The organism is Arthrobacter sp. 05L421 (assembly GCF_056397785.1).
On sequence record NZ_JBFTOC010000002.1, the window covers coordinates 1 to 57,671 of the forward strand.

At 67.2% G+C, this 57,671-nt stretch carries 46 protein-coding genes and 1 pseudogene (1 of these 47 running past the window's edge); 37 read left to right on the plus strand and 10 right to left on the minus strand.

All coding sequences use genetic code 11. The annotated features are described in order from the left end of the window. Positions 1 to 471 (plus strand): annotated as a pseudogene (locus AC1DKQ_RS02940) (HNH endonuclease signature motif containing protein); the annotation flags it as partial. A 193-nt stretch (positions 472 to 664) separates the two neighbouring features. Here AC1DKQ_RS02940 and AC1DKQ_RS02945 read toward each other — a convergent pair. Then, positions 665 to 1,312: an acVLRF1 family peptidyl-tRNA hydrolase gene (locus AC1DKQ_RS02945; protein ID WP_476918178.1), complete on the minus strand. Its 648-nt coding sequence runs from the start codon at positions 1,310 to 1,312 to the stop codon at positions 665 to 667. A 72-nt stretch (positions 1,313 to 1,384) separates the two neighbouring features. Between AC1DKQ_RS02945 and AC1DKQ_RS02950 the strand changes: the two genes are divergently transcribed. The 15 genes from AC1DKQ_RS02950 to nusB all read left to right on the plus strand — a co-directional run bounded on the left by AC1DKQ_RS02950 (position 1,385) and on the right by nusB (position 15,904). Further along, positions 1,385 to 2,869 (plus strand): replication-associated recombination protein A, encoded by a 1,485-nt coding sequence (locus AC1DKQ_RS02950; protein WP_476918179.1) that lies wholly within the window; start codon positions 1,385 to 1,387, stop codon positions 2,867 to 2,869. Between the two features lie 243 nt (positions 2,870 to 3,112). Next, the gene (locus AC1DKQ_RS02955; protein ID WP_476884706.1) at positions 3,113 to 3,511 is read left to right on the plus strand and encodes a cupin domain-containing protein; all 399 of its coding nucleotides are present in this window, start codon (positions 3,113 to 3,115) and stop codon (positions 3,509 to 3,511) included. Positions 3,512 to 3,711: 200 nt separating this feature from the next. Continuing rightward, positions 3,712 to 4,338, plus strand: a complete 627-nt coding sequence (rpsD, locus tag AC1DKQ_RS02960) for a 30S ribosomal protein S4 (RefSeq protein WP_018773157.1) — start codon at positions 3,712 to 3,714, stop codon at positions 4,336 to 4,338. 179 nt (positions 4,339 to 4,517) lie between these two features. Further along, a complete protein-coding gene (locus AC1DKQ_RS02965; RefSeq protein WP_377984720.1) occupies positions 4,518 to 4,892 on the plus strand; it encodes a DUF948 domain-containing protein in 375 nt (124 codons plus the stop codon). A gap of 20 nt (positions 4,893 to 4,912) precedes the next feature. Then, complete coding sequence (locus tag AC1DKQ_RS02970; protein ID WP_476884704.1) at positions 4,913 to 5,179, plus strand: DUF6167 family protein; 267 nt, start codon at positions 4,913 to 4,915, stop codon at positions 5,177 to 5,179. Between the two features lie 172 nt (positions 5,180 to 5,351). After that, positions 5,352 to 8,030: an alanine--tRNA ligase gene (gene alaS, locus AC1DKQ_RS02975; protein WP_476884703.1), complete on the plus strand. Its 2,679-nt coding sequence runs from the start codon at positions 5,352 to 5,354 to the stop codon at positions 8,028 to 8,030. A 10-nt stretch (positions 8,031 to 8,040) separates the two neighbouring features. After that, positions 8,041 to 8,625: a Holliday junction resolvase RuvX gene (ruvX, locus tag AC1DKQ_RS02980; protein ID WP_476918180.1), complete on the plus strand. Its 585-nt coding sequence runs from the start codon at positions 8,041 to 8,043 to the stop codon at positions 8,623 to 8,625. Continuing rightward, positions 8,622 to 10,442 (plus strand): endolytic transglycosylase MltG, encoded by a 1,821-nt coding sequence (gene mltG / locus AC1DKQ_RS02985; protein ID WP_476884701.1) that lies wholly within the window; start codon positions 8,622 to 8,624, stop codon positions 10,440 to 10,442. Before ruvX ends, mltG begins: the two co-directional genes overlap by 4 nt. Next, positions 10,439 to 11,332, plus strand: a complete 894-nt coding sequence (locus AC1DKQ_RS02990) for a shikimate dehydrogenase (protein WP_476918181.1) — start codon at positions 10,439 to 10,441, stop codon at positions 11,330 to 11,332. The genes mltG and AC1DKQ_RS02990 overlap by 4 nt, the downstream gene beginning before the upstream one ends. A gap of 26 nt (positions 11,333 to 11,358) precedes the next feature. Then, positions 11,359 to 12,558: a chorismate synthase gene (gene aroC / locus AC1DKQ_RS02995; protein ID WP_476918182.1), complete on the plus strand. Its 1,200-nt coding sequence runs from the start codon at positions 11,359 to 11,361 to the stop codon at positions 12,556 to 12,558. Then, on the plus strand, positions 12,558 to 13,166 hold the full coding sequence (locus AC1DKQ_RS03000) for a shikimate kinase (RefSeq protein WP_476918183.1): 609 nt from the start codon (positions 12,558 to 12,560) through the stop codon (positions 13,164 to 13,166). The genes aroC and AC1DKQ_RS03000 overlap by 1 nt, the downstream gene beginning before the upstream one ends. Then, a complete protein-coding gene (gene aroB, locus AC1DKQ_RS03005) occupies positions 13,166 to 14,257 on the plus strand; it encodes a 3-dehydroquinate synthase (protein ID WP_476884698.1) in 1,092 nt (363 codons plus the stop codon). Before AC1DKQ_RS03000 ends, aroB begins: the two co-directional genes overlap by 1 nt. Further along, complete coding sequence (locus AC1DKQ_RS03010) at positions 14,257 to 14,775, plus strand: tetratricopeptide repeat protein (RefSeq protein ID WP_476918184.1); 519 nt, start codon at positions 14,257 to 14,259, stop codon at positions 14,773 to 14,775. The genes aroB and AC1DKQ_RS03010 overlap by 1 nt, the downstream gene beginning before the upstream one ends. A 155-nt stretch (positions 14,776 to 14,930) precedes the next feature. Next, positions 14,931 to 15,494 carry an elongation factor P gene (gene efp, locus AC1DKQ_RS03015; protein WP_476884696.1) on the plus strand — a complete coding sequence of 188 codons (564 nt, stop codon included), beginning with the start codon at positions 14,931 to 14,933 and terminating at the stop codon, positions 15,492 to 15,494. Beyond that, positions 15,494 to 15,904: a transcription antitermination factor NusB gene (gene nusB / locus AC1DKQ_RS03020; RefSeq protein ID WP_091251831.1), complete on the plus strand. Its 411-nt coding sequence runs from the start codon at positions 15,494 to 15,496 to the stop codon at positions 15,902 to 15,904. Before efp ends, nusB begins: the two co-directional genes overlap by 1 nt. A 70-nt stretch (positions 15,905 to 15,974) precedes the next feature. Here the strand turns inward: nusB and AC1DKQ_RS03025 are convergent, their stop codons facing one another. Beyond that, positions 15,975 to 17,240, minus strand: a complete 1,266-nt coding sequence (locus tag AC1DKQ_RS03025; RefSeq protein WP_476918185.1) for a PrsW family intramembrane metalloprotease — start codon at positions 17,238 to 17,240, stop codon at positions 15,975 to 15,977. Between the two features lie 136 nt (positions 17,241 to 17,376). Here AC1DKQ_RS03025 and pyrR point away from each other — a divergent pair, with 136 nt between their 5' ends. The 13 genes from pyrR to AC1DKQ_RS03090 all read left to right on the plus strand — a co-directional run bounded on the left by pyrR (position 17,377) and on the right by AC1DKQ_RS03090 (position 32,912). Continuing rightward, positions 17,377 to 17,988 carry a bifunctional pyr operon transcriptional regulator/uracil phosphoribosyltransferase PyrR gene (gene pyrR, locus AC1DKQ_RS03030; protein WP_476918186.1) on the plus strand — a complete coding sequence of 204 codons (612 nt, stop codon included), beginning with the start codon at positions 17,377 to 17,379 and terminating at the stop codon, positions 17,986 to 17,988. After that, positions 17,985 to 19,049 (plus strand): aspartate carbamoyltransferase catalytic subunit, encoded by a 1,065-nt coding sequence (locus AC1DKQ_RS03035; protein ID WP_476884692.1) that lies wholly within the window; start codon positions 17,985 to 17,987, stop codon positions 19,047 to 19,049. The genes pyrR and AC1DKQ_RS03035 overlap by 4 nt, the downstream gene beginning before the upstream one ends. Then, the gene (locus AC1DKQ_RS03040) at positions 19,049 to 20,434 is read left to right on the plus strand and encodes a dihydroorotase (protein ID WP_476884691.1); all 1,386 of its coding nucleotides are present in this window, start codon (positions 19,049 to 19,051) and stop codon (positions 20,432 to 20,434) included. Before AC1DKQ_RS03035 ends, AC1DKQ_RS03040 begins: the two co-directional genes overlap by 1 nt. Continuing rightward, positions 20,431 to 20,952, plus strand: a complete 522-nt coding sequence (locus AC1DKQ_RS03045) for a PH-like domain-containing protein (protein ID WP_476918187.1) — start codon at positions 20,431 to 20,433, stop codon at positions 20,950 to 20,952. Before AC1DKQ_RS03040 ends, AC1DKQ_RS03045 begins: the two co-directional genes overlap by 4 nt. Before the next feature lie 37 nt (positions 20,953 to 20,989). Next, positions 20,990 to 22,243 carry a glutamine-hydrolyzing carbamoyl-phosphate synthase small subunit gene (gene carA / locus AC1DKQ_RS03050; protein ID WP_476918188.1) on the plus strand — a complete coding sequence of 418 codons (1,254 nt, stop codon included), beginning with the start codon at positions 20,990 to 20,992 and terminating at the stop codon, positions 22,241 to 22,243. Beyond that, positions 22,243 to 25,542 carry a carbamoyl-phosphate synthase large subunit gene (gene carB, locus AC1DKQ_RS03055; protein WP_476918189.1) on the plus strand — a complete coding sequence of 1,100 codons (3,300 nt, stop codon included), beginning with the start codon at positions 22,243 to 22,245 and terminating at the stop codon, positions 25,540 to 25,542. The genes carA and carB overlap by 1 nt, the downstream gene beginning before the upstream one ends. Next, the gene (gene pyrF, locus AC1DKQ_RS03060) at positions 25,535 to 26,401 is read left to right on the plus strand and encodes an orotidine-5'-phosphate decarboxylase (protein WP_476918190.1); all 867 of its coding nucleotides are present in this window, start codon (positions 25,535 to 25,537) and stop codon (positions 26,399 to 26,401) included. The genes carB and pyrF overlap by 8 nt, the downstream gene beginning before the upstream one ends. Before the next feature lie 197 nt (positions 26,402 to 26,598). Next, entirely contained in the window at positions 26,599 to 26,916 is a 318-nt protein-coding gene (mihF, locus tag AC1DKQ_RS03065) for an integration host factor, actinobacterial type (RefSeq protein WP_476884686.1), read from the plus strand. A 38-nt stretch (positions 26,917 to 26,954) separates the two neighbouring features. Then, the gene (gmk, locus tag AC1DKQ_RS03070) at positions 26,955 to 27,527 is read left to right on the plus strand and encodes a guanylate kinase (protein WP_476884685.1); all 573 of its coding nucleotides are present in this window, start codon (positions 26,955 to 26,957) and stop codon (positions 27,525 to 27,527) included. A gap of 39 nt (positions 27,528 to 27,566) precedes the next feature. Then, positions 27,567 to 27,827, plus strand: a complete 261-nt coding sequence (rpoZ, locus tag AC1DKQ_RS03075; protein ID WP_090581074.1) for a DNA-directed RNA polymerase subunit omega — start codon at positions 27,567 to 27,569, stop codon at positions 27,825 to 27,827. A 52-nt stretch (positions 27,828 to 27,879) separates the two neighbouring features. After that, positions 27,880 to 29,193: a bifunctional phosphopantothenoylcysteine decarboxylase/phosphopantothenate synthase gene (locus AC1DKQ_RS03080; protein WP_476918191.1), complete on the plus strand. Its 1,314-nt coding sequence runs from the start codon at positions 27,880 to 27,882 to the stop codon at positions 29,191 to 29,193. A 77-nt stretch (positions 29,194 to 29,270) separates the two neighbouring features. Further along, entirely contained in the window at positions 29,271 to 30,506 is a 1,236-nt protein-coding gene (gene metK / locus AC1DKQ_RS03085; RefSeq protein WP_277525877.1) for a methionine adenosyltransferase, read from the plus strand. A 171-nt stretch (positions 30,507 to 30,677) separates the two neighbouring features. Further along, the gene (locus AC1DKQ_RS03090; RefSeq protein ID WP_476918192.1) at positions 30,678 to 32,912 is read left to right on the plus strand and encodes a primosomal protein N' family DNA-binding protein; all 2,235 of its coding nucleotides are present in this window, start codon (positions 30,678 to 30,680) and stop codon (positions 32,910 to 32,912) included. A gap of 12 nt (positions 32,913 to 32,924) precedes the next feature. Here the strand turns inward: AC1DKQ_RS03090 and AC1DKQ_RS03095 are convergent, their stop codons facing one another. The 4 genes from AC1DKQ_RS03095 to AC1DKQ_RS03110 form a co-directional block, all read right to left on the minus strand. Beyond that, the gene (locus tag AC1DKQ_RS03095; protein WP_476918193.1) at positions 32,925 to 34,010 is read right to left on the minus strand and encodes a glycosyltransferase family 4 protein; all 1,086 of its coding nucleotides are present in this window, start codon (positions 34,008 to 34,010) and stop codon (positions 32,925 to 32,927) included. Beyond that, positions 34,007 to 34,933, minus strand: a complete 927-nt coding sequence (locus AC1DKQ_RS03100) for an alpha/beta fold hydrolase (RefSeq protein WP_476918194.1) — start codon at positions 34,931 to 34,933, stop codon at positions 34,007 to 34,009. The genes AC1DKQ_RS03095 and AC1DKQ_RS03100 overlap by 4 nt, the downstream gene beginning before the upstream one ends. Positions 34,934 to 34,944: 11 nt before the next feature. Next, positions 34,945 to 35,814, minus strand: a complete 870-nt coding sequence (locus AC1DKQ_RS03105) for an aldo/keto reductase (protein ID WP_476918195.1) — start codon at positions 35,812 to 35,814, stop codon at positions 34,945 to 34,947. 91 nt (positions 35,815 to 35,905) lie between these two features. Further along, the gene (locus AC1DKQ_RS03110; protein WP_377984697.1) at positions 35,906 to 36,868 is read right to left on the minus strand and encodes a sugar-binding transcriptional regulator; all 963 of its coding nucleotides are present in this window, start codon (positions 36,866 to 36,868) and stop codon (positions 35,906 to 35,908) included. Positions 36,869 to 36,991: 123 nt separating this feature from the next. Here AC1DKQ_RS03110 and AC1DKQ_RS03115 point away from each other — a divergent pair, with 123 nt between their 5' ends. From AC1DKQ_RS03115 to glpK, 3 genes are all read left to right on the plus strand, one after another. Further along, a complete protein-coding gene (locus AC1DKQ_RS03115; protein WP_476918196.1) occupies positions 36,992 to 38,785 on the plus strand; it encodes a glycerol-3-phosphate dehydrogenase/oxidase in 1,794 nt (597 codons plus the stop codon). Between the two features lie 158 nt (positions 38,786 to 38,943). After that, entirely contained in the window at positions 38,944 to 39,696 is a 753-nt protein-coding gene (locus AC1DKQ_RS03120; RefSeq protein WP_476884678.1) for an MIP/aquaporin family protein, read from the plus strand. Positions 39,697 to 39,738: 42 nt separating this feature from the next. Next, on the plus strand, positions 39,739 to 41,253 hold the full coding sequence (gene glpK, locus AC1DKQ_RS03125) for a glycerol kinase GlpK (RefSeq protein WP_476884677.1): 1,515 nt from the start codon (positions 39,739 to 39,741) through the stop codon (positions 41,251 to 41,253). A 123-nt stretch (positions 41,254 to 41,376) separates the two neighbouring features. On the opposite strand, the gene AC1DKQ_RS03130 is transcribed toward glpK, so the two are convergent. The 4 genes from AC1DKQ_RS03130 to AC1DKQ_RS03145 are packed head-to-tail and all read right to left on the minus strand — an operon-like array spanning position 41,377 to position 49,107. Next, a complete protein-coding gene (locus AC1DKQ_RS03130; RefSeq protein WP_476918197.1) occupies positions 41,377 to 42,303 on the minus strand; it encodes a hypothetical protein in 927 nt (308 codons plus the stop codon). A gap of 27 nt (positions 42,304 to 42,330) precedes the next feature. Then, positions 42,331 to 45,474: an efflux RND transporter permease subunit gene (locus tag AC1DKQ_RS03135; protein ID WP_476918198.1), complete on the minus strand. Its 3,144-nt coding sequence runs from the start codon at positions 45,472 to 45,474 to the stop codon at positions 42,331 to 42,333. Position 45,475: 1 nt separating this feature from the next. Then, on the minus strand, positions 45,476 to 45,934 hold the full coding sequence (locus AC1DKQ_RS03140; RefSeq protein ID WP_476918199.1) for a hypothetical protein: 459 nt from the start codon (positions 45,932 to 45,934) through the stop codon (positions 45,476 to 45,478). Further along, on the minus strand, positions 45,931 to 49,107 hold the full coding sequence (locus tag AC1DKQ_RS03145; RefSeq protein WP_476918200.1) for an efflux RND transporter permease subunit: 3,177 nt from the start codon (positions 49,105 to 49,107) through the stop codon (positions 45,931 to 45,933). Before AC1DKQ_RS03145 ends, AC1DKQ_RS03140 begins: the two co-directional genes overlap by 4 nt. A gap of 847 nt (positions 49,108 to 49,954) precedes the next feature. Between AC1DKQ_RS03145 and leuS the strand changes: the two genes are divergently transcribed. From leuS to AC1DKQ_RS03170, 5 genes are all read left to right on the plus strand, one after another. Then, a complete protein-coding gene (leuS, locus tag AC1DKQ_RS03150; protein WP_476884672.1) occupies positions 49,955 to 52,486 on the plus strand; it encodes a leucine--tRNA ligase in 2,532 nt (843 codons plus the stop codon). 124 nt (positions 52,487 to 52,610) lie between these two features. After that, complete coding sequence (locus AC1DKQ_RS03155; RefSeq protein WP_476884671.1) at positions 52,611 to 53,720, plus strand: DegV family protein; 1,110 nt, start codon at positions 52,611 to 52,613, stop codon at positions 53,718 to 53,720. A gap of 99 nt (positions 53,721 to 53,819) precedes the next feature. Beyond that, positions 53,820 to 53,999 carry a hypothetical protein gene (locus tag AC1DKQ_RS03160; RefSeq protein ID WP_476884715.1) on the plus strand — a complete coding sequence of 60 codons (180 nt, stop codon included), beginning with the start codon at positions 53,820 to 53,822 and terminating at the stop codon, positions 53,997 to 53,999. Positions 54,000 to 55,186: 1,187 nt separating this feature from the next. After that, positions 55,187 to 56,224 carry a helix-hairpin-helix domain-containing protein gene (locus tag AC1DKQ_RS03165; RefSeq protein ID WP_476884670.1) on the plus strand — a complete coding sequence of 346 codons (1,038 nt, stop codon included), beginning with the start codon at positions 55,187 to 55,189 and terminating at the stop codon, positions 56,222 to 56,224. Position 56,225: 1 nt separating this feature from the next. Then, positions 56,226 to 57,671 carry the 5' portion of a ComEC/Rec2 family competence protein gene (locus AC1DKQ_RS03170; protein WP_476884669.1) on the plus strand. 720 nt of this gene lie beyond the right edge of the window, so the window shows 1,446 of its 2,166 coding nt (coding positions 1-1,446); the start codon lies at positions 56,226 to 56,228; the stop codon falls past the right edge of the window.

The window sequence follows — 57,671 nt, forward strand, 5'->3', positions numbered from 1 at the left end:
GGCACCACCGGCATCTCCAACCTCGGCCAGCCCTGCCCCAAACACCACCGCCTCAAACACGGCTCCGCCTGGACACCGGCCGGGGCCAGCAAGGACAGCCCGCCGGGCTGGACCTCACCGTCCGGACGGCACTACCCCAGCGAACACCAGGACTGGGAACCACCCGAATGGCCCGACCACATCCTCAGCACGGACACAGAAACAGACACCGGACCGGACCACGGCCTGCCCGCGGATCCCGGACCTCAACCGCTGCCGGCGCACACCGGGCACCCCGAGTCGGAAACGGGCCCGGAAACCTATCAGGATTCCGGCCCGGATCCCGAACCGGAACTGCCCCCGGACCCCTTCCCGGACTGGCACCAATTCACAGCCGCGCACCCACTGCCCGCCGCGGACACGGACGATCCCGGCTGGCCAGAACCCCTCGACGACCCCTACCCGGAAAGCTTCCAGTTCCAATCTGCCTGATCGGCTGGTAGCGGGCCGTTCCAGCGCGGATATCCCAAGCAGCCTGAGATACCTGAGCAGATTCTTGCGGCTGGCTGCTGCACCGCCCGTAAGCTGGCTGCTGCACCGCCCGTAAGCTGGCTGCTGCACCGCCCGTAAGCTGGCTGCTGTACCGCCCGTAACACGTAGCGTTGTCGCCGTTGTGTTTGGCGCCCTACACCGGCGGATCGGTCACTAGGATCCGCACCGAGCACAGCTCCGCGGCGGCTTTCTTAAGGACCGCGGCACGTGGATCCGGGACGTCCAGAAACGCGAGCCGGGTCAGGCCGGCGTAGCGTTTTAGCACCGGCTCGGCGAGCACCAGATCCGCCAGCGTCCGGTCGCCGCCCGGCGCCAAATATTCGACCCGGTGCTCTGCGAAGATCCTTCCAGCGTGCTCGGCGACAGCTTCCACGAGGGCGTCCGCCTGGTTGGCTCGCCGCCGGGCGAAGCGCTGCTGGGACCACCCGCCGGCAGCCGTCCGGGACTGGACGTGGCGCGTGCCAGTCTTGGACGCCAGCACGGCGCCCGCGCTGACCACAGCCACCGAATATCCGCCGCGCCGGACCAGCACGGCACCGACGCTCCGGGGCTGCCCGGCCAGGGAGGCCAGCCGGGAGAGGGCGTCGTGGCCGCTCCCGGGCCGGCCGTCCACGGGCCAGGGCGCCCGGAGCACGGCCATGGCGCCATCCGGGGCGCGCAGCTGCAGGCCAGCGTCGAGCTCCTCCACCACCAGGTCGCCGTGGCTCGCGGCGAAACGGTCCACCCAGCCCGGCAGCCGGTCGCCGGAGACGAAGGCCACTCGGGTCTCGGGGCTGGACATGGCAGGCTCTCCGTTGCAGGGGTGAGAAGTGATGATGGCAGGGCGGGCAGGAACTAGAAGTAGCCTATCTATGTGGATGATCTATTTGGCGCAGGGCGGGACGACGCCGACGGAAGCGACGACCCCGGCGCAGACGGCAACGGCGGCGCCGAGGACTCCGGCCACGCCCGGGGCCAGATCCGGTCAGGCGCCGGGTCAGCCTCGCCGCGGAGCCCGCTCGCCGTCCGGATGCGGCCGCGCACCCTCGATGACGTGGTGGGCCAGCAGCACCTGCTGGGCCAGGGCTCCCCGCTGCGCCAGCTGGCTGCAGGCTCCGACGCGACCGGCCCCGCCGGGCCGAGCTCGGTGATTCTCTGGGGCCCTCCCGGCACCGGCAAGACCACCCTTGCCCACGTCATTGCCAAGGGCCCCGGCCGGAAATTCGTCGAGCTCTCCGCCATCACCGCCGGCGTCAAGGACGTCCGTCGCGTGATGGATGAGGCGCTGACCGCACGCGACCTCTATAAGACCACCACCGTCCTCTTCCTCGACGAGATCCACCGCTTCAACAAGGCCCAGCAGGACGCGCTGCTTCCCGGCGTCGAGAACCGCTGGGTGGTGCTGGTGGCGGCCACCACGGAAAACCCGTCGTTCTCCGTCGTTTCCCCGCTGTTGTCCCGCTCGCTGTTGCTGACCTTGAAACCTCTCACCGACGCCGACGTCGAGGGCCTGTTGCAGCGGGCCGTTTCGGATGTCCGCGGACTGAACGGCAAGGCCGAGCTCAGCGCCGACGCAATGGCGCACCTGGTCCGGCTCTCCGGCGGTGACGCCCGCCGGGCCCTGACGGCCCTTGAAGCCGCGGCTGGCGTCGCCTTCGGAGACGCGGACGACATCGACGCAGTGGAAACCGACACAGCCGCCGGCGCGGGAACGGCGGAGCCTGTCACGATCCAATTGCGTCACACGGAGCGGGCCCTGGATGTCGCCTCCGTCCGCTACGACCGGGCCGGGGACCAGCATTACGACGTCGCCAGCGCGTTCATCAAGTCGATCCGGGGCTCCGACGTCGACGCCGCCCTGCACTATCTCGCCCGGATGCTGGAGGCCGGTGAGGACGCCCGGTTCGTGGCCCGCCGGATCGTAATCTCCGCGGCCGAGGACGTCGGCATGGCAGACCCGACGGCACTGCAGACCGCCGTCGCGGCGGCCCAGGCCGTGCAGCTGATCGGCATGCCGGAAGGCCGAATCATCCTCGCTGAGGCCGTGGTGCACCTGGCCACCGCGCCAAAGTCCAACGCCGCCTACATGGGGATCAACCAGGCAATCGCGGACGTCCGCGCCGGGCTCGGAAACGGCATCCCGGCCCACCTGCGCGATGCCCACTACCCGGGATCAAAACAGTTGGGTCATGGCAAGGGCTACAAATACGCCCACGACGCCCCGCATGCCGTGGCCACCCAGCAGTACCCGCCGGACGACCTCGTCGGGCGCAACTACTACGAGCCCACAGCCAACGGAGCCGAACGCGACATCGCCACCCGCCTCGAACGGCTTCGGAAGATCATCCGCGGCAAATGAACGGCCCCTGACCAGCGGCTGGTCCGCAGCGGCACGCAGCGCGGAATCCGCCGTTGACATAGGGGCCAAGAGGTCTAACGTGGAATTACGTCAGCATTGACCTGCTGACCGTCCGTGCGGCGCAGGGGACAGCGCGATCACATCGCCGGCACTCGCTCTCCGGACCCCGGAACGGCAGTCGGCTTCGCTCCTTCCCAGATCATCCAGCGCAAACGTCCCCGCCCCGTCCCCAGGTAGTGTCCCATGAGTATCAATTTCGTTACAGCCATGGCAGTGAAGTCCTTCGATGTGCCCGATAAGAAGCGGTGCCCGGACAAGGCCGAATTCGACCTCTGCACAGTGAACGACTACTCGGTGACCCGACTGATCCTGGGCCCAGGCTGGCGGTGGTCGGAGAACACCAGGCCCTACGAGCAGACCGACGTGTGCCTGCACCACCATCTCGGTTTTTGCATATCCGGAGAAATGGAAGTCGAAACGGCCGAAGGGCTGCGCTCCACGATCCACGCCAACGACACCTATGCGATTCCGCCGGGCCACGACGAATGGGTAGTGGGACCGAAACCGTTCGTGGCGGTGGAATTCCTGGGTGCCGCGTCCTTCGGGCGCAGCGGTGCACGGGGAGTGCACGCCCGGATCTGACTTTGGTACTGGCTTCGGGCCATGGGCCCATTCATGGTAGGCTGATTCGTTGTCTGGCAAGGCACGGACGCACAATCCATCGAAACTTCGCATTTGATGAGGGTTGCCCTGTGCCCAGTAGCAAAAGGCAGCGGTTGGCCGATGCTCTCCATCGTGGAGGCCAGTAACACTGACACACCGCAGATATTGGAAGGACACAAGTGGCTAACAACACTCGTGCTCGCCGTACCGCACGCCTTTCGCGTGCACTCGGCATCGCTCTGACCCCCAAGGCCGCCAAATACATGGAGCGCCGCCCGTACGGCCCCGGTGAGCATGGCCGTGCCCGCAAGAAGCAGGACTCCGACTACGCCGTACGTCTGCGCGAAAAGCAGCGTCTGCGCGCCCAGTACGGCATCCGCGAAGCCCAGATGACCCGTGCCTTCGAAGAAGCACGTCGCACCAAGGGTCTGACCGGTGAAAACCTGATCGAACTGCTCGAAATGCGTCTCGACGCCCTCGTGCTGCGTGCCGGCTTCGCCCGCACCATCGCCCAGGCCCGCCAGCTGGTTGTGCACCGCCACATCCTCGTTGACGGCATTCGCGTTGACCGCCCGTCTTTCCGCGTCGGCGAGGGCCAGCTGGTTCACGTCCACAGCCGCAGCGAGACCATGCCTCCGTTCCAGGTTGCAGCAGCCGGCGCTCACCGCGACGTCCTGCCGATCGTTCCGGCCTACCTGGACGTCAAGCTTGACGCCCTGCAGGCCCGCCTGGTGCGCCGCCCCAAGCGTTCCGAGATCCCCGTGACCTGCGAAGAGCAGCTCGTCGTGGAATTCTACGCACGCTAGTTTCAAAGGCAACACCTACAAAGAAGCCCGTGGCAAGCGCCGCGGGCTTCTTTGTATGTAAGGTACTTGGGGGAGTTCCCCGGGAGCCGGTTCCGACCGCCGGTTTAAACTGCCGGCAAAATCCGTCGAACCCGACGCAACGAGCAGTTATCCACTGCAGTTCAAGGAGATGAGTGTCTATGTCTGGTGGCGATATTGCCGGCCTGATCGCGGCAGGGGTGTTCGCACTGCTGGTCCTGCTGCTCGCCGTGCCGATCCTGAAACTCGGGGGAGTGTTCGACGAAGTGCGGACATCCATCCGGTCCATCAGCGACGGCGCCACCCCGCTCATGGACGAAGTCACCGCCACGGTGACCACCACCAATGAGCAGCTGAAGAAGGTCGACGGTATCTCCTCCAACGTCTCGGATGCCTCCGCCAACATCTCGGCGCTGTCCTCGCTCATGGCCGCTACTGTCGGCTCACCGCTGATCAAGGTGGCCGCGTTCAGCTACGGCGTGCGCTCCGCCTTCTCCACCCGCAAAAAGCCCGCCACCGGCCGGCGCAGCCGCTAAGCCCTCCAGGAGAACCTGACATGAACAGAATTATCTGGATGGGAATCGGCGTCGCGATCGGCGTCATTGCCTTCCGCAAGGTCACCGAGGCCCAGTCCGCCCTTGGTCCCCAGGGGCTCAACCGTGCCGTGGGACGGCTGGCGGACGGCCTGTACGACTTCGCCGACGCCGTCCGCGAAGGCATGGGAGAGCGGGAAGCCGAACTCCGCTCCGCCCTCGGCATCGACACGGCCTCGGATATCGCTGCAGGCGGCGCCGTTGCCCGCCGGGATGCGGTCCGGCGCTAGCCGGGAGAGAATTAGTAAGTACGGTGCCCGTTAAGGGCGTGCCGGCACGTCGGCACCTCCCAAAGGAGTCCCGGATTGACGGGGCCCGGATCAGCGCCATCTCAGCTTGTCCCGCGCAGCAAAGACGCGGGCCACATAACGCAGTGAATATTGAAGGGTAAGAAATCAGCTCATGAAGTCGCAGGAGATCACCAAGCGCTGGATCGACTTTTTTGTCAGCAAGGGGCACACCGCTGTGCCCTCCGCCTCCCTGGTCTCCAGCGACCCCTCCCTGCTGTTCACCGTGGCCGGCATGGTCCCGTTCATCCCGTACCTGACGGCCCGTGAGGAGGCCCCCTTCAAGCGGGCCACCAGCGTGCAGAAGTGCATCCGGACTGGTGACATCGAGGAAGTGGGCAAGACCGCACGCCACGGCACCTTCTTCCAGATGTGCGGCAACTTCTCCTTTGGCGACTACTTCAAGGAAGACGCCATCAAGTTTGCGTGGGAGCTCCTCACCAGCAGCGTGGACGACGGCGGGTACGGACTGCCGCCGGAGCTGCTGTGGGTGACCGTCTACGAAGAGGACGACGAGGCCGAGCAGCTGTGGCTGAAGAACACCGGCATGCCGGCCGAACGGATCCAGCGGATGGGCAAGTCCGACAACTACTGGTCCACCGGCCAGCCGGGCCCGGCCGGTCCCTGCTCGGAGATCTACTACGACCGCGGCCCGTCCTACGGCGTCGAGGGCGGCCCCATCGCCGACGAAAACCGCTACGTCGAGATCTGGAACCTCGTGTTCATGCAGTACCAGATCGACAACGTCCGCTCCAAGGTGGATTTCGACATCACCGGCGAGCTGCCCATGAAGAACATCGACACGGGCCTCGGCATGGAGCGCCTCGCGATGATTCTCCAGGACGTCGAGAACATGTATGAAACCGACCAGGTCCGTCCCGTGATCGACCGCGCCGCGGCGCTCTCCGGCCGGGAGTACACCTCCGCTGAGTCCGCCGAGGACCCGCACCACACCGACGACGTCCGCATGCGCGTGGTTGCCGACCACATCCGCTCCGCCCTCATGCTGATCGCCGACGGCGTCACCCCCTCCAACGAGGGCCGGGGCTATGTGCTGCGCCGCCTGATCCGCCGCGCCGTGCGTTCCATGCGCCTGCTCGGCGTCGAAAAGGCCTGCCTGCCCGAGCTGCTGCCGGCCTCGCGGGACGCCATGAAGGGCGTCTACCCGATCGTGGAGACCGACTTCGAGCGCATCAGCCGGATTGCCTACGCCGAGGAGAAGGCCTTCCTGCGCACCATCGCGTCGGGCACCGCCCGGCTCGAGGACGCCGTCAAGGAGTCCAAGGCCGCCAACCAGCCGCTCTCCGGCGCCGACGCCTTTGCCCTGCATGACACCTACGGCTTCCCGATCGACCTCACCCTGGAAATGGCCGAGGAAGCCGGGCTGAAAGTCGACGAGCCCGAGTTCCGCAAGCTCATGCTCGAACAGCGCCAGCGCGCCCAGGCCGATGCCAAGGGCAAGAAGGGCTCGCACGCCGATCTCAGCGCGTTCCAGGAACTGCTGTCCGCGGGCGAGACCGTCTTCACCGGCTACACCGAGCTCCAGGGCGAGTCCAAGGTCCGCGGGATCCTGGCCGGCGGCCGGAAGGTCGCCCAGGCCTCCACGGGCGACGAAATCGAACTCGTCCTGGCCGAGACGCCGTTCTACGCCGAGGCCGGCGGCCAGGCGGCCGACACCGGGCTGATCACCGGTGACGGCTTCGTGGTCGAGGTCCTGGACGTTCAGCGCCCCGTCAAGGGCCTCAGCGTGCACAAGGCGATTGTCCGCGAAGGCGAAATCGGGTCCGACTCGCTGGTTCAGGCCGCCGTGGATCGGGAACGCCGCCACGCCGCCGAGCAGGCCCACACGGGCACCCACATCGTGCACGCGGCCCTGCACCAGATCCTGGGCCCGGAGGCCCTGCAGCGCGGCTCCTTCAACAAGGCCGGCTACCTGCGCTTCGACTTCGCCTGGGGCGAGGGCCTGAGCGCCGCCACCCGGTCCGAGATCGAGGAAGTCTCCAACATCGCCATCCGCAACAACTTCCGGGTGGAAACCAAGATCATGGGCCTCGCCGAGGCCAAGGCTCTCGGCGCCATGGCGCTGTTCGGCGAGAACTACGGCAACGAGGTCCGGGTCGTGGAAATCGACGGCGCCTGGTCCCGCGAACTCTGCGGCGGCACCCACGTCGAGAACACCTCCCTGATCGGCAGCCTGTCCCTGCTCGGAGAGCAGTCCGTCGGCTCGGGAAACCGCCGTGTCGAAGCCTTCGTGGGCATGGACGCCTTCCGGCACCTGGCCGCCGAACGGGCCCTGGTCACTGAGCTCACGGAGATGCTGAAGGTTCCCTCCGGGCTGCTCGCGGACCGGATTTCCAGCACGCTGACCAAGCTCAAGACGGCCGAAAAGGAACTCGAGCGGCTGCGCAGGGAGCAGCTCACGGCCGCCGCTGGCCAGCTGGTTGGCACCGCCAAGGACGCCGCCGGCGTCAAGGTCATCGCACACGACGCCGGCCAGGTCAGCGGCGCGGACGACCTTCGCGGCCTGGCCCTGGACCTGCGGACGCGTCTCGGTTCCGAGCCCGCCGCAGTCGCGGTGGCCGGCGTCAGCAACGACCGTCCCGTCATCCTGATCGCCACCAACGAAGCCGCCCGGGCGGCCGGAGTCAAGGCCGGTGCCCTGGTGCGCCTCGCCGCGGGCATCCTCGGCGGCGGCGGTGGCGGCAAGGACGACGTCGCCCAGGGCGGCGGCACGGACGCCGCCAAGGTCGGCGCTGCCCTCAGCGCCGTCGTGGACGCCATTACCCGGCGATAGCGGATCCTACGTGTCTGAAGCTGCTGTGGCCGGCGTCTATCCCCGGGGTGTGAAGCTCGGGGTGGACGTCGGCACCGTCCGCGTGGGCGTGGCCGTCTGCGACCGCGACGGAATTCTCGCGACCCCGCTGCGCACGCTGCAGCGGAACGTGAAAAAGAACACCGACGTGCGCATCCTGGCCGCCCTGGCCGCTGAGCTGGACGCCGTGGAGATTTTCGTGGGACTGCCGCGCACCATGAAGGGCGAAGAGCACGCCTCGGCCAGGATGGCCACAGAGTATGCACAGCTGCTTGCCCGGGCCCTGCAGGGCGCCGGATCCGACGTACCTGTGCGGCTTGTTGACGAGCGGCTCAGCACCGTGACCGCCCACCGCAACCTGCATGAAGCTGGCATGAGCAGCAGAAATCACCGTACAGTTGTTGATCAGGTTGCGGCGGCAGGTATTCTGCAACATGCGATTGATATGCAAAAGGCCAGGGGAACGGAGGTCGGAAACCGCGTGTACGCGGAGTCTGCGCCGGGGCCGACCGGAGGCGGCGCACAGACCGGCCCGGCAGTACAGACGCACTCTTCAGACAATGGAAGGCTACAGTGAGCCCGGTCAACAGTGATGACTCCTCCGGTGACGCCCTTAGTGGTGCCGGCCGACCGCTGACGCGTAAAGAGATCCGGGCCCGGGAAAAGCTTCTGGCGACGCAGGGACACAGCGTGATCCCGCCGCAGGCTTTTGAGACGGGACAAGACGTTCCCACGCCGGCGCCGGAGCGCGAACTGCCGCAGGCCGCCCCGGAACTGCCCGACGCGGCACCGACCGTGCACGAAGACGCCGTACACGAAGAGCCCGTGCACACAGAAGCCGCGCACGACGAACCAGTCCACCCAGAACCAGTCCACGACGAACCAGTCCACCCAGAACCCGTGCACGAAGAGCCGGTTCAGGACGAGCCCGTGCGCCCCGAACCTGTGCACGAAGAGCCGGTTCAGGACGTTCCGGTTGACGTGAAGCCCGTTCGCGAAGACTTCACCCAGATGATCCCCGTCCGTGAAGAGCCCAGCCACGACGACCCCGGCTATAACGTCGCCGGCCACGAGGACGCCGTCTACGCAACGGCCGGCCAGCAGGGCTACGAAGCCCGCCATGGCGGGGCTGCCCCCGGCACCGGACCTCATGACGGTTACGCGCTGCCGCCCCATGAGATGGGACAACACGATGTGGGACAACATGATGAGGCCCACGATGTTTACGACGATTCCGTCGATCACGATGCCCCGGCCCATCCGGAGGCCGAGTACCACGGCGAGTCCGGCCACGAGCTGATGGCCGGAGCGGTCCGCTACAACAAGGTTTCGTCCAAGAAGGTCCGCCGCCGGCGCCGCTTCCTGGCCCTGGTGCTGTCCTTGACAGTTTTCGTCGTCGCAGTCGTTGTCGGCGCGCAGTTCCTCAAGCCCCTTCTGGGCGGGGACAAAATGGCCGATTACCCCGGCCCCGGGACCGGCAACGTGACCATCACGGTCGCTCCCGGTGCCGGGCCGAGGTCCGTGGCCACCGAGCTGGAATCGCAGAAGGTGGTGGCGAACGCGGACACTTTCTTGAAGGAGTTCACCGCTTCCGGCGGTGCCCTGAACCCCGGCACTTTCTCGATGCGCCAGGAAATGAAGAACTCCGATGCCGTCTCTGTCCTGCTCAACGAGGGCCAGGGCAAGGTCATGTACTTTGCGCTCAGCGCCGGGTTGCGGATCAGCGAATCCCTGCAGGCGATTTCGGAGGGCACCGGGATTCCGGTGGCCGATTTGAAGGCGCTCAGCGATGCGCCCGCGCAGTTTGGCGTCCCGAAGAAAGCCAAGAACCTCGAAGGCTACCTGGCGCCGGGGGAGTACCGCTTCCCGTTGGGCTCCTCTGCCAAGGACATTCTGCAGAAGCTCGTCGGCAACACCTTGGATGAACTCAAGGCCCAGGGCGTCACCGATTCCGCGAAACAGTACGACGTCGTGACGGTAGCGAGCATCGTGCAGGCCGAAGGCGGCCAGGCTGAATACGGTGATGTTGCCGGCGCCATCTACAACCGCCTCAAGCCGAACAACACCGAGACGAACGGGCTGATCCAGTCCGATGCCACGGTCACCTATGGCCTGGGCATCCGCAGCTTCCACATCGACGAGGCCCAGAAGGCTGACAAGTCGAATCCGTACAACACCTACGCCAACCAGGGACTGCCTGCCGGGCCCATCGGCTCTCCCGGCAAGACGGCCATCGACGCCGCCGCCAAGCCCAAGTCCAACAGCTACCTCTACTGGGTCACCATCAACCTGGACACCAAGGAGACCAAGTTCTCCAAGACGTTGGCCGAACACAACGGTTACGTGGAGCAGTACAACGCCTGGTGCGCCGCCAACCCGGGACGCTGCGTATGACGCTGCGGGCGGCCGTCCTTGGGCATCCCATCAGCCATTCGAAGTCGCCGGCGCTGCACCGTGCCGCCTACGCCTATCTGGGCCTGGACATCTCCTACTCCGCCATTGACGTGACGGAGTCCGCATTGCCGGATTTCATGCGGCAGGTCAGGGACGAGGCGCGCGCTGACGGTTCCTGGCGCGGCCTCTCGGTCACCATGCCGCTCAAATCGGCCATGGTGGCGGAAGTGGACGAAGTCCGGGGCGTCGGGCGCGCACTCGGCGTGGTCAACACCGTGGCGTTCGAACCCGACGCCGGCAGTGCCGACCAAACCCAGTTGGTCGCTTACAACACCGACGTCGCCGGGATCGTCAACGCACTCCGGCACGCGGGCGCCGCCCCGGCACCCACCGCCGTAATACTTGGTGGCGGCGGAACGGCCGCCGCAGCCATCGCGGCGCTCAAGGAACTGGGGGCACCGTCCGCCGACGTATTCGTGCGCGATCCCAGCCGCGCCGGCGAGGCCCGCGCGGCGTCCGCCGCCTTGGGAGTCCCCGTCCAGGTGCTTCCCCTTGCCGGTGCGGCCGCCGCCGTCGCCGCGGCCGACGTCGTCATCTCCACGCTGCCGCCCCGCGCGGCGGACGGACTTTCCGCGGAACTGGCAGACGCGCTGGCGGCGAAACCGACAGGCGCCCCGGGCGTGCTTTTGGACGTCGCCTATGATCCGTGGCCCAGCCGGATCGCGGCGGTCTGGCAGGAAGCCGGCGGCACGGTGGTCCCGGGACTTGAAATGCTCATCTACCAGGCCGTGGAGCAGGTGCGGCATTTCACCGGACTGGGCGAGGGTCTCCCGGCCGGAGTCATAGATGTGATGTGTGACGCAGTGGGGGCACCCCGACGGGTGTTCTAACCGCCCGACATGGCAGGATGGATTGTATGTTGCGTTGGTTGACTGCCGGAGAATCCCATGGTCCGGCACTGGTCGGAATAATTGAAGGCGTGCCCGCCGGTGTGGAGCTCACCAGCGCCCACATCAGCGAGGCCCTGGCCCGACGGCGGCTCGGTTATGGCCGCGGCGCCCGGATGAAATTCGAGCAGGACGAGGTCACGATCCTCGGCGGAGTCCGCCACGGCCTGACCCAGGGCGGCCCTGTCGCGATCCAGGTCGGCAACACCGAATGGCCCAAGTGGGAACAGATCATGTCTTCCGATCCTGTCGAGCCGGAAATCCTGGCCGACCAGGCCCGGAACGCGCCTCTGACGCGGCCGCGGCCTGGCCACGCTGACTTCACCGGCATGCAGAAATACGGCTTCGACGAGGCCCGCCCGGTCCTCGAGCGCGCCAGCGCCCGCGAAACGGCCACGAGGGTGGCGCTCGGCACGGTCGCCGCAGCGTTCCTCAAGCAGCTCGGGATCGAACTCGTCTCCCACACCGTGTCCATCGCCAGCGTTGCCGTACCGGAAGGCCGGCCGCTGCCGGTCCCGGGCAACGTGATCGCCCTGGACGCCGATCCGCTGCGTTGCTTCGACCGCGAAACCTCGGACGCCATGGTGGCCGAGGTCGACGTCGCGCACAAGGAAGGTGAGACCCTCGGCGGCGTCGTGGAAGTGCTTGTCTACGGGCTCCCGCCGGGACTGGGCAGCTACGTCCACTGGGACCGGCGCCTCGACTCGCGCCTGGCCGCGGCCCTGATGGGCATCCAGGCCATCAAGGGCGTTGAGGTCGGCGACGGCTTCCGTACGGCGGCGCGCCGCGGCTCGGCCGCCCACGACGAGATCGTCAAGGACGCGGACGGCAAGATCATCCGCACGTCCAACCGTGCAGGCGGGATCGAGGGCGGCATGAGCATTGGCGATGTCCTGCGCGTCCGTGCCGCCATGAAGCCGATCGCCACCGTGCCCCGCGCGCTCAAGACGGTCGACGTCAGCACGGGGGAGGCCGCCAAGGCCCACCACCAGCGCTCCGACGTCTGTGCCGTCCCGGCCGCCGGCGTCGTGGCCGAGGCCATGGTGGCCCTCGTAATCGCCGAAGCGGTCACCGAAAAATTCGGCGGTGACTCCGTGCGGGAGACCGCCCGCAACATCAAGGGTTACCTGGACAGCATTCCGGCGTCCCTGGACTCGATCGGCCACTAGTGCCGGCCGGGAACACCGACAGGCGCTCCGCCGCGGCAAGGCACTCCGGCCCGGTGGTCCTGATCGGACCGATGGCCGTGGGCAAGTCGGCGATCGGGCACCAGCTCGCGCAGCACCTGGGCTGCGAGTTCGTGGACACCGACGCGCTCGTGGTGGCCCAGCACGGGACGATCGCCGAGATCTTCGCCAGCCGGGGCGAGCACGCCTTCCGTGAGCTCGAGGCCCGGGCCGTGGCGCAGGCCATCGAAGAAGCGCAGGGGAACTCCACCGTCATTTCGCTCGGCGGCGGGGCTGTCCTTGACTCCGGTACCCAGCAGCTCCTGGGCCGCTGTACCGTTGTGTATCTCGAATGCGACGCCGAGACTGTGGCGGAACGCATTGCCAGAAATTCGGGCCGGCCGCTCCTGGCCGGCGACGCCATGGGCCGGTGGCGGACCTTGTTCGCCACCCGGCAGCCGGTCTACGAACGGCTCGCCGACCTGATCCTCGATGTCCGCAGCGGCAGCGTTCCGGAGCTGGCCCACCGGCTGGAAGATGCGCTGGGGGAGCACGCCGCCGCGAAGACCGCGGCCGTGCCCACTCCGGCGGCGACAAAGGAAGTTGAATAGTGAGCAACGAATCAACCGTCATCAAAGTCACCGGACAAACGCCGGGTGAGAACTACGACGTCGTAGTGGGCCGCGGCCTCCTGGCAAGCCTGCCCGGCCTGCTGGGCGAGCGCGTCAAACGGGTCCTGGTCATCCACCCCCGGGCGCTCCGACTGACCGGGGACACCGTCCGGGAAGAGCTGGCCGCCGCCGGCTTCACCGCGCTGACAGCAGAAATCCCCGACGCCGAAGAGGGCAAGCACATCGAGGTCGCCTCCTTCTGCTGGCAGGTGCTGGGTCAAAACGACTTCACCCGCTCCGACGCCGTCGTCGCCGTCGGCGGTGGCGCCGTGACGGATCTGGCCGGCTTTGTCGCCGCGACCTGGCTGCGCGGCGTCAAGGTCATCCACATGCCCACGAGCCTGCTGGGCATGGTGGACGCCTCGGTCGGCGGCAAGACCGGCATCAACACCGCCGAGGGCAAGAACCTCGTGGGCGCTTTCCACCCGCCCGCCGGTGTCCTCGCGGACCTTGACACGCTGGAGACGCTGCCGAAGAACGAAATCATCTCCGGCATGGCCGAGGTCATCAAATGCGGCTTCATCGCAGACCCCGCCATCCTGGACCTGATCGAAAAGGACCCGTCAGCGGTCATCGATCCCCGCTCGGACCTGCTGCGGGAACTGATCGAACGGGCCATCACCGTCAAGGCCCGGGTGGTCTCCGAGGACCTGAAGGAAACCGGCCAGCGTGAGATCCTGAACTACGGCCACACCCTGGGCCACGCGATCGAACTCGCCGAGCGCTACTCGTGGCGCCACGGTGCCGCCGTCTCCGTGGGCATGATGTTCGCGGCCGAACTCGCCCGCAGCGTGGGCCGGCTCAGCGACGCCGACGCCGACAGGCACCGCAGTATCCTCGAAAGCCTCGGGCTTCCCATCACCTACCGCCGCGACCGCTGGCAGGCCCTCCTTGACGGCATGCGCCGGGACAAGAAGTCCCGCGGTGACCTGCTGCGGTTCGTGGTGCTCGACGGCGTCGGCCGGCCCGGCATCCTCGACGTCCCGGACACGTCACTGCTGTTTGCCGCCTACCAGGAGATTGCCTCCTGATGCACATGGTCAAGGGCGGCACCAGCGAGTGGCCGGACGCGGGACTTGCCGGGATCCGGATCAACCCGCAGACCCTGATGCCCCAGATCGTCAACGACGAGGTCCTGGCCGAGGCGTTGGCGGCCTCTGCAGACCCGGGGGACCTGATCCTCGTCCGGCTCGTCGAAGGGCGCGCTGCCGAGGCCGCCGAGCTCCTGGCCGAGGCCCGCTACAAGGACCCCGGCTCGCTCCGGCTCCGGATCTTCGAGGCGGACGTGCTCCGGGTTTCGAACCGGTTCGACCGGGCGGTCGAAGTGTTCCGCCAGCTCCTCGCCGAGACCCAAGGGACATTGGAGGAGGCGGCCGTCCGCCAGCACCTCGGCAGGTCCTACTTCGCCGGCGGGAACGTTGGCGCCGCCGTCGAATCCTTCGCCAAGGCGCTGGACCTGCGGGTGGCCGGGCACGCCGACGCAGCTCTGATCTACGCCTCGGCAGTGGCGCTGCAGCGCGCGCGGGAAGTGCTGGAACAGCAGTCCTGAGCCCCCGTCAGCCAGCTGTCCGCGCGAACCGGTAGAATAGATCTTGGATTTTTGACAAATACGCGCTGGCGGGCCGCTTGGCATGCCGGCCCGGCATAGAACGTCTGGCCGATAGCACCGGCCCGATGGAACCAGAGAGAAACTAAGAGGATACTGTGGCAACCACTAACGACATCAAGAACGGAACCGTCCTTAAGCTTGAGGGCCAGCTTTGGAACATCATCGAGTTCCAGCACGTCAAGCCCGGCAAGGGTGGCGCGTTCGTGCGCACCAAGATGCGCAACGTGATGTCCGGCAAGGTGGTCGACAAGACCTTCAACGCCGGACTGAAGATTGAGACCGCCACGGTGGACCGCCGCGACTACCAGTACCTGTACCAGGACGGCGCCGACTACGTCTTCATGGACACCTCGGATTTCGACCAGCTCACCGTTTCCGCCGCCACCGTCGGCGACGCCACCAACTTCATGCTCGAGAACCAGATGGTCAACATCGCCATCCACGAGGGCAACCCGCTCTACATCGAGCTGCCCCCCAGCGTCGTCCTCGAGATCACCTACACCGAGCCGGGCCTGCAGGGCGACCGCTCCTCGGCCGGCACCAAGCCCGCCACCCTCGAAACCGGGTACGAGATCCAGGTGCCGCTGTTCGTCGAGAACAACACCAAGGTCAAGGTCGACACCCGCGACGGCAGCTACCTCGGCCGGGTCAACGACTAGTGAGTGCGCGCGGTAAGGCCCGGAACCGGGCTCTCGATGTGCTTTTCGAGGCCGAGCAACGCTCTGCCTCGGCGTTCGACGTGCTGAAGTCCCGCCGCGAGCAGACAGACCAGATCGTCAACCCGTACACCCTCGAAATTGTCGAAGGCGTGGTGTCGCACCAGGCGGCCATCGACGAATTCCTCGAGACCTATTCGCAGGGCTGGACCCTGGAGCGCATGCCCTCCGTGGACCGCATCATCCTGCGGATCGGCACCTGGGAACTGCTCTACAACGACGACGTCCCGGACGGCGTGGCAGTCAGCGAGGCTGTGGCTTTGGCCAAGACGCTCTCCACGGACGAGTCGCCGTCGTTCATCAACGGCCTGCTGGGCCGGCTGCAGCAGCTGAAGCCTTCGCTGCTGGCTTAGGTCCTCAAGGCAATCAGGCCAGGCACCACGAAAGAACCCCGTCCAGGACAGTCTGGGCGGGGTTCTTTCGTTAGCCGACGACGGCGGTCCGGAGCGCGGCGATCTCGGCGAGCCGGTGCTGTTCATCGCGTTGGCACGCCGGCACGTCCCGGCCGGTGAGGATCCGTTGCCGGGTCAAGGCAAGCTGGGTGGCTGCATCGATCAAGGCCTTCATCTGTGCGTCCCGCCCGACGGACTTGGCCCAGCGCAGTGCGGAACGGCGGCCCGCGGCGGTGGCCAGCATTTCCACCTCAGCCGCGGTGAACCAGCCCGCGGCCTCGTATTCCTTGAGCCGCTGGCGGGTGAGCCTGCGCTCCGCAACGCGCAGCAGCACGATGACCAGGGCCGCCAACAGGAAAATGGGCACCTGCACCAGCACGTACTGGGCCAGGAAGTCCTGGCCCATGCTGTTCCAGCCGCTGTGCAGCAGCATCGCGGGGACGAGGCCGACGGCGAACGCCAGCACGCCCAGCCCGGTGTGCCCGCGGCGCACGGCGAGGCCCATGATCAGGCCGGTGGTTCCCGTGAAGATGGCGTGGGCGAAGGGGGACAGTACGCCGCGGAGGAAGAACACCATGGCGAGGTCCGTGCCGGGGTCGCTGGATTCGGCAATGGCACGGCCGAAGTAGAGGATGTTCTCGGTGAACGCGAAGCCGGCCGCGATGGTGAAGGCGAACACCACACCGTCCACCGGCCCGTTGAAGTGTCTCGGGGCGAAGATCAGGAGCATCAGCAGCCCCAGGGACTTAGCGAATTCCTCCACCACCGGTGCTTGGACCGTCACGGCGAAGGTCGTGTAGTCCAGCCCCGAGGCCGGCCCCGCCACCAGCGAAAAGTATGGCTGGATCAGCATGGTGACCGCGATGGAGACGGCAGCGCCCCAGACAAAGGCGAAAAGCAACAGCGGCTTGGGCTCAGGTTCCCAGCGGTCGATGAAGCGCACAGTCAACAGCACGGTCCCCAGCGGAATCAGGGAGGCGATGAAGCCAATGACAAAGCCGGAGATTCCGGTCCTGCCCAGGAGGAAGGGCAGGACCAGGAAGAGGCTGATGAAGGCGAGGAATCCGCCGGCCAGCACCAGGCCAGCGACGCCGGCGGAACGGCGGCCGCCCGGAACCGCCGGAGGAACCGCGGGCTGGAACGCCGGCTCGAATTGGCCACGGGGGTTGGCCGGGGCCCGCTGGTAATACGCCGGCCGGACATGTCCCAGCCACGTCGGGTTGGCCTGCTGGGGCAGCGGCCGCTGGCCGGAGGCGCCAAGGTAGTCCTGCCGGGGCCGTGGCTCGTTCGTCGTCATGGAGTCGAGCCTATGTCCGTGTGAGGTTAAACGCATTCCTGCGGCGGCGGACAGTCAGCCCCGCTGTGGTAATTTGAAAGAGCAAATAATCCTTTTTTAATTCCGTCCCGTGAGGCGGGGAAAGGGGAGACGAGCTTTGACTTCTGTGCCTTCAGCACCGGGTCCGGCAAAGGTGATGCTCACCCGGGTTGTCCTCAACCAGGCTGACATCGACCGCGCCCTCACTCGTATCGCCCACGAAATTCTCGAGGCCAACAAGGGCTCCCAGGACCTCGTCCTGCTGGGCATCCCGCGCCGGGGCTATCCCCTCGCCGTCCGCCTCGCCGCCAAAATAGCCGCCGCCGACCCCACCGTGGACGCCTCCGCGATTGTCGGCCAGCTCGACGTCACCATGTTCCGCGATGACCTCTCGCACCAACCCACCAGGCCGCCGTACCCCACTCAGCTCCCGCGCACCGGGATCGACAACAAAGTTGTTGTGTTGATCGACGACGTCCTCTACTCCGGGCGCACCATCCGCGCAGCCCTCGATGCCATCATCGACCTCGGCCGCCCGCGGATTGTCCGCCTCGCCGTGCTGATCGACCGTGGCCACCGGGAACTGCCCATCCGCGCGGACCACGTCGGCAAGAACCTGCCCACGTCCTCGTCCGAGAAGGTCCGCGTCCGCCTCGAGGAAACCGACACCGTGGACGGCGCCCCCGACGGCACACCCGTCAATGAAGTGGTCATCGAGGCCACCGCATGAGGCACCTGCTCTCCACCCAAGACTTGAGCCTGCAGGACGCCATCCGCATCCTGGACACCGCCGAGGAGATGGCGGCAGTGGGGGAGCGCGAGGTCAAAAAGCTCCCCGCCCTGCGCGGACGCACCGTGGTCAACCTGTTCTTCGAGGACTCCACCCGCACCCGGATCTCCTTCGAGGCCGCCGCCAAGCGGCTCTCCGCCGACGTCATCAACTTCGCCGCGAAAGGCTCCTCCGTCTCCAAGGGCGAGTCACTCAAGGACACCGCCCAGACGCTCGCCGCGATGGGCGCCGACGCCGTGGTCATCCGGCACTGGGCCTCCGGCGCCCCGCACCGGCTCGCCGCGACCGACTGGATCGACGCCGCCGTCATCAACGCCGGCGACGGCACCCACGAACATCCCACCCAGGCGCTGCTGGACGCGTTCACCATGCGCCGGCACTGGTCGAAGCTGGCCGGCACGCCGTCGGCCGGGGCCGACCTCAGAGGCATGCGCGTCGCCATCGCCGGCGACGTGCTCCACTCCCGGGTGGCGCGCTCCAACGTCTGGCTGCTGCGCACCCTCGGCGCCGAAGTCACCCTCGTCGCACCGCCCACCTTGCTGCCCATCGGCGTCGAAAAGTGGCCCTGCGCCGTTAGCTTCGACCTTGACGAGACCCTCGCGCAGGGCGTGGACGCCATGATGATGCTCCGGGTCCAGGGCGAACGGATGAATGCATCCTTCTTCCCGACCACCCGCGAGTACTCGCGCCGCTGGGGCTTCGACGACAACCGGCTCCGGGCCCTCGACAGCCTCGGGCTCAAGGACACCATCATCATGCACCCGGGTCCGATGAACCGCGGCCTGGAAATCTCCGCGGCCGCAGCCGACTCGCCCCGCTCCACCGTGCTGGCGCAGGTCCGCAACGGTGTCTCCATCCGCATGGCGGCACTGTACCTGCTGCTGTCCGGCGAACACCGCGAACCGGCCCCGGCAGCGGTTAGGGCCTCTGCGGCCGCGCCTGCATCCGCGGCCAACGCCGCCACTCCGAACATCACTTATTCCCACCAGGAGATCCACTGATGGCCGAACAGCAACAGCACGCAGTCAACAGCGGCGCCTACCTCATCCGGGGCGCCTCGATCCTGGGCGGAGCAGCCGAGGACCTCCTGATCCGGGACGGCGTGATCGCCGCCCGCGGGCAGTTGGACGCCGACGGTGCCGGGGTGAGGGGTGCCACAGTAATTGACGCCGCCGGCCTCGTCGCGCTCCCGGGCATGGTGGACATCCACACTCACCTGCGCGAACCCGGCCGCGAGGACGCCGAAACCGTCGAAACCGGCACCCGCGCCGCCGCCCTCGGCGGCTATACGGCCGTCCACGCGATGGCCAACAGCACCCCGGTGGCGGACACCGCCGGCGTCGTCGAACAAGTCCTCACCCTTGGCCGGACCGCCGGCTGGGTGGACGTCCGCCCGGTGGGAGCCGTCACCGTGGGGCTCGCGGGGGAGCAGCTCGCCGAACTCGGCGCCATGGCCGACTCCCGCGCCCACGTCCGGGTCTTCTCCGACGACGGCATCTGCGTGCACGATCCCGTGCTGATGCGCCGCGCCCTCGAATACGTCAAGGCGTTCGACGGCGTCGTGGCCCAGCACGCGCAGGAACCCCGCCTCACCGCCGGCGCCCAGATGAACGAGGGCGAGGTCTCCGCCGTCCTGGGCCTGGCCGGCTGGCCGGCCGTCGCCGAAGAAAGCATCATCGCCCGGGACGTGCTGCTGGCCCAGCATGTCGGCTCCCGCCTGCACGTGTGCCATGTCTCCACGGCCGGGTCCGTGGAAATCATCCGCTGGGCCAAGTCCCGCGGCGTCAACGTCACGGCCGAGGTCACCCCGCACCACCTCTGGCTCACGGATGAGCTCGCCCGCAGCTACGACCCCGTCTACAAGGTCAACCCGCCGCTGCGCACCGACGCCGATGTCCAGGCCCTCCGCGCCGCCTTGGCCGACGGCACGATCGACGTCGTCGGCACCGACCACGCCCCGCACCCCAGCGAACACAAGGAATGCGAGTGGGCGCAGGCTGCCATGGGCATGACCGGGCTGGAAACCGCGCTCTCCGTGGTGCAGCACACCATGATCGAATCCGGCCTGATGGGCTGGGAAGACTTCGCCCGCGTGACTTCCACGGCGCCGGCCGCCATCGGCCGGGTCCAGGACCAGGGCCGCCCGCTCGAGGCCGGAGAGCCAGCCAACGTCACACTCGTGGACCCGGCTGCGCGCTGGACGGTGGACCCTTCTAAGATGGCAACCATGGGCCGTAACTCTCCGTTTGCCGGCCGGGAACTGCCCGGGAAGGTGATGGCGACGTTCTTCAAGGGCCACCCGACCGTTCTCGACGGAAAACTCAACACCCCGTACCGGTGGCCGGCCGACGCTGTCGACGCCGGACCGGCGGGCCGCCGCCCATGACGGTCAAGGACCTTTCCCTGCTCTTCACGCTGGTCCTGACCGGTGTCGCGCTTGTCCTCATCGCGGTCGGCTGGCGCAACCGCCTGCGCCGCCAGTCCGACGTCGAGCCCCTCCCCGAGGTTCCCGCCGAGCTCGGCGCCCCGCTGGCCGCGGCCGACGGCCAGTACGTCGCGTCCACCACCGCCGGCGACTGGCTGGACCGGATCGCCGTGCACAATCTGGGCATCCGCACCAACGCCACGCTCAGCGTGCACCCCGAAGGCGTTTTGTTTGAGCGCGCGGGCGCCGGCCCGGTGTTCATCCCGGCCCCACGCCTCACCGGTGTGCGGCAGGAAAGCGGCATGGCCGGAAAGTTCGTCGAGAAGGACGGCCTGCTGGTGCTGAGCTGGATGCTCGGTTCCCACGAGCTGGACACCGGTTACCGGACCCGCCGTGCCGAGGACAAGAACGTCCTCCTCACCACCCTCCAAGATTTGATCTCCGCAGCCCCTCAGGCAGAAGCCGATAGTGGAAAGTAACGACGTGACGGAAGCCAACGAAGTGTCAGAAGAAGCAGTGTCAGAAACAGCAGTGACGGAAGAAACAGTGACAGCAACGCCCGCTGCAGCGGCATCCACCCCCGCAGTCCTCGTGCTCGAGGACGGCCGGATTTTCCGCGGCACCAGCTACGGCGCCACCGGAACGGCGCTCGGCGAGGCGGTCTTCGCGACCGGCATGACCGGCTACCAGGAGACCATCACAGACCCCTCCTACGCACGCCAGCTCGTGGTCCAGACCGCGCCGCACATCGGCAACACAGGCGTCAACACCGACGACGCCGAGTCCCGCCGCATCTGGGTAGCCGGCTACATCGTCCGCGACGCCGCGCGCCGGCCCTCCAACTGGCGTTCCGAACGGTCCCTGGACGATGAGCTCGTTGAGCAGGGGATCGTCGGGATCCAGGGCGTCGACACCCGCGCCATCACCCGGCACCTGCGCGAACACAAGACCATGCGCGCCGGCATCTTTTCGGGCGACGCCGCCCGCGCCACGGACAAGGAACTCGTCGACGCCGTCCTGGCCAGCGCGCCGATGGAAGGCTCACGGCTCGCCGAGGAAGTCAGCGTGGACGCCGCGTACACCGTGGAGCCCAAGGACTTCGGCTGGGACGGCGAGCCGCGGTTCAACATCGCCGCCATCGACTTGGGCATCAAACGCATGACCCCTGTCCGCTTCGCCGAGCGCGGTGTCCGGGTGCACGTGCTGCCCGCCACGGCGACCCTCGCCGACGTCCAGGCGGTCAACCCCGACGGCTTCTTCATGTCCAACGGCCCCGGCGACCCCGCCACCGCGGACAACCAGGTCACGCTGCTGCGCTCCGTGCTCGACGAGAAGATCCCGTACTTCGGGATCTGCTTCGGCAACCAGATCCTGGGCCGGGCCCTCGGGTTCGGGACCTACAAGCTGCGCTACGGCCACCGCGGCATCAACCAGCCCGTAATGGACCGCCGCACCGGCAAGGTCGAAATCACCTCGCAGAACCACGGGTTCGCCGTCGACGCTCCGCTCAACGGCGCCACGCAGGCCCCCGAGGAACGCTTCGGCCGCGTCGAGGTCAGCCACGTGAGCCTCAACGACGACGTCGTCGAAGGACTCGCCTGCCTCGACATCCCTGCCTTCTCCGTGCAGTACCACCCCGAAGCGGCCGCCGGGCCGCACGACGCCGCCTACCTCTTCGACCGCTTCATCGAACTGATGGCGGACGCTTCTTCAAAGACAGAGACAGGCACACAGACTGCCACCGATTCCAAGACTGAGGATAAGAAGTAATGCCCAAGAGAACTGACCTCAAGAGCGTCATGGTCATCGGGTCCGGCCCGATCGTGATCGGCCAGGCAGCCGAATTCGACTACTCCGGCACCCAGGCACTACGCGTCCTCAAGGAGGAAGGCCTGCGGGTCATCCTCGTCAACTCCAACCCGGCCACCATCATGACGGACCCCGAGTTCGCGGACGCCACCTACATCGAGCCGATCACCCCCGAAGTGGTCGAGAAGATCATCGCCAAGGAGCGCCCCGACGCGCTGCTGCCAACCCTGGGCGGCCAGACGGCGCTCAACACGGCCATCGCGTTGGACAAGAACGGCGTCCTGGAGAAGTACAACGTCGAGCTGATCGGCGCCAACATTGCCGCGATCGAGCTCGGCGAGGACCGCGAGAAGTTCAAGGGCGTCGTGGAGCGCTGCGGCGCCGAATCGGCCCGCAGCCACATCATCCACACCATTGACGTGGCCCTCGCGGCAGCCGAAGACCTCGGTTACCCGATGGTCGTCCGGCCCTCCTTCACCATGGGCGGCCTCGGCTCCGGGCTGGCCTACGACGAGGCAGACCTCCGCCGGATCGTCGGCCAGGGGCTGCAGTACAGCCCCACGTCCGAGGTCCTGCTCGAAGAGAGCATCCTCGGCTGGAAGGAATACGAGCTCGAGATGATGCGGGACAAGAACGACAACGTCGTTGTGGTCTGCTCCATCGAGAACTTCGACCCGGTCGGCGTGCACACCGGCGACTCGATCACCGTCGCCCCGGCCCTGACTCTCACGGACCGCGAATACCAGCGGCTGCGTGACATCTCCATCGCCGTCATCCGAGAAGTCGGCGTCGACACCGGCGGCTGCAACATCCAGTTCGCCGTCGAGCCGGACACCGGCCGCGTCGTCGTGATCGAAATGAACCCGCGCGTCTCCCGCTCCTCCGCCCTCGCCTCGAAGGCCACCGGCTTCGCGATCGCCAAGATCGCCACCAAGCTGTCCCTCGGCTACACCCTGGACGAGATCCCGAACGACATCACCCAGAAGACCCCGGCGTCCTTCGAACCGACCCTGGACTACGTGGTGGTGAAGGTCCCGCGCTTCGCCTTCGAGAAGTTCCCGGCGGCGGACCCCACCTTGACCACCACCATGAAATCGGTGGGCGAGGCGATGGCCATGGGCAGGAACTTCACCGAGGCGCTGCAGAAGGCCCTGCGCTCCCTGGAGCAGAAGGGCTCCCAGCTGGACTTCAGCCACGTCCCGGAATGGGAAGTCGCCGAGCTGATCGAGAAGTCCAAGCGTCCCACCACCGACCGCCTGCACCAGGTCCAGCGCGCCCTGCTCGGCGGCGCCACCGTGGAACAGCTCTTCGAAGCCACCAAGATCGATCCCTGGTACCTGGACCAGCTCCAGCTGCTGAACGAAATCTCCCTCGAAATCCGGCAGGCCGCCGCGCTGACTCCGGAGATGCTGACACGCGCCAAGCGCCACGGCTTCTCCGACGAGCAAATCGGTGCCCTGACCCACAACTCCGAGGACGTCGTCCGCGGCGTCCGGCAGGCCCTCGGCATCCGTCCCGTCTACAAGACCGTGGACACCTGCGCGGCCGAGTTCGCCGCCTACACCCCGTACCACTACTCCTCCTATGACGAGGAGGACGAGGTCGCGCTGCACGCCAAGCCGTCCATCATCATCCTCGGGTCCGGCCCCAACCGGATCGGCCAGGGCATCGAGTTCGACTACTCCTGCGTCCACGCCTCGATGGCGCTGCGCAGGGCCGGCTACGAGACCGTGATGGTCAACTGCAACCCGGAAACGGTCTCCACGGACTACGACGTCTCCACCCGGCTCTACTTCGAGCCGCTGACCCTGGAGGACGTGCTCGAGGTCATCGCGGCCGAGGAGCGCACCGGCGGCGTCATGGGCGTCTTCGTCCAGCTCGGCGGCCAGACCCCGCTGAAACTGGCCCAGCAGCTCGCCGACGCCGGCGTGCCGATCCTTGGCACCTCCCCGGAGGCGATCGACCTCGCCGAACACCGGGGCGCCTTCTCCCGCGTGCTCGACAAGGCCGGACTCGTCTCGCCGAAGAACGGCACCGCCGTGTCCTTCGAGGACGCCAAGAAGATCGCCGACGAGATCGGCTACCCGGTCCTGGTCCGCCCGTCCTACGTCCTCGGCGGCCGCGGCATGGAGATCGTCTACGACGAGCCCAACCTCTCCCGCTACATCGCCAACGCCACCGAAATCACCCCGGACCACCCGGTGTTGATCGACCGCTTCCTCGAGGACGCCGTCGAGATCGACGTCGACGCTCTCTACGACGGCACGGAGATGTACCTCGGCGGCATCATGGAGCACATCGAGGAGGCCGGCATCCACTCCGGCGACTCGGCTTGCGTGCTGCCGCCCATCACCCTGGGCAGCAACGTCCTGGAACGGGTCCGGACCGCCACCCTGGCGATCGCCGAGGGCGTGGGCGTCCGCGGCCTGATCAACATTCAGTTCGCCCTGGCCTCCGACGTGCTCTACGTCCTCGAAGCCAACCCGCGCGCCTCACGGACCGTGCCGTTCGTCTCCAAGGCCACCGGCGTCCAGATGGCGAAGGCGGCAGCCCTGATCGGCACCGGCGTCACCATCAACCAGCTCCGCAGCGCGTACAAGATGCTGCCGGAGACCGGCGACGGCTCCTCCTTGCCGCTGGACGCACCGGTCTCGGTCAAGGAAGCCGTGCTGCCGTTCAGCCGCTTCCGCACCCCCGAGGGCAAGGTGGTCGACTCCCTGCTCGGCCCGGAAATGCGCTCCACCGGTGAGGTTATGGGCATCGACAAGCACTTCGACACGGCCTTCGCCAAGAGCCAGGCGGCCGCCAACAACGCGCTGCCCACCGAGGGCAAGATCTTCGTCTCGGTCGCGAACCGGGACAAGCGCTCGGTCATCATGGGCGTCAAGCGGCTCTCGGACCTCGGCTTCGAGATCGTCTCCACCGGCGGCACGGCCGACGTCCTGCGCCGCAACGGCATCCAGGCCACCCCGGTCCGGAAGGTCGCCGAGGGCTCCAGCGCCGAAGGCGAAGGCACCATCGCCGACCTCATCATCGCCGGCGAGATCGACATGGTCTTCAACACCCCCTCCGGTGGCGAGGCCCGCAGCGACGGCTACGAACTGCGTGCCGCCGCAACGTCGATCGGCATCCCGTGCATCACCACGGTGGCCGAGTTCAATGCCGCCGTCCAGGCCATCGAGGCGCTGCGCACCTACGAATGGTCCGTCACGAGCCTGCAGGAGCACGCCGCGAACCTGAAGGCCCTGCAGGATGCCTGAGGCATCCACTCCGCGAACGCCCGGCCGGGAGTCGTTCGGCTCCCGGCTGGGGCGGGCCATGGCGGAGCGCGGCCCGCTGTGCGTCGGCATCGACCCGCACCCGGCGCTGCTGCAGCGCTGGGGGCTGACTGACGACGCCGCCGGGCTGGAACGCTTCTCGCTGACCGTCCTGGAGGCCGTGGGCTCCCTCGCTGCCGCGGTGAAGCCGCAGGTAGCGCTGTACGAGCGGCACGGCTCGGCGGGAATCGCCGTGCTCGAACGGACCCTGGCCGGGGCTGCGGAACACTCCGTGCTGAGCATCGCGGACGCCAAACGCGGCGACATCGGCTCCACCATGGCCGCGTACGCCGACGCGTGGCTGCGGGACGGCTCGGCCCTGGCGGCGGATTCGGTCACGCTGAGCCCGTACCTGGGCTTTGAGTCGCTCCGGCCCGCCCTGGACCTGGCGGCCGAGACCGGTCGCGGCGTGTTCGTCCTCGCGCTGACCTCGAACCCGGAGGGCGCCTCCGTCCAGCACGTCGGCGGAGCGGACTCCGTCGCGCGGCGGATCACGGAAGCGGCCGCGGCGGAGAACCGCCGCTACGACGGCCCCCTCGGTTCGGTGGGCCTGGTGGTCGGCGCCACGGTGGGCTCAGCTCTCACCGCACTCGATCTGGACCTGGCGGCGGTCCGCGGGCCCATCCTGGCCCCCGGCCTGGGTGCGCAGGGCGCAACGGCGGCGGACCTGCGCCGCACTTTCGGCGCGGCTTATTCCCAGGTTCTGGGCACCTCGAGCCGGGACATCCTCGGCGCCGGACCGCAGCTGCAGTCCCTCCGGGATGCCGCACGGCGCACTCTCGACGAACTCCTCGCCGCCTAGCGGCAGCCGGGACGCCGGCCCGGGTCCGGGACTCCCGGGCCCGGGCCGAGCGCTTTGCGGACGCCGGCCAGTTTCGGCATCTGAGTTCTTTCCGTGCCGGGGCGTTAGCAGATTTCCATTGATTTCTGTCGCCGCCAGACGGTAGGTTCGGGGCAAGGGCGTGAGTGCCCCGTCCCGCCATGCAGGGAGGACTTCCAGTGAGTTTGAGACCCCTCACTCCGCAGGAGCGTTCCGACGCCCTCCGCAAGGCCGCTGCCGCAAGGGCCACCAGGGCCGAGGCAAAAGAGCGCCTCAAGACGGGGGAACTGTCTATTGCCAAAGTCATCAGTGCCGCCGAAAGCGACGACGCCATTGCCCGCATGCGAATCGTGGAGCTGCTCGAAGCCCTCCCCGGGATCGGCAGGGTCCGGGCGGCGGCCATCATGGACCAGCTTGGCATCGCGCAATCCCGACGGGTCCGCGGCCTGGGAATCCACCAGCGCCGCGCGCTGGTAGATTTTATTGACGACAAATAGCTCGCTCCGCCGAGCTGCCCCCACCGCCAAAGGAATATGTGAGCAAGAAACCGGGACTGACAGTCCTCGCCGGCCCGACGGCTGTTGGCAAAGGCACCGTGTCCACCTACATCCGGGACAACTACCCCGAGGTGTGGCTGTCTGTTTCGGCTACCACCCGGGCTCCGCGGCCCGGGGAGATCGACGGAGTGCACTATTACTTCAAGTCGAAGGAGGAGTTCGAGTCCCTGGTGGCTGCAGGCGAATTCCTCGAATGGGCCGTGGTGCATGGACAGAACACCTATGGCACTCTGAAGAGCACGGTCAACGAGGCCATCGCCGACGGCCGCCCGGTGCTTCTGGAAATCGATCTGCAGGGAGCGCGCCAGGTAAGGCAGGCCGTTCCGGAGGCGCAGTTCGTGTTTCTGGCGCCCCCGAGCTGGGACGAATTAGTGCGCCGACTTGTGGGCCGCGGCACGGAAAGTGCCGAGGAACAGCGGCGGCGGCTGGAAACCGGTAAAGTAGAGCTTGCTGCTGAACCGGAGTTCGACCATACCGTCATCAACGACGACGTTCGCCGGGCAGCGGACGAGCTTGTTTCACTCATGGGGCTGACCCCCCACCCGCACTAGCTGCGGGAAGCCATCAGCCCGTTAGAATTTGGAGAATTCGTGTCCACGAACCTTGAAGGCATCATCAACCCGCCGATCGACGAGCTGCTGAAGGCCGCCGACTCGAAGTACGGACTGGTGATTTTCGGTGCCAAGCGCGCACGCCAGATCAACGCGTACTACGCCCAGCTGCACGAGGGCCTCTTCGAGTACGTTGGCCCGCTGGTCGACACCAAGCTGAACGAGAAGTCCCTGTCGATCGCTCTGCGAGAGATCAACGAAGGCAAGCTCGTCTCCACGCCGATCGAAGCCGCAGAGTAATTCCCTCCGCGGGAAGAGCCAAGTAAACAGACTGCCTGCTGACGGAGATCACGTGCGCATAGTCCTCGGAGTCGGGGGAGGGATTGCCGCCTACAAGGTGGCGTCGCTCCTCCGGCTTTTTACTGAAGCCGGGCACGACGTCACGGTCATCCCCACCGAGGCGGCCACCCGCTTCGTCGGCGTCGCCACATGGGAGGCCCTTTCCGGGCACCCGGTGAGCAACAGTGTGTTCGACGCCGTCCACACGGTCAACCACGTTCGGCTCGGCCACGAGGCCGAACTGATCGTCGTGGCCCCCGCCACGGCCGATCTCCTGGCCCGTGCGGCCACCGGACAGGCCGATGACCTCCTCACCAACACCCTGCTGATGGCCGGCGACTGCCCGGTGCTCATGGCCCCGGCCATGCACACCGAAATGTGGCAGCACCCCGCCACCGCGGCCAACGTTGAAACCCTGCGCAGCCGCGGCGTCACCGTGCTGGAACCCGCGAGCGGCCGCCTGACCGGCGCCGACTCCGGTCCCGGCCGGCTTCCCGAACCCGAGGCGATCTTCACCGCCGCTATGGCCCTCGCCGGCGCAACTGTTGCCGCGGCGGGGGAGCCGGCCGGCGCGGCCGAGCCGGACGTCGACGCTGTCCTGGCCGCCGGTCCGTCCGCTGCGCCGTTGGCGGTCCTGCCGTTGGCCGGTCTGACTGTGACCGTCAGTGCCGGCGGCACTAGGGAACCGCTGGACCCCGTGCGGTTCCTGGGCAACCGCTCCTCGGGCAAGCAGGGCGTGGCCCTGGCCTCGGCCGCCCTCGGGGCCGGCGCCCGCGTCCGCCTGCTGGCCGCCCACATGGAGGTCCCGGCACCCGCCGGCGTCGAGGTCGTCCAGGTCGAGACTGCCCTCGAGTTGCGGAAGGCTGCACTGCACGCCGCCGCCGACTCCGACGTCGTCATCATGGCCGCCGCCGTCGCGGACTTCCGCCCGGCGGACGTCTCCGGGACCAAGATCAAGAAGCGCGACGACGTCGCCGATCCCGTGATCAATCTGGTGCGCAATCCGGACATCCTGCGGGAACTGGTGGAGGTCCGCGACGCCGCGTCGCGGGACCAGCTGATCGTCGGCTTTGCCGCCGAAACAGGCGACGCCGGGGGCGACGTCCTCGAGTATGCCCGGGCCAAGCTGCAGCGGAAAGCCTGTGACCTGCTGGTCGTCAACCAGGTGGGTCGGGACAAGGTCTTTGGCGAAGACACGAACTCCGTAGTCATCCTTTCCCGCGACGGCTCCGAAGCCCAAGAGGCGTCGGGTTCCAAATCCGACGTCGCGGCTGCCGTGATCGACCGGATCAGCGCCGAGCTGAGCCGGGCTGTACCGCCGGCATAGCCCGGCGTAACCAACATCTCCTTAGCACGGGGACACATGCCGCCGGACGTCCGTTTTCCAACCAGTAAGGTAGTTGAGTGACTTTACCGCTGCACATCCCCGCCTTCCACGGGTCCACGCCCGCCGCACTCCGGCTCTTCACGTCCGAGTCGGTGACGGAGGGCCATCCCGACAAGATCTGTGACCAGATCAGCGATGCGATCCTCGACGCCCTGCTCGCCAAAGACCCCGAGTCCCGGGTTGCCGTGGAGACGCTGGCCACCACCGGGCTGGTCCACGTGGCCGGCGAGGTCACCACCGACGCTTACGTCGAGATCCCGCAGATTGTCCGGGAAACCATCCTGGGCATCGGGTACGATTCTTCGGCCAACGGCTTCGACGGCGCCCGTTGCGGCGTCTCGGTGTCCATCGGCCAGCAGTCCAACGACATCGCCGGCGGCGTGTTCAACTCGCTCGAAGCCCGCGAGGGACGCCAGGAGGACGACTACGACCTCCAGGGCGCAGGCGACCAGGGACTCATGTTCGGCTACGCCAGCGACGAGACGCCGTCCTACATGCCCGTGCCGATCTGGCTCGCGCACCGGCTCTCCGAGCGCCTGACCGAGGTCCGCAAGAACGGCGAACTCGCCTACTTGCGCCCGGACGGCAAGACCCAGGTCACGGTGGGCTACGACGGCGACCGGCCGGTCTCGGTCGAGACTGTCGTCATCTCCAGCCAGCACGCAGAAGGCACCAGCCTCGACCGGCTCAGGGCTGACCTCGCCGAGCACGTGGTGGGACCGGTCATGGCGCTGTCCAACCTGGACACCTCACGGGCCCACAACATCCTGAACCCCGCAGGGGCCTTTGTCATTGGCGGCCCGGTGGGCGACGCCGGCCTCACCGGCCGCAAAATCATCGTCGACACCTACGGCGGCATGGCCCGCCACGGCGGCGGCGCTTTCTCCGGCAAGGATCCGTCGAAGGTGGACCGCTCGGCCGCATACGCCATGCGCTGGGTCGCCAAGAACGTGGTGGCCGCTGGCCTGGCCAAGCGAGCCGAAATCCAGATCGCCTACGCGATCGGGCAGGCCCGCCCGGTGGGAACCTACGTCGAGACGTTCGGAACCGAAACCGTGGACCCGGCGCGGATCAGCGCCGCGATCGCCGAGATCTTCGACCTGCGCCCCCGCGCCATCATCGATGCCCTCGACCTTAAGCGCCCGATCTACGCCAAGACCGCCGCCCACGGGCACTTCGGCCGCGAAGACCCGGACTTCACCTGGGAACGCCTGGACCGGGTGGACGAGCTGAAGGCGTTCTTTAACGCCTGAGGCCAGGCCCACACCGTCCGAAGCCCCTTGTTGGGTTGTGGATGGTGAGAATTGTCAGTCCTGTGTGATGTGCTGTAGCCAGGCCGCCCTCCGGTGGCCTGGCTACATGCAATTTAGCCGGTTCATATTTAGCCGTGGCGTTGTCGAACGATCCCAAGGGAGGTGCGAGCCGTGAGTCCCAATCCTGCCGGCGGCGCGTCCGGTAAGCCCCAGCAGCTGTCCCTGCTCCAGGGCTTTCCCGCCTCCGCCGCGGAAGCGTCGGGTCCCGCCCTTGCCGCACAGTTGCCGGTGGCGCGGGTGCTGATCGAATCCTCGCTGCCCCACCTGGACCGGCCTTTCGATTACAGCGTGCCTGCCGCCCTCGACGCCGCGGCCGCGCCCGGCGCGCGGGTCAAGGTCAAGTTCAACGGGCAGGAACTGGCCGGCTACCTGCTGGAACGAACCGCCGGGTCCGATGCCGGCCACCCGCTCGTGCCGCTGCACAAAGTGCTCTCGCCCGTCCCGGTCCTGACCCCTGCGGTGGCCGAGCTCGCCGGCCGGATCGCCGCACGGTACGCCGGAACCGTCAGCGATGTCCTGCGCGTTGCCGTGCCGCCCCGCATGGCCAAACTGGAAAAGGAATTCGCCCCTGACGGCCGGCTCGACCCCGAGCTGTTTGGTACTGAGATGTTCGGTGTTGCGACTGCCGTGTCGCTTCCGTCGCCTGCCGCGGGCAGCGCCTGGGCCACGTACCGCAACGGTCCGGCGTTCATCGCCCACCTCGCCGCGGGGGAGTCGCCCCGGGCAGTGCTGACCGCCCTGCGGGGGTACGGGCCCGGGGGCTGGCCGCGGATGGTCGCCGAGGCGGTGGCGGCCGTGCGGATCTCCGGCCGCGGCGCCGTCGTGGTGGTGCCCGACTATCGGGACCTCGACCGTGTGGAGTCTGCCCTGCTGGAGCTCCTTCCTGCCGGCGACGTCGCCCGGCTTACCGCGGACGACGGCCAGACGCCGCGCTACCGGAGTTTCCTGCGTGTCCTCAGCGGCGCGGCCGGGGTGGCCGTGGGCACGCGGTCCGCTGCCTACGCGCCGGTGCGGAACCTCGGGCTCGTGGTCTGCTGGGACGACGGCGATGACCTCCACATCGAACAGCGCTCCCCGTACGCGCACTCCCGCGAGGTCCTCCTGCTCCGCGCGGGCCAGGAGGGCGCCGCGTGCCTGCTCGCGGCCCATTCGCGCAGCACCGAAACGGAACGGCTGGTCGCCTCCGGCTGGGCGCAGGCCGTGGAAGCGGAACGAACCGTCCTCCGGCGCACCGTCCCGCGCGTCCTGAACACGGCGGACAGCTACGAACTCGAGCATGACCCGCTCGCCCGCATCGCCCGCCTCCCCGGCGCGGCCTGGCGGGCTGCCAAGGAGGGCCTGGAACGGGGTCCGGTCCTGGTCCAGGTGGCCCGGGCCGGGTACGCCCCCTCACTGGTGTGCGAAACCTGCCGGGAACCGGCGCGCTGCACCGCCTGCAGCGGGCCCTTGGCGATCGCCGGTCCGGGCGGGAGCAGCGCCGTACCGCAATGCCGCTGGTGCTCGGCCCCCGCCCCGGCCTGGCGCTGCGGCACATGCAACGGTGCCCGCCTCCGCCGTGGCGCCACGGGCGCCCTCCGCACGGCGGAGGAGCTGGGCCGGGCCTTCCCGGGAAAACCGGTCATCACCTCCTCCGGGGACCAGATCAAGGCCACCGTTCCGGAGACGGCCGCCCTCGTGGTTGCCACTGTCGGTGCCGAACCCGTAGCCACCGGCGGGTACGCCGCGGCGCTGCTGCTCGACGGCGACTCGCTGCTGCGCCGGGAAAACCTGAGGGCGGGGGAGGACGCAGTCCGCCGCTGGTTCAACGCCGCAGCCCTGGTGCGGCCGGCGCACGACGGCGGGCTGGTGGTCATCACCGCCGACGACGCCGCCGGCGTTGGCGCCCTCTTGCGCTGGGATCCCGCCGGGTACGCCAGTCGGGAGCTGGCTCTGCGGCAGGAGCTGCAGCTGCCGCCCGCCGTGCGGGTTGCCTCCGTCACCGGCGGCAGGACCGCCGTCGGCCATTTCACCGATGCCATTGCGCAGCGGCTGGCGGCGCAGGGTACCGTCCTCCGGATGGCCGGTCCCGCGCCCCTCATCCTGCCGGCTGCCGCGGGGGCCGGCCGCACAGCGTCACGGGAATCAGCGTCACGGGAATCAGTGTCACGGGAATCAGCGCCACGGGATGCTGCGCTACGGGACTCGCCGCCGCGGGAGGCCGGCGAGGAAGTCCGGACCCTGCTGTTCATCCCCTACGCCCAGGCCGCGGACGCCACGGCCGTCATGCGGGCCGTCAAGGCCGCGGCCGCAGCCAAGCGCAGCGACGACCCGGTGCAGCTGCGCCTGGACGGCGTGGACGTCCTCTAGCCGCAGCCAGGGCTAGCTCTTGCTCCGGCTCCGGAGCGCGACGGCCTCTTCGGCGACGGCCACGAGCCGCCGCGCCGACTCGTCCCAGCTGAAGTCCGCTGCCCGCTCCACCGAACGGCGGGAACGGGCCTTCCACAGGTCGGGGTCCTCGAGTTCGCGCACCGCCTCAGCAAAGTCCGACGGCGAGTCGACGTGCACGTAGCTGACGGCGTCATCACCGACTTCCCGGAAGATCGGGATGTCGCTGGCGATTACCGGCGTGCCGTGCGACATTGCCTCGACGAGCGGCAACCCATAGCCTTCGGCCCGGGACAGGCTGATCAGGGCCGTAGTGCGCGCCAGGAGGGCCTCGTACTCGGCGTCCGTCACGCCGTTGTGGAACGCGATGTTTGCGCCCTCCGGGGCCAGGGCCTCCAGTTCGGCCCGCCGCTCCGGAGCGATGCGGCTCAGCAGATGGAGGGTCATGTCCGGCAGCTCCGCCATGCCGCGGATCATCGTCTCCACGTTTTTGTAAGGCATGAAGGAACCCATGTAGAGCAGGGTCTTGTCGGCCCCTGCCCCCGGGTCGCGCGGTGTGTGGCCATGCTGTGGGGCGTTGCCCACAATCCTGACCGGGCGCCGGGTGAGCCGGTACTTTGCCATCAGGGCCGCCGTGGTGGAGCTGATGGTCGCCACGATGTCGGCCCTGTTCAGCAGGAGCCGCTGGGGCCAGAAGGCCTTGTGGTAGAGGCGCCACAGGACCCGGACCGGGGCCGGCAGGAACCCGGGCGGGGTGGGGTGCTCGTAGTAGATGAGGTCGTGCAGGGTCAGCACCAGGGCGTACTTGCGGCCCCAGCTGCCCATGGTCTGCATGGGGCACACCACCACATCCGCGCCAAGTTTGTTCACCTTCGCCGCCACGAAGAGCTCGGCCGGGGACAGCGGGCTGTTGATCAGGGTGTAGGGCACGTCCGGGAGGAGCGCGAGCTGGCGGCGATCGCTGATCAGCATCGAGACGTCGGCGATCTTGGCGGCTGCCGCGATCAGGCTGGCGCCGTACCGGCTAATGCCGTCGTGCTGGTCCAGCCGGGTGAAGCGGGCATCGATGAGAATTTTCACGCGGCGTGGTCCTTTAGGAAGCGTCGGATGTAGCGGGCGGCGGGTTCGGGGGTTTCGTAGTGGATCAGGTGCCCGACGCCGGGAATGACCTCCAGCCTCCCGTCCGGAAGCCGCGCCGCGAGTTTGTGCTGGTCCGCGAGCATGGCGATCTCGTCATTCTCTCCGGCGATCAGCAGCACGGGTAGCGTCAGTTCGGCGGCCACCTCTGTGACGTTGCTGCCGACGGAGGCCTTGAAGGCCTGCAGCAGGCTGTCCCGGTCCGCAAAAGAGGAGAAGTAGGCGCTGTGCTGGGCGTGCACGAACCGGCGGATGTCCTTGTCCCCGGTCTTGGCCATGGCCACGCTCATCACCCGCACGATCGCCTGGCTGCGCAGCAGTGCCAGCCCGAGCCGCTGGGGGAGGCGCGCCGCGGCCTCGTAGTAGAGCACCGCAAGCTTCGTCATCAGGCCCTTGGGCCCTTCGAGGGCGGGCGCTGCGATGGGATTGACCAGGATCAGTTCGGCCACGGCGCCGGGGTTGGCCGCCACGAAGTGGCTGGCGATGATCGACCCGAACGAGTGTCCCAGCAGGACGGTATCCGCGCCCAGGCCCAGCGCGGCCATGAAGCCGCCGAGGAAACGGGCGTAGGCGGGAACGCTGTGCTCGGTTCCCCCGAAGGCGGCTGAGCTGCCGAAGCCCGGCAGGTCCGGCATGATCAGGCGCATGTCCGTCAGCTGGTCCGCCACTCGGAGCAGGCCGTGGTGGTCGCCGCGGAATCCGTGCACCACCAAGATGGTGCGGGTCTCCGGGGTGACGCGAACGGGTTCGTAGACCCAGTAGGCGATTCTGGCGCCGTCAACCTCAGCGGACGCGGCCCGGGTGCGGGCGTCAAGTCCGCCGCTGAACAGGGGCGTGCGTGAGGAGCCGGTTTCCACTTGTTCCATTGGTTCGAATCCTATGCGACGTTGTCGGGGTGGGAGCCGGTCCGGAAGCCGCGTTCGAGGCCGCTGATCTCCGACATGTCCAGCGGGGTGAGTTCAAAGTCGAAAACCTCGATGTTTTCCCGGATCCGCCCGGACGAGCTGGCCTTGGGGATGGCGATGTTGCCAAGTTGCAGATGCCAGCGGAGGATAATTTGCGCCGCGGTGCGGTCGTGTTCGGCGGCGAGGGCCAGGATCACGGGGTCTTTCAGCACCTGGCCGCGGCCCAAGGGACTCCACGCCTCGGTGCGGATGCCCAGCACCTCGTGCTTTTCCCGCAGTTCATCCTGCTGCAGCCAGGGATGAAGCTCGATCTGGTTCACGGCCGGTACTACCTCGGCCGTTTGCAGGAGCCGGTCCAGGTGTTGCGGCTGGAAGTTGCAGACGCCGATTGCACGGACCTTGCCTTCGCGGTACAGCGTCTCCAGGGCCCGGTATGTGTCCGGGAACAGGCCACGCCGCGCGCACGGCCAATGGATCAGGTAGAGGTCGATGTATGCCAGGCCGAGGTTGGACATCGAGGTGTCGAACGCCCGCATCGTGTTGTCGAAGCCGTGGTCGTCATTCCAGACCTTGGTGGTGACGAAGAGGTCCTCGCGGGAAACGTAGGGCGCGGTTTCCCCCGGCTCACCGCCCGTGCCCTCAAATCCGGACAGGGCACCGATGCCCTTTCCGACGCCGGTCTCGTTGCCGTACATGGCTGCGGTGTCGAAATGCCGGTAGCCGGCCTCGACCGCCATGGTCACCAGGCTGGCGGCGTCGGCCGGGGGAACCTTGTACAGCCCGAATCCCAGCCGGTCGATCAATACGCCGTTGTTCAGGGTCAGCTGGGGCGAGAGTTTCATGACAATGACTTTACCTACTGGCGCTGGCGGGCGCCGGACCGCAGGACCCCCGGTGCCGCCCGCAGCTCCGGTGGCGGTGCGCCGTGGCCACTCAGGACAGCCCGTCGAACCGGACCAGCCTGCGGGCGCTGGCCTCATCCAGGATCAGGTCGGTGGCCAGCCCCGCCGCCAGCGCGCCCCGGAGCCCGTTGATCTTGGAGGCGCCGGACACGACGCAGATGCGGCGCCGCACCTGGCGGAGCTGGGCCAGGTCCGGCCCGGTGGACCGCTCGTTGAGCGTGATGCCGTCAGAGGATCCATCGGCCCGGAAGAACACCGTGGCAACATCGCCCACCACGTCGGAAGTCGCCAGAACGTTCAGGTCGTCTTCATCGAGGTAGCCGCCGGCGTAGACGTGGCTGGGGTAGTCGGCGTCGACCGATCCGACGCCAAAGATCGCGATGCTCATCCGGGCCTGCAGCTCCAGGATCCGCTGAACACTGCGCTCATTCCACATGGCTGTTTTGGTCGCGGCGTGATCGAAGAAAGCCGGGACGGGAAACTGTTCCACCCGTGCACCGTAGGCGCTGCCGAACCGTCGCATGATGTCGGAGGCGTAGGTGATGCCGGTGGTCTGCATGTTGCCGGCGCCGTTGAGCTGGACGATCACGCTGTCGTGGGTGATCTTTCGGGTCAGGTGACGGCTCACGGCACTCAGGGTGGAACCCCAGGCGACGCCAATGATGGCGTTGGAGTCCACCAGCGGTCCGATCGTCCGGGCGGCCTGCATGGCCACGCGGTCCAGTGTTTCCGCCTCATTCAGGGTGTCCACCACCGGGACAACGTGGACATCCACCTTGAATTCGGCGCGGATCATGCTCTCAAGTTCGGGCCCGGTGTCCAGCGGGCTCCGGATCTGGATCTGCACCAGACCCGAATCCCGGGCCGCCGACAACAGCCGTGAAACCGTGGACCGGGACGTCCGGAGCTCGCGGGCGATGGCGTCCATGGTCAGGTCCTGGAGGTAATACAGCTGGGCCGCGCGGAGGGCGTCGGACTGGCGTGAATGCGTCATGAAATTTCCCGTCTGCACGTTTGTGCATAGTGCTTGACTCCATTTTCCATTAGTCCAAAGAATAGTGTTGAACGGCGCCGCGCCACGGGCGTGCCGCACAGAACCAAACCCAAGGGAGCAGTTTTGGGACAGAAGGACTCAGTCGGCACACCGGCGAACGATCGCGCCTCGGTGCAGAAGCTGCGGACGCGGCGGCGCGCGCAGGTTTTGATCATCGGCGGCGGTATCAACGGGGTGGGCACGTTCCGTGACCTTGCCCTGCAGGGCGTCGATGTGGCGCTCGTTGAGCGCGGCGACTACTGTCAGGGGGCCAGTGGAGCCTCCTCCCACATGATCCACGGCGGCATCCGGTACCTCGAGAACGGCGAGTTCCGCCTCGTCCAGGAGTCCGTGGTCGAGCGCAACAGGCTCCTGCGGATCGCACCCCACTACGTCAAGCCGCTGCAGACCACGATCCCGATCTTCAGCACCTTCTCCGGAGTGCTGGCCGCCCCGATGCGCTTCCTGACCCATAAGCAAGGCAAGCACACTGAGCGTGGAGCGTTCCTGATCAAGCTGGGCCTGAGCATGTACGACTTCTTCTCCCGCGACGGCGGCACGGTTCCGCGGCACCAGTTCCGCGGACGCAAGCGGGCCCTGGCCGAGCTGCCCCGTCTGCACCCGGGGATCAAATACGCGGCCACCTATTTCGACGCCTCCGTCCACAACCCCGAGCGCCTCACCCTGGACGTGCTTCAGGACGGCGAGAAGGCCGGCGGCGCGGACAGCCGCACGGCCCGGGCCAGCAATTACGTCTCGCTCGTTTCGACGGGTGCCGCGGAAGGCGCCACAGGCGGAACCGGCTCCACCGGAGGCAACGGCACAACAGTCCAGTTGCGCGACGAGCTGACCGGCGAAGTGTTCGACTTCTCCGCCGACGTCATTGTGAACACCACCGGCGCCTGGGTCGACCTGACCAACGAGGCGATGGGGGCGGCGTCGTCGTTCATGGGCGGAACCAAAGGTTCGCACATCGTGCTGGACCATCCGGAGCTGCTGGCGGCGTGCAACGGCCGGGAGATCTTTTTCGAGCACACCGACGGCCGGATCGTGCTGATCTATCCGATGGGGGACCGCGTCCTGGTCGGCACCACCGACGTCGACGCCGACATGGCTCAGGACGCCGTCTGCACCGACGCGGAAATCGACTACTTCTTCGACCTGATCGGGCACGTGTTCCCCGGCATCCCCGTGGACCGGGAACAGGTGGTCTACACCTTCTCCGGTGTGCGCCCGCTTCCGAGGCATGACGCGACCCAGCCCGGGTTCGTCAGCCGGGACTACAGGATCGAACGCCGTGTGGCTTCGGGCGGGGCCGTCCTCAGCCTCGTGGGCGGCAAGTGGACCACGTTCCGGGCCCTCGCCGAGCATCTGAGCAACGACGTCCTGGCCGAACTCGGCATGGAACGGAAGGTCTCGACGGCGCAGCTCGCCATCGGCGGCGGCGCCGGCTTCCCGGACAGCGAGGACGGTGTCCAGCGGTGGATCAAGGCCCACATGTCGGCCGGCCGCGACGCCGCCCGCGTCACCGGGCTGCTGACCCGCTACGGGACCCGTGCCGAGGAAGTCATCCGATTCCTGGATGCGGACCCGGCCGGTGCACCCGACAGGCCGCTGCACTCCACCCGCGAGCTCAGCACCCGTGAATTGGAGTTCATGGCGGCGCACGAGCAGGTCGGACACCTCGTGGACGTGCTCATCCGCCGCACCTCGTTGGCTTTCCGGGGACTCGTGACCGGGGAACTGCTGAACGAAGTTGCCGACACACTTTCGGGCCCGCTCGGCTGGGACGCGGCTCGCCGGGCCAAGGAGATCAGCCACACGCAGGAGGTGCTTGAGCGGTTCCACCGCGTCCAGGTCCACAGCCTGGTCGCCTGATACGGCTTGCGTGCCCGGGCGGGGAAGCCCGGGTGCAAGCACTGCGCGGTCCGCCCCGGCGGCCGGCGCAGTGGCTGGCCGGCAGCACCAACATGCTGCCGGCCCCACGGCCCTTCAAACTCGCGAAGGGCCGACAACAGAAAATAGAGGAGTCAAAGATGTCTCTTGGAATAGTATTCCTGTCCGAAGTATTCGGAACCGCAATGCTGACCCTGTTGGGTTGCGGCGTTGTGGCCAACGTTGCGCTCAGAGGCACCAAGGGCAACAACGGCGGGTTCCTCATGGTCACCTGGGGGTGGGGCATTGCCGTCTTCTGCGGTGTCTATGTTGCCGTCCAGTCCGGGTCGCACCTGAACCCCGCGGTCACCTTTGGCCTGCTGCTCAACGGCAAGAGGTTGTACGCCCCCGGCGTTCCGGTCGACTTCGCCTCAACCCTGACGTACTTCGGCGGTGAACTTGTTGGTGCCTTCCTTGGCGCAGTCATCATGTGGGTGGCCTACCGGCAGCACTTTGACGTCGAGACCGAGCCCGCCAGCAAGCTGGCCGTCTTCTCCACCGGCCCCGCGATCCGCTCCAACCCGTGGAACCTGGCCACCGAGATCATCGGCACCTTTGTCCTCGTGTTCGTCATCCTGACCTTCGGAGGGACACCTTCCGGACTCGGCCCGCTGGCGGTCGCCCTGCTCGTTGTGGGCATCGGCGTTTCCCTCGGCGGTCCCACCGGCTACGCCATCAACCCGGCCCGTGACCTTGGCCCCCGCGTCGCCCATGCCCTGCTCCCGATCAAGGGCAAAGGGTCTTCCGACTGGAGCTACTCCTGGATCCCGGTGGTGGGACCGCTGATCGGTGGCGGCCTTGCGGGACTTGTGGCCGCGGTGGTGCCGATCATCCCCCCTGTACTTCCTCTCTAACTGCCAGTTCAACTGCCACGCCAAACAGACAAGGACGTCAATATGAACCAGTACGTAGTTGCAATCGACCAGGGCACCACGAGCACGCGCGCCATCGTGTTCGACCACAGCGGCAGCATTGTCTCCTCGGGCCAGATGGAGCATGAGCAGATTTTCCCCCAGGCCGGCTGGGTGGAGCACAATCCTGCTGAAATCTGGAACAACACCCGCGAAGTGATCGGCTCGGCCCTGTCCAAGGCGAACCTGACCCGGCACGACATCGCCGCCGTCGGCATCACCAACCAGCGCGAAACGGCCGTTGTGTGGGACAAGACCACCGGCGAGGCGATCTACAACGCCATCGTGTGGCAGGACACCCGCACCCAGCCGATCGTGGACGAGCTCGCGAAAGAGGGGGGCGCAGACCGCTTCAAGCAGAAGGTGGGCCTGCCGCTGGCGACCTACTTCTCCGGCACCAAGATCAAGTGGATCCTGGACAACGTCGAAGGCGCCCGGGCCAAGGCGGAGGCCGGCGACCTCGTCTTCGGCAACACCGACTGCTGGGTGCTCTGGAACCTGACCGGCGGGACCGACGGCGGAGTGCACGTCACCGACGTGACCAACGCCTCGCGGACCATGTTCATGGACCTCGAGACGCTGTCCTGGGACCAGGAGATCCTGGACGCTTTCGGCGTCCCGGCCTCCATGATGCCGACCATCAAGTCCTCCTCCGAGGTCTACGGCACAGTGCACACCTCCCAATTGCTGCGCGAGGTTCCGGTGGCCGGCATCCTCGGCGACCAGCAGGCGGCCACGTTCGGCCAGGCGGCGTTCGACGCCGGTGAAGCCAAGAACACGTACGGCACGGGCTGCTTCCTGATCTTCAACACGGCCGAGGAAATTATCCACTCCAAGAACGGGCTGCTGACCACCGTTGGCTACAAGCTCGGTGACGCGGCGCCGCATTACGCGCTGGAGGGCTCCATCGCCGTCACCGGCTCGCTCATCCAGTGGCTGCGGGATAATCTCGGCCTGATCAGCAGCGCCCCGGAGGTCGAGACCCTCGCGGCCTCGGTGGAGGACAACGGCGGCGTGTACATTGTGCCGGCGTTCTCGGGCCTCTTCGCGCCGTACTGGCGTTCAGACGCCCGCGGCGCCATTGTGGGCCTGACCCGCTTTGTGAACAAGAACCACATCGCCCGCGCGGCGCTGGAGGCCACAGCCTTCCAAACCCGCGAGGTGCTGGACGCCGTCAACGCCGACTCCGGCGTGCCGCTGACGGAACTGAAGGTCGACGGCGGCATGGTCGCCAACGACGCACTCATGCAGTTCCAGGCGGACATCCTCGGCGTGCCGGTCATCCGTCCGAAGGTAGTGGAGACGACCGCGCTGGGCGCAGCCTACGCGGCCGGCCTGGCGGTCGGATTCTGGAAGGACCTGGGCGAGTGCTCTGCAAACTGGGCCGAGGACAAGCGGTGGGAACCGCAAATGGACCAGTCCGAGCGGGAACGCCAGATGCGCCTCTGGAAGAAGGCCATCACCAAGTCCATGGACTGGGTTGACGAGGACGTCCGGTAGGGGCATCCTGACCCGCAGGCCGGGCACGGCTTCGGCGCACAATGAGGAGCTCCGGTCAGGGAAACCTGGCCGGAGCTCCTCATTTTGCCGCCTCCGATTCGTCCCTCAGGACAAGGGACGCACTTACCGGGTGCTCACAACAGCGCGCGGCGTCTTGGCGTAGACGTCCTTGCTGACCGTGTAGCCGCGGCGGTCAATCGTCAGCGCTTGCTTATTGACGCTGGCCAGTTCCGTTCGGTTGAGCTTCTTGATCTTGACCAGGTCCATGAACTCCTGGTCTTGGCCGCCCACGGCGGTCACTTTGATAAGCCCGGTCCCGGGAGCGTAGTACTTGCGCTGATGGCCAGCGCTCGGGGGATCCAGCGGGTTGAACTCATCGATCACCATGACGTCGTCGTAGCACCCCGCGGGGACACAGACGCACAGGTCCTTGTATTTGACGTCACCGCAGTCCAGGAAGTCCACGCTGGGGGCGTAGGCCTGGACGTAGGCCGGTGTGTTCCGGTGTGGCCGGGCCTGCATCGCAATGCCGGCACGGGCTTTGTCGATGCCGCTGATGAACGTGCTGGGGGCGCCGACAAGCTTGCCGTTCTCGTACTCCTCCGGATACTCGCCGAAGAGCCACACCGTCCCCTTCCTCGTCTGGGCGAAGAATGCGAGCTCGGACTCCACGAGTTCACCGTCGGAGTAGTCCCGGTCCCAAATCGCGATCGTCTTGACCCCGTCGATGACCTTGGTCAGGCCCGTCACGATGCTGACCACCGTACGGGCGGTCGTCCCGTCCGGCGAGACTACCTTGCCCGTGGTGGTGCGATGCATTCCGGGCTTGAGTGTGAGCCACTTGTTGTCAATGTCCGGCTTCGACGGGAAAGCGGAACGGTGGAACGACAACGCCGAGCCGGGGCCGCACAGTTCCTTCGAACTGGCGGCCGCCGGGGTGGCAGCCGGAGCGGCCGCCACCGCCGTCGCCGCGGTCGCCACCGTCAGGGACGCCACCACCAGCAGGAGCGCGGACCCGTAAGCGGTAAATCTCTTAGATCGTGGAGTCATCTGACTGCCCTCTCATGCGTGGTTGGGTTAGGCGGCTGGTACGGGTTCCGGGTCGCGGGACCCGCGATCACGTGCCGGGCCCTTCTTCGCGAACCGAAGGTAGAGCGACGGAACGATGAAAAGGTTGACCAGTGTCGAAGTCACCAGCCCGCCCAGGATCACCACGGCCATGGGGTGCTCGATCTCATGGCCGGGCCGGTTACCCATCACCACCAGCGGCACCAGCGCGAGCGCGGTGGCGAGCGTGGTCATCAGGATTGGCGACAAGCGTTCGGCCGCGCCCCGCAGGACCAGGTCCCGGCCGAACGGCACGCCCTCGAACTGCTCCAGATGCTGGAAGTGGTTGATGAGCAGGATGCCGTTGCGGGCGGCGATGCCCATCACTGTCAGGAACCCGACCAGCGACCCGAGGGACAGGATTCCGCCGCTCATGTGCGCGGCGATCACCCCGCCAACCAGTGCTACTGGCAGCGTCAGGATGCCAAGGGTGGCAAGCCGCCAGCTGTGGAATGCCGCCTGGAGCAGGAGGAACACCACAACCAGGGCGCCGGCCGAGAAGAGGAGAAGCCGTTGTGAGGCAGCCTGCCGCTCTGCGTATTCGCCCAGGATCTCCGCGTTGTAACCAGTGGAGAACTCCACGGCCTTGAGGTCGGATTCGAGTTTCTCGACCACTTTTGCGAGATCGCCCTCCTTGACGTTGGCGCTGACATCGAGTCGGCGGGACCCTTCCGAACGCTCAATGACGTTGGGGGTGGGCTTGACCGTGATCTTGGCGACATCGGCCACCCGGATCACCCGACCGCTGGGAGTGTCCAAGGGGAGGTTCTCGATGCTCGTGACGCTGGTCCGGATCGCGGGAGGACTCCAGACCTGGACGTCGTAGGCTCTGCCGTCGCGGTAGACGTCGCCCACCTCCTCACCGGACACCAGGGTGGCTGCGGCACGGCGGACGTCACCGGGCTTCAGGCCGTAGCGGTTGGCGGCGTCCAGATTCACCTCAACGTCCACCTGCGGAACATTGACCTGCAGAGCGACTTTGGCTCCGATTGCCCCCTCGATGTCTGCAAGGACAGTCTTGACCTTGTCCGCCTGCTTCTTCAGCGTGGCGAGGTCATCACCGTATACACGGACGACGATCGAGTAGCCCGTGCCGGTGAGCACCTCGCGGACACGTTCCTTCAGGTAGGTCTGGACGTCACGGTGGATGCCGGGGTACCCGTCCACTACCTGCTGGATAGAGGCCAGCGTCTTGTCGTAGTCGACCGAGGGGTCAACGCTGATCCAGTTCTCGCCAAAGTTGACGCCCACCACCTCATCGGCGGCGAAAGCCTGACCGATGTGGGATCCGCAGTTGTTGACGCCCGGAATGGTCATCAGCTCCCTGCAGGCCAGTTGGCTCACGCGCACTTCCTCGGCATTGGACGTGCCGGGTTGCGTGACCCAGTGCATGAGGAAGTCGCGTTCCTTGAACGACGGCAACAGCGATTGACCCAGGAGCGGTGCCGCTATGATTCCGACGACGCCGAGCGCCGCCACCGCGAGATAGCCCGGCAGTGGCCGCTTCACAATGGGTCGCAGGGCCGCGCCGTACCAGCGCTTGAGGACCCGGACCACCGGCGGATCCCGATCTTCGAGCTTGGCATTGCGCAGGAAGATGTACGCCATCGCCGGGGTGACCGTGAGGGCCACCAGCATGGACGCCATCACGGCCAGCGTGTAGGACGTCGCCAGGGGGCGGAAGAAGGCGCCGGTCAGCCCGTCCAGGAAGAAGATCGGCACTGTGGCGGCGACGATAATCAGGGTGGCGTAGACAATGGGGGCGCGAACTTCCAGGGAGGCGTTGACGACCACACGGGCGGTACTCTCGGTCCCGCCGCTGGCCCGGTGGTGCCGGAGTCGTCGGACGATGTTCTCGACGTCGATGATGGCATCGTCCACCACCACCCCCACGGCAATCACGAGCCCTGCAAGCACCATCGTATTAATCGTGCCCCCGGTCCAATAGAGCACCAGGGCGGCGGCCATCAGCGACAACGGGATGGCCGTCACGCTCACAAGCGCCGTCCGCCATTGGAACAGGAAGACACTAAGCACCAGGACCACCAGGAAGCAGCCCAGCAGCAACGCGAGGCTCAGGTTGCCGAGGGACTCCTCGATGAACGAGGCAGGTCGGAACAGGGTGGTGTCGACCGCGATCCCGGTCAGGCCGGGCTGGAGTTCCTTCAGCGCTTCCTCAACCCCGCGCGTGACCTCGAGCGTGTTGCCCCAGGGCAGTTTTTCGACAATGAGCATCAGTCCAGGGCCGCCGTTGATGACCGCGTCACCGATCAGTTGCTGGTGGTCCTCCACGACGTTGGCCACGTCGGCAAGACGCAGGGGAGGCATTCCCTGACGGTCCTCCAATGGCACCTGGGCCAGGTCCGCCGGAGACGTGATGGGTTGTACGTGCCTGATGGTCATGCTCTGGTTGGGCGTTTCCAGCGCCCCTCCTGTGCCGATCAAGGCGCCGGGAGAGTACTTGAGCAGGCCCGCGTCCAAGGCGTCGGACGTGGAGTTCATGACGGAGTCCAGTGTGACCTTGTTGGCCGCCAGCTTGGCCGGATCAACCTGGACCTGCAGCATCTGAAGGCGTTCGCCCCAGATCGCCACGTTCGCGACGCCCGGCACCCGCAGGAGATGTGCCCGGATATTCCAGTAGGAAATCATGGACATCTCGATCAGGGAGCGGCTCTCGGAAGACAGCCCGATCTTCATGACACGGCTGGTGGACGACAGCGGCTGGAGCATCAGCGGCGGCGCTGCCCACGTGGGCAGCGTCGGTATGACCGTTGCCATCCGCTCCGAGACCAGTTGCCTGGCGGTGAGCAGATCAGTTCCGGGCTTGAACTCCATCACAATCGCGGACAGCTGCGACACAGACTTGGACCGCATCTGGTCCAGGCCGTCTATGCCGTTGAAGGCCTGCTCCATCGGGACCGTTACGAGTTCCTCAACTTCGGAGGCGGTGAGTCCCAGACACGCCGTCTGGACCTCGACGCGGGGCGGTGCAAACTCCGGGAAAACATCCACAGAAGCTCTGCTGAGTTGCGCGCCGCCCACGATCATGAGGGCCGCCGCCATCGCAATGATGATCGATCGGAACCTCAGACTTGCTGCGACAATACGGCGCATGTCAGTGCGCCGTATCGAATTCAGCGCCGAAGAGTTCAGCCGCGCCGACGGTCACGATGGTGGTACCGGCAGCGGGGCCGGCCGAGGCCGTCACCAGTCCGTTCTCCACCTTGGCTACGGTGACCGCCTGCCGCTGGTAAACCCGCGGGGCCGGGTTGGTGTAGACCCAGGTTTTTCCGCTGGCGTCATAGAGCAGCGCGGCGTAGGGCACGACGACGTCCTTCCCCTTGCCGGCCTTGACGGTTTCGGTCTTCAGATCCAGGCGTTCGACTCCCTTTTCGGTCAAGGTCAGCTTTGCGATGCCTGTTGCGGCATTCTTTTCCACCTTGGCTGGTTCGTTGGCTGCTACGACGGCGGGTGCCGCCGCCGTCGTCTGGGCACATGCGGGCAGCGCGAACAGAAGTGCTGCACATACGGCGGCCGCCAGGGGCAGGCGCCGCAGGGGCTGTTGGCTGGTCATTTTGCTTCCACCTTTTCCTGCGTAACGGGCTGGACGGGAACTTCGGCCTCGTAGACTTCGGCCCACTCTTCCGGGGCGGCCTTTGGCCCAAACCAGAGTGCGAGCAGGGGGAGTACGAAGATCCCGATGAGAGTTGTTGTGATGAGTCCGCTGACAATGATCAGGGCCATCGGACCCAGTAGGGCCCAGCCCACGGCGCCGCCGAAAAGTCCCGGCGGGAACAGGATCGCAATTGTGATCAGGGCGGCCTTGAGGATGGGCGATACCCGGTCCCGGGCCGCCATCATGATGACTTTGTCAGGGGGGTCGTGTGGGGCAGCCCGCCACAGCTCATCCGTCCTGGCCGAGAGCAGCGTCGCGTTGCGGACGGCGATAGCCAACACCGCGGCAAACGCCGTGAGCGCCAGTACGGTGATGGCGCCTCCCGCGATCCACGCTGCCACGGCGGACCCCGCCAGCGCTGCCGGCAGGGAAAGGAAGACGGCAAGCGCCAGCTTCCAGCTCCGCACGGCTGTCTGGAGAAGGAGCAGGATTGCCAGGAGGGCGGCCGCGCCGATCCAGAGAACCAGGGCGTCGCCGGCGAGCTGTTCACTGTACTTCGTGGGGATTTCGGCGTGGTATTCAAGCGGAAACTGGATCTGCTCGATCGCCGTGTTGATATCGCGCTGGATATCAGCAAGCGGCCGCCCGCTGACCTCGGCCACGACATCGATCCGGCGCGAGGTGTCATCGTGCTGGATCACGACTTCATTGGGGACGAGCCGGACATCGGCGATCTGGCCCAGCTGAACCTGGCCGCCGTTGGGCGTGTCGAGCAGGAGTTCACGGATGCTGGTCAGGTCATCCCTGACACCCACCGCGCCGCGCACCACCACTTCAAAGACCTTTTGCTGTTCGAAGAGGTTGCCCACGACGATGCCTTGCATCAGGGCGGCAGCGGCGCGCCGTGCGTCGCCGGGTTTGATTCCGACCTTCTGCGCCGCCTCAAGGTTGACCTCGACTTCGACGATGGGCGTCATGGCGCTGGCATTGATCGTCGGGTTCTTCACGCCGTCGACCTTTTCGATGGCCTTGCGGACCTCTTCGGCCTTCTCGCGCAGCACGGGCAAGTCGGTTCCGTAAACGCGGACGGCGAATCCCGGATCCATGCTGCTGCGCTGTTGACCAATCTTCTGCTGGGAGTAGTTCACCACGTTGTGGGCGATGCCCGGGTAGCCCTGGACGACCTCACGGACCGCCTTCTCCGTTTCGCTGAAGTTGGCATCGGGTGTGATGGATACCCAGAGTTCCGCGGAGCTGTTCCCCACAACCTTGTCGGAGGAGATGGCGCGGCCGATATGCCCGCCCACTCCCGAAACGCCCGGCAGGGTCCGCAGTTCATCGGACGCCTTCGACGCCACCCGGCGGACCTCGTCGGTGGACGTGCCCGCCATCGAGTCCCACTGCACCAGGAGCGTGCGATCCGGAATCGTCGGAACGACCGCCCGGTTTCCGGCCAGTTGGGAGGCGGCGGCCAGTCCCAGCAGTCCCACTACGGCGACAGCGACGATGCCGAGCGCGGTGCGGGAGCGTGCGCCCTCCAGGGCCCGGTTGTAGTAGGACCTGGTCCGGACAACAGTGGCCGAGTCCGCCCGCCGGGCCTTCCCAGCGGGGAGCAGGAGATATGCCAGGACCGGTGTCACGGACAAACCCACCAGCATTGAAGCGGCAAGCGCCAGCGCCAGGGACCAGAAGAGGGGCCGGAAGAACGCACCGCCGACTCCCGTAACGAACAGCGTCGGAACCAGCGCGAGGGCCATGATGAGCGACCCGTGGAACAGCGGGGTGCGGACGCTGCGGACAAGCTGGACCATGCGGAACCTGATGGTGGCATCAGTCTCGGTCTCCGTGGTCCGCAACGGCCGGCGCCGCTGCGCCTGCACATCCTCCACGATGTCTCCGACAATCACGGAAACACCCAGGATGATGCCGGCCAGGATCGAGATATTCAGGGTGGAGTCGAGCAAGTAGAGCACCACTGAAGCCGCCATGACTGTCGTGGTTATCGCCACGAGGGCGATCACGGCGACACGCCATGAACGGAAGAGGACCCAGAAGAGCAGGACGGTGATCAGGAGGCTCACGAGGAGCGCCACGCCGAGTCCGTCCACGGCATCTTGCAGGAATGAGGCCGGCCGGAAGACGGAGGTATCCATCTGAATTCCAGAAAGCCCGGGCTGCATGTCGTTCAGGGCAGCTTCGATGTCCTTGGTGACCTGCAGCGTGCTGGTTCCGGGGAATTTCTCGACGACCAGCAGGAGGCCTGCATCCTGGCCGACGACCGCATCGCCGATCAGCGGCTGGTGGTCTTCCTTCACCTGTGCAATGTCACCCAGGAGCACGGGAGGCTGGGCGTCCTCGACGCTGACCTTGGCCAGGTCCGCGGGCGTTCGGATGGGCAGGACGTGCTGAATGCCCAGGCGCTGGCTGGGGGACTCCACAAACCCGCCCGTGCCGGGGGTCGACGCTTCAAGGAAGCTCAGCGGCGACACCCACACTGCATTGCCCGTGGTCTTGATGATCTGTTCGAGCGTGATGCCCTTGTCGCGCATCTGCGCCGGGGTCACTTCGACCTGAAGCTGCTGCTCGCGCTGTCCCCAAATGGAAACGTTGGCAACACCGGGAATGCCGATCAGCCGCGGCTTGATCTTCCACCGGGCCAGGACGGACATTTCGATCCCGGAGAGCTCCTTGGAATTCATCCGGACCATCAGGACGCGGCTGGTTGACGACAGCGGTTGCATGATCAGGGGCGGCGCGGAGACTTGCGGCAGCGCGTGGGCCTGGGTCATGCGTTCGGCCACCAGCTGGCGGGCGCGCAGAAGGTCGGTGCCCGGCTCGAACACGAGCTCGATGGAGGACAGGCCAGGAACGGACTTGGACCGGATTTCATCGAGCCATGCCACCCCGTTCAGGAGGTCGGCTTCCATCGGAGCGGTGATGAGCTGTTCGACTTCGGCAGCTGAGAGGCCCAAGGCCTCGGTCTGGATCTCGACGTGCGCGGGAGCAAACTCGGGCATGCTGTCGATGGCTACATGGGGGACATTCACTACCCCAAAGGCAATGAGTCCGGCGGCCACGGCGAGAACCAGGATGCGGAACTGCAGACTGAAACGAGTGATCCAGCCGAACATGGCTAGCTCTGTTCCAGGGAGCCGGCGTCGCGAATGCGGCCGGCGGGAGTTTTCGGTGGGTGCACGGAAGAATTGCGCAAGTGATACATGACAGGCTCCTCAACCCGAGACCATTTGCGAATCCCCCCTAGAGATCCATTTGCTGATCTTTATCGAATAGTGTCCCCAACTGAATCTTTTGGCAAGATTAAAATTGTTAGCCCCATCACCGGCTTTTCACGGGTTTCTCCCAGCTTGAAGCCGCATAATGCCCTTTCCGCACAAACTTCGTGGGACTACCCGGGCTCCCGCAGGCAGTCACCCCAGTATTGATCGTTTCAATACCTGTTTTAGCTTTAGGAGCCACCTGGAATTCGGTTTCAATTGCTCGCCTTGGGCATTTGTCAATAGGCCGAAAGTACCGCAATTCCACGCGTATGGCATTTGTAACAATTGTGGACCTAGCGGCCCGCGAAGGTCGCCGGAACGCGAGTCGACTGTGACTACCGGGCAGCCCCGGAGCCGTCGGTTCAGCGCGAACCAGCCCGAGGGGCTAAAGTGGTCCTATGCGCGCCGTGCTCCTGCTTAGCTAGCCGCCCGGCATCCCGACGAGACCTCGATTCCGAAGCGTCCCCGGATTGCCGAGCGGCGGCCCCTCCATGTCGAGGGGCTTTTGTGTGTCCGGGGTAAATTTCGGGGCCGCACAGCACGAAGTAACAGCAGGAGTAGCACGTACGAACGTATGGAGTCAGGGCCGGGCAACCGGCCGTGACGGTGCAGACTTGATGGTGAACAGGCCTGGCGGCAGGCAGGCCTGAAGGTAGGCAGGCTTGGGATGACAAGCCGCATAGAACAGAAGAGGCCAGCAGTGAGCGTTCAGCCGGAAACACAGACCGGATCACCAGCAGCCGCGGCGGAGGGGCCCGAGGAAGGTGCCTACAGCTTCGCGGCAATGGAATCCAAATGGCCACAGGTCTGGGAAGACCTGAAGGTCTTCACGCCGCTCGACGACGGCTCAAAGGAACGCCGCTATGTGCTGGACATGTTCCCGTATCCTTCCGGTGACCTTCACATGGGCCACGCCGAGGCATTCGCGATGGGCGACGTCGTGGCGCGCTACCTGCGCCAGCAGGGCTACGACGTGCTGCACCCGATCGGCTGGGACTCCTTCGGCCTGCCCGCAGAGAACGCCGCGATCAAGCGCAACGCGCACCCCAGTGAGTGGACCTACGCCAACATCGACACCCAGGCGGCGTCGTTCAAGCGCTACGCCATTTCAGCGGACTGGTCCCGCCGGCTGCACACCTCCGACCCGGGGTATTACCGCTGGACCCAGTGGCTGTTCAAGCGCTTCTACGAGCGTGGACTGGCCTACCGCAAGAATTCGCCGGTTAACTGGTGCCCCAAAGACCAGACTGTGCTGGCCAACGAACAGGTAGTCAATGGCGCCTGCGAGCGGTGCGGCACGCCCGTCACAAAGAAGTCCTTGAACCAGTGGTACTTCAAGATCACGGACTACGCCGACCGCCTGCTCGATGACATGGACGAACTGCGCGGGCACTGGCCCGAGCGCGTCCTGGCCATGCAGAAGAACTGGATAGGCCGCTCCGAGGGCGCCCACGTCAACTTCGTGATCGAGGCCGCCGGCGGCAAGGCCGCCAAGGATGTCACCGTTTTCACGACGCGTCCGGACACCCTCTACGGCGCCACCTTCTTCGTCGTCGCCGCGGACGCACCGCTAGCCGTCGAACTGGTCACGGACGAGCACGCCGCAGCCCTGGACGCCTACCGCGAACAAGTTAAGGCGCTGTCCGAAATCGAGCGCCAGTCCACTGAGCGCGAGAAGACCGGCGTCTTTACAGGGCGCTACGCGATCAACCCGCTCAATGGCGAGAAGCTGCCTGTGTGGGCCGCGGACTATGTCCTGGCCGACTATGGCACGGGCGCCATCATGGCCGTCCCGGCCCATGACCAGCGCGACCTCGACTTCGCCAAGACCTTTGACCTGCCCGTCCGGGCAGTACTGGACACCGGCGAGGAAGACCCCGCGACCACGGGCATCGCCACCATAGGCGAGGGTACCCTGATCAACTCCGGCCCCCTGGACGGGCTGCCGAAGGCCGAGGCCATCCCGGCCGCCATCGAGATCCTGCGTGAGCTGGGCACAGGCGAGAAGTTCGTGAACTTCCGCCTGCGTGACTGGCTGCTCAGCCGGCAGCGGTTCTGGGGCACCCCGATCCCCATCATCCACTGCCCGGCCTGCGGCGAGGTCCCGGTCCCGGACGATCAGCTGCCTGTGACCCTGCCTGCGGATCTGCGCGGCGAAGACCTGTCCCCGAAGGGCACGTCCCCGCTGGCCGCGGTCGAAAGCTGGGTCAATGTCGAGTGCCCCAACTGCCACGGCCCGGCAAAGCGGGACACCGACACCATGGACACGTTCGTGGATTCCTCCTGGTACTTCCTGCGCTTTGTCTCCCCGCAGTACACGGAAGGCCCGTTCGATCCGGAAAAGATCAACGACTGGATGCCGGTTGGCCAGTACGTCGGAGGCGTTGAGCACGCGATCCTGCATCTGCTCTATGCGCGGTTCTTCACCAAGGTCATCCACGACCTGGGCATGATCGACGCGGACGAACCGTTCAGTGCGCTGCTGAACCAGGGCCAGGTGCTCAACGGCGGCAAGGCCATGAGCAAGTCCCTGGGCAACGGCGTCGACCTCAGCGAACAACTGGACAAGTTCGGCGTGGACGCCGTACGCCTGACCATGATCTTCGCCTCCCCGCCGGAGGACGACGTCGATTGGGCGGACGTATCGCCGTCGGGTTCCGCGAAGTTCCTGGCCCGCGCCTGGCGCCTCGGCCAGGATGTGTCGAGCGCACCCGGCGTCGACTTCGCCACCGGTGACCGTGCACTCCGCACCGTCACGCACCGCACTATTGCCGATGCGCAGGCCCTGCTGGACAACAACAAGTTCAACGTGGTTGTGGCAAAGCTGATGGAACTGGTCAACGCAACCCGCAAAGCTATTGACGCAGCCAGCGGTGCCGGCGGCGCGGACCCTGCCGTCCGCGAAGCTGTAGAAGCCGTGGCCGTCATCCTGAGCCTGTTTGCTCCGTACACCGCCGAGGACCTGTGGAACGTCCTGGGGCACCCTGCCTCGGTGGCCAACGCCGGCTGGCCCGCGCACGACGACGCCTTGCTCGTGGAGGACACGGTCACGGCTGTCGTCCAGGTGCAGGGCAAGGTGCGGGACCGCCTGGAGGTTTCCCCCGACATTTCTGAAGAGGATCTTCGCGAACTCGCGCTGGCCTCGGAAAATGTCCAGCGCGTCCTCGACGGCCGTGCCCTCCGCACGGTGATCGTGCGGGCGCCTAAACTGGTCAACATCGTCCCGGCCTAACCGCCGTACGTCCCTGACACGGGCTGCCGGCCAAAGGCGGCGGCCAGTGTCAGGGGACGTGACGGGCACGGCTGCCCTGGCCGGCGAAAAAGTCCCATGCGTCCCGACTAGCAGGAGGTCCCGGGTGCCACACCGCGAGTCGCCAGGCTGGCCATGGCTGCGCGAGCGGCTTCTTCGCCTTCGCCCGGGCCCCCGGCATGGTGTCCCCGATGTGGCTCCTGCCGCCGTCGTGCAGGTTGCGGTGGTCACAGACTCTGCCGCCGCGTTGCCAGCTGACTGGATCCGGGCCTTCGCCGCCGACGGCGGGCTGACCGTGGTTCCGATGCCCGTGATGGTCGGCGCCGAAATCTACGGCGAGGGCGAGGACGACATTACCGAGACAATCGCCGTGGCCCTCGCCAGCGGCAAGTCCGTCAAGACCTCGCGTCCGTCACCGGGGCAATTTGAACACGCCTACCGGGCCGCCAGTGAGCATGGCTTCCAGTCCGTGGTCTCGATTCACATCGCCGGTGCGCTGTCCGGCACCGCCGACTCCGCTCGCCTGGCGGCCCAACGGGTCGGCATCCCGGTAGAGGTCCTCGACTCACGGACCGTGGGGATGGCGCAGGGGATGGGCGTGCAGGGCGCCGTCGTCGCGGCCGCCGATGGCCGGGATGCTGCCGGCGTGTTGGCCTTCGCGCAGGACCGGCTGGACCGCACCAAAGTGTATTTCTATGTTCCAAGCCTGGAACAGCTGCGTCGGGGCGGCCGGATAGGGGCCGCGGCCACGCTCTGGGGAACCATGTTCTCCATCAAACCCATCCTGGCGGTTGAAGATGGCCGGATCATCCCGCTGGAAAGGGTTCGGTCCGCGGCGAAGGCCATCGCACGGCTGGAAGAAATCGTTGTGGCCGATGCCTCCACGCGTCCTGCCGGGCATGCGCGGTTGGCAGTACACCACTTTGGAAACCGGGCCGAGGCCGAGGAGCTTGCCCGGCGCCTGGCCATGGCACTGCCGTCTTGTCCGCCGGCCCAGATCAGCGCACTCCCTGCCGTCCTGGCCGCCCACGCGGGGCTCGGCGTGCTGGCGGTGATCGTGGGGGAGGGCAGCACCCCCGGGAGCTCGAGCGGCAGCGGGGCCGGCGACGCGAGCGGCTCCAGCGACGCCACTGCGGACCGCCGCACCCCGGCGGCCGGAGTGGTGGACGGCGGGGAACCGGACGCCGGCCGGGCAACCGCGCACGCTGGCGACTAGCGCCGGGGTCCTCCTTGATGGGCGAAAGGCTGGCCGGGAGCCGGCGCCGGGGGTAAAGTCACTCCACCGAACCCAGCGAACCCGGAGGACGCCATGGCAATGCAGGTGCACCACGTAGCTCAGTTAGATCGCGACGTTGCCGAAGAGGTGACCAAATGGCTGAAATACCTCAAGGGCCAAGTGACTAGCGTCCAGTTCCTTACCACCACCGTCCCGGATCCCAAGGCCGCTGACAAATGGCGGGTTCAGTACGAGGCTTACATCACCTACCAGCAGTAATTCCGAACTGAAGCTGCGCCTTACGAGCTATGCGTGGTTCTAAGGCCAAGCGTCGTTTGCAGCGTAGCCGGCGCGGTCGCGGGCGCGGTTGTCGGCCCGAGGGCCGGGTCGGTGGTGAGGCCAAGCGTCGTTTGCAGCGTAGCCGGCGCGGTCGCGGTCGCGGGCGCGGTCGTCGGCCCGAGGGCCGGGTCGGTTGCCGGCGCGGGCGGTGGAGCGGTGGTTGGGTCGGCTGTTGGCGCGAGGACCGGCGCGGTGGTTGGCGCAGGCGATGGAGTCGGGCTTGGCTCGGTTGTTGGCGCTGGGACTGGCGCGGTGGTTGGTTCGGTTACTGGCGCGGGCGGTGGAGCGGCAGTTGGATCGGGGTCCGGCGTTGTGGTCGGCCCGGGGACTGGCGCAATCGACGGCGCGGCCGACGGCGCGGGGGCCGGGTTAGCTGGCGCGGCCGACGGCGCGGGGGTCGGGGCCGTGGTTGGCCCGGGGGCTGGCGCTGTCGTGGGCTCGACGGCTGGCGCTGTTGTGGGCTCGGGGACTGGTGCGCTTGTCGGAGCGGTGGCCGGCTGATTCGGCTTGATGGTGTAACTCGGCTGCGGGCTCGAGCCGTTGACCCACAGGGCTGCATTTGCCCTGCGGGCAGCGCCGGGCTCCAGCCACCAGAAGACCTGGACGTTGCAGTGGTAGACAACCGTGAAATTGCCGACTGCGCCACTGGGTGGAACCGAGTGAATCGCCGTGGCGGCCGTCTTGGTGGTCCAGATGAAGTTTTGGTCGGCCCTCATTCCTGCCGTGCCGTCGACCGTCACATGCGCTATGCCGTAGAGACCGTGCTGCGGGCAGAAGCTGCCGTCAACGGAAATGTTGACGGTCTGGGTGGAGGTAGCTTGCGTTGTGTCTGCCATAGCAGGCGGGGGCAACATAGTGCCGCCCAGAGCCAGGACCGCCGCAGGCCCAAACAACCACTTCATTGCACACCAGCTTTCGACGCCTGATGGTCACATCCAGGCGATCAGGGTTGCCCCCAGCCGGCAAAGTTTTCTCGATTGGATCCAGACGTTACCACCGGGTCCGGGTGGGCACCACCGTAGGGAATACTTGCACGGTGCCACGAAATTACGCGTATCACTCGGGTATTTCCACATACGTCTCGTGCCGGATGTCGGCGTGGGTGAGGGATGCCTAGAGTCACTTCCATGTCACGCCGAAACCCGGGAGCTGAATCCGCCACTGGAGTCAAGGTTGCCCGTGAACGACTGGCGTCGACGCTGAGAGATGCCGGGGATGCCCCCGACGGCGGGAATGCCGGGGACGCCGTTGATTCACCGTCCGGCTGGGGCGCCGGAAATTCGCCGCCGGCCTGGAGTTCGGGGATGCAGCTGGGTGCGGACCGGGCAGCGGATCTGTCCCGGGGGCTGTTGGGTGTGCCGGCGTCTGGCCTCCCCGTCCCGTCCCCGGCGGCCCCGGCGGCCGGTGGTGTCGGGAGGCGCAGTGCCGGCGGCGCCGGAACGCACGCCGGGGAGCACCGCGGGCGCGGGGACACTGCAGGGGTGCCGCTCTCCGCGTGGTTGCGGGCCAGGACCGGGGTGCGGGCGGCGGCTCTGCTGGGCGTCCTTGCCGCGGTGTTGGGCGGCTGCTTCTGGTGGCAGGCCGGTACCGGCGGCGCGCAGGTGGTCGCGTTAAGCGAGTCCGCCCCGGCCGTGGAGGAAGTAGCCGATCCGGCAGCCAGTGAGACCATCGCGCCGGCAGGAGAGGATGCCAGCGCGGGGCCGGAAAGCATCGAGGTCCATGTTGCCGGCGCCGTGCTCAGGCCGGGGGTGGTTCAGTTGCCTTCGGGCAGTCGGCTTTACGAGGCGATCCTGGCGGCGGGCGGCGCCACGGACAAAGCGGATCCGGACCGGCTCAACCTGGCGGCGGTGGTGGAGGACGGCCAGAAGGTCCTGGTGCCCATCCGCGGCGAACCCGATCAGGCCGATGCACCCGCGGGAGGCCCACCTGCGTCCGCTTCCGCCACGGGCGGCACTGGTCACGGCAGCGGTGGCGGAAAGATTAACCTCAACACCGCCAGCCTCGAGGAACTGGGGACTCTCCCGCGCGTCGGTCCGGTCTTGGCGCAGCGCATCGTGGACTGGCGTCAACAGCACGGGCGCTTCAAGACCGTGCAGGAGCTCGACGCCGTTGACGGGATCGGTCCGAAGTTGCTAGAGGCCCTGCTGCCGCTAGTGGGCATCTGAGATGGCACGGCGGGACGCTGACGTGGGGCAGCAGGGCGTGGCAAGGCGGGACGGCGACGTGGGACGGCAGGACGAGGCGCGCCGCGGCGTGGGTCGGCCCAGCCTGCGGGGTCCTGCGGCAGCCAGACGGAGCCGCTGGCAGCCCTACGTCGATTCCGCCGTCCAGTCCCCGCAGCGCGCGGAACACGAGGCCCCGGTGGGCAACGGTCGGGTCCGTGGATCGGGCCTGCGCCTCTCTGCCGGGCACTTCACCGGCCGCCTGCTGTCCCGGTCCGCGCGTGAGACCTCCTTGGGTCGGCGCCCAACGGAACGGACCCGGCGGACGGACCTTCGGCTGGTATTACCTGTGCTCCTTGTCTGGGGGACGGCTGTGGCCGGAAATTGGTTGTCCCCTGGAGGGCTGGCGGGTCTCTGCGCGGCGCTGGCGGCGGCCGCCGGAATCCTGCTTTACCTGGCAGGCCGCGGCACCGCCGGCCGGGCCGGGCTCGGCCGCGGCACAGCCCGGAGCGCCAGGGTCCGGAGCGCCAGGATTCGGAACGCAAGGGTCCGGCGCCCCCAGACTGTGCGGGAAGCCACCCGGCACCGCCCCCGCCCCGGGCCGGCGGCAGCACGCAGCCTTCCCGCCACTGTGGCTGTGGCACTGTTGCTGTCCCTCGCGGCGGGCGCACATGCTGCCGTCGAGGCGTCCCAGCGGCATGACGGCGCCATCGCTGACGCAGTGGCCGACCACGCGGCCGTCGTCGCGGAACTGGATATCGCCGGCGCCCCGCGGCGGCTCAGGATTCCTGGATCCGGCGGGCTGGCGGACCGCTGGGCAGTCCCCGTGATGCTGAAGACGATGACCTTGGGCGGCCATACGGTTGCCGGCGAGGCCAGGCTTGTCGTCATGGGTGGAGCGGCATGGGAACACGCAGTTCCGGGCCAGCGCCTGCGCGCCACGGGCAGGCTCCGGCCCGCCGCACCCGGCGACCCGGTGGCCGGGCTCCTGTCGGCCTCGTCCCCTCCACTGGTGTTGCAGGGACCGGGGCCCTGGCAGCAGGGTCCCGGTGGGCTGCGCCGTTCCTTCACGGCCGCGTCGGCACGGGCCGGGGGCGACGCCGCCGGGCTGCTGCCCGGCATGGTCACCGGCGACACCAGCGCCCTGGATCCGGAATTGGACGCTGCCATGAAGACGGTGGGCATGACGCACCTGACCGCCGTCAGCGGCGCGAACTGCAGTCTGGTCCTGGGGACCCTGCTGCTCATCGCCCGCTCGCTGCGCCTTCCGCGCACGGCGGCCGCCGCGACCAGTCTCGCCGGACTGGCGCTGTTCGTCCTCATGGTGGGACCGGATCCCAGTGTCCTGCGGGCCGCGCTCATGGGCAGCATCGGCCTCGCGTCCGTGGCTTTTGGGCGGGCGGGGCGCGGACTCAGCCTGCTGTGCCTTGCCATCATCGGCCTGCTGTTG

Excerpts from the sequence above, each read along its gene's own strand:
- AC1DKQ_RS03010 (WP_476918184.1), top strand. The coding sequence starts at position 14,257 with ATGCACATGGTCAAGGGCGGCACCAGCGAGTGGCCGGACGCGGGACTT.
- AC1DKQ_RS03100 (WP_476918194.1), bottom strand. The coding sequence starts at position 34,933 with ATGGAACAAGTGGAAACCGGCTCCTCACGCACGCCCCTGTTCAGCGGC.
- AC1DKQ_RS02955 (WP_476884706.1), top strand. The coding sequence starts at position 3,113 with ATGAGTATCAATTTCGTTACAGCCATGGCAGTGAAGTCCTTCGATGTG.
- AC1DKQ_RS03145 (WP_476918200.1), bottom strand. The coding sequence starts at position 49,107 with ATGTTCGGCTGGATCACTCGTTTCAGTCTGCAGTTCCGCATCCTGGTT.
- alaS (WP_476884703.1), top strand. The coding sequence starts at position 5,352 with ATGAAGTCGCAGGAGATCACCAAGCGCTGGATCGACTTTTTTGTCAGC.
- AC1DKQ_RS03120 (WP_476884678.1), top strand. The coding sequence starts at position 38,944 with ATGTCTCTTGGAATAGTATTCCTGTCCGAAGTATTCGGAACCGCAATG.
- AC1DKQ_RS02990 (WP_476918181.1), top strand. The coding sequence starts at position 10,439 with ATGACGCTGCGGGCGGCCGTCCTTGGGCATCCCATCAGCCATTCGAAG.
- AC1DKQ_RS03130 (WP_476918197.1), bottom strand. The coding sequence starts at position 42,303 with ATGACTCCACGATCTAAGAGATTTACCGCTTACGGGTCCGCGCTCCTG.
- AC1DKQ_RS03160 (WP_476884715.1), top strand. The coding sequence starts at position 53,820 with ATGCAGGTGCACCACGTAGCTCAGTTAGATCGCGACGTTGCCGAAGAG.
- AC1DKQ_RS03045 (WP_476918187.1), top strand. The coding sequence starts at position 20,431 with ATGACGGTCAAGGACCTTTCCCTGCTCTTCACGCTGGTCCTGACCGGT.
- AC1DKQ_RS03025 (WP_476918185.1), bottom strand. The coding sequence starts at position 17,240 with ATGACGACGAACGAGCCACGGCCCCGGCAGGACTACCTTGGCGCCTCC.
- aroC (WP_476918182.1), top strand. The coding sequence starts at position 11,359 with ATGTTGCGTTGGTTGACTGCCGGAGAATCCCATGGTCCGGCACTGGTC.
- AC1DKQ_RS03135 (WP_476918198.1), bottom strand. The coding sequence starts at position 45,474 with ATGCGCCGTATTGTCGCAGCAAGTCTGAGGTTCCGATCGATCATCATT.
- carB (WP_476918189.1), top strand. The coding sequence starts at position 22,243 with ATGCCCAAGAGAACTGACCTCAAGAGCGTCATGGTCATCGGGTCCGGC.
- AC1DKQ_RS03035 (WP_476884692.1), top strand. The coding sequence starts at position 17,985 with ATGAGGCACCTGCTCTCCACCCAAGACTTGAGCCTGCAGGACGCCATC.
- AC1DKQ_RS03105 (WP_476918195.1), bottom strand. The coding sequence starts at position 35,814 with ATGAAACTCTCGCCCCAGCTGACCCTGAACAACGGCGTATTGATCGAC.
- AC1DKQ_RS03165 (WP_476884670.1), top strand. The coding sequence starts at position 55,187 with ATGTCACGCCGAAACCCGGGAGCTGAATCCGCCACTGGAGTCAAGGTT.
- AC1DKQ_RS02945 (WP_476918178.1), bottom strand. The coding sequence starts at position 1,312 with ATGTCCAGCCCCGAGACCCGAGTGGCCTTCGTCTCCGGCGACCGGCTG.
- pyrF (WP_476918190.1), top strand. The coding sequence starts at position 25,535 with ATGCCTGAGGCATCCACTCCGCGAACGCCCGGCCGGGAGTCGTTCGGC.
- AC1DKQ_RS03110 (WP_377984697.1), bottom strand. The coding sequence starts at position 36,868 with ATGACGCATTCACGCCAGTCCGACGCCCTCCGCGCGGCCCAGCTGTAT.
- AC1DKQ_RS02965 (WP_377984720.1), top strand. The coding sequence starts at position 4,518 with ATGTCTGGTGGCGATATTGCCGGCCTGATCGCGGCAGGGGTGTTCGCA.
- glpK (WP_476884677.1), top strand. The coding sequence starts at position 39,739 with ATGAACCAGTACGTAGTTGCAATCGACCAGGGCACCACGAGCACGCGC.
- AC1DKQ_RS03140 (WP_476918199.1), bottom strand. The coding sequence starts at position 45,934 with ATGACCAGCCAACAGCCCCTGCGGCGCCTGCCCCTGGCGGCCGCCGTA.
- AC1DKQ_RS02970 (WP_476884704.1), top strand. The coding sequence starts at position 4,913 with ATGAACAGAATTATCTGGATGGGAATCGGCGTCGCGATCGGCGTCATT.
- AC1DKQ_RS03040 (WP_476884691.1), top strand. The coding sequence starts at position 19,049 with ATGGCCGAACAGCAACAGCACGCAGTCAACAGCGGCGCCTACCTCATC.